This window comes from Bacillota bacterium (assembly GCA_029961055.1).
Classification (GTDB): Bacteria; Bacillota; Sulfobacillia; order JAIMAT01; family JAIMAT01; genus JAIMAT01.
Window position 1 is genome coordinate 56,548 of the sequence record JASBVM010000004.1, and the last position, 56,995, is coordinate 113,542.

The 56,995-nt window shown below is 72.9% G+C and carries 51 protein-coding genes, 2 tRNA genes and 1 riboswitch (2 of these 54 running past the window's edge); of the genes, 33 read left to right on the forward strand and 20 right to left on the reverse strand.

What is annotated here, in order from left to right:
- From QJR14_01295 to rlmD, 3 genes are all read right to left on the reverse strand, one after another.
- A protein-coding gene (locus tag QJR14_01295) for a molybdopterin-dependent oxidoreductase (GenBank protein MDI3316256.1) crosses the window boundary here: on the reverse strand, positions 1-394 show its beginning. The gene continues 1,817 nt to the left of window position 1, outside the view; 394 of the gene's 2,211 nt are visible here — the first part of the coding sequence; its start codon is at positions 392-394; its stop codon lies beyond the left edge, outside the window.
- Positions 395-763: 369 nt separating this feature from the next.
- Positions 764-1,249, reverse strand: coding sequence for a transcription elongation factor GreA (greA, locus tag QJR14_01300; protein ID MDI3316257.1), 486 nt, complete (start codon positions 1,247-1,249; stop codon positions 764-766).
- Positions 1,250-1,331: 82 nt separating this feature from the next.
- A complete protein-coding gene (gene rlmD / locus QJR14_01305; protein MDI3316258.1) occupies positions 1,332-2,756 on the reverse strand; it encodes a 23S rRNA (uracil(1939)-C(5))-methyltransferase RlmD in 1,425 nt (474 codons plus the stop codon).
- A 378-nt stretch (positions 2,757-3,134) separates the two neighbouring features.
- Between rlmD and QJR14_01310 the strand changes: the two genes are divergently transcribed.
- The 6 genes from QJR14_01310 to QJR14_01335 all read left to right on the forward strand — a co-directional run bounded on the left by QJR14_01310 (position 3,135) and on the right by QJR14_01335 (position 9,387).
- A complete protein-coding gene (locus QJR14_01310) occupies positions 3,135-4,121 on the forward strand; it encodes a LacI family DNA-binding transcriptional regulator (protein ID MDI3316259.1) in 987 nt (328 codons plus the stop codon).
- Between the two features lie 146 nt (positions 4,122-4,267).
- Positions 4,268-5,479: an extracellular solute-binding protein gene (locus tag QJR14_01315; GenBank protein ID MDI3316260.1), complete on the forward strand. Its 1,212-nt coding sequence runs from the start codon at positions 4,268-4,270 to the stop codon at positions 5,477-5,479.
- The gene (locus QJR14_01320) at positions 5,476-6,363 is read left to right on the forward strand and encodes a sugar ABC transporter permease (protein ID MDI3316261.1); all 888 of its coding nucleotides are present in this window, start codon (positions 5,476-5,478) and stop codon (positions 6,361-6,363) included. Before QJR14_01315 ends, QJR14_01320 begins: the two co-directional genes overlap by 4 nt.
- A complete protein-coding gene (locus tag QJR14_01325; protein ID MDI3316262.1) occupies positions 6,347-7,180 on the forward strand; it encodes a carbohydrate ABC transporter permease in 834 nt (277 codons plus the stop codon). The genes QJR14_01320 and QJR14_01325 overlap by 17 nt, the downstream gene beginning before the upstream one ends.
- Positions 7,181-7,199: 19 nt before the next feature.
- The gene (locus tag QJR14_01330) at positions 7,200-8,378 is read left to right on the forward strand and encodes a Gfo/Idh/MocA family oxidoreductase (GenBank protein ID MDI3316263.1); all 1,179 of its coding nucleotides are present in this window, start codon (positions 7,200-7,202) and stop codon (positions 8,376-8,378) included.
- A gap of 49 nt (positions 8,379-8,427) precedes the next feature.
- Positions 8,428-9,387 carry a glycosidase gene (locus QJR14_01335; GenBank protein MDI3316264.1) on the forward strand — a complete coding sequence of 320 codons (960 nt, stop codon included), beginning with the start codon at positions 8,428-8,430 and terminating at the stop codon, positions 9,385-9,387.
- A gap of 346 nt (positions 9,388-9,733) precedes the next feature.
- Here QJR14_01335 and QJR14_01340 read toward each other — a convergent pair.
- The 3 genes from QJR14_01340 to acs form a co-directional block, all read right to left on the reverse strand.
- Positions 9,734-9,809, reverse strand: a tRNA-Lys gene (locus tag QJR14_01340).
- An 8-nt stretch (positions 9,810-9,817) separates the two neighbouring features.
- A tRNA-Met gene (locus tag QJR14_01345) sits at positions 9,818-9,892 on the reverse strand.
- Positions 9,893-9,978: 86 nt separating this feature from the next.
- Positions 9,979-11,841, reverse strand: coding sequence for an acetate--CoA ligase (gene acs, locus QJR14_01350; GenBank protein ID MDI3316265.1), 1,863 nt, complete (start codon positions 11,839-11,841; stop codon positions 9,979-9,981).
- 455 nt (positions 11,842-12,296) lie between these two features.
- Here acs and QJR14_01355 point away from each other — a divergent pair, with 455 nt between their 5' ends.
- From QJR14_01355 to QJR14_01390, 8 genes are all read left to right on the forward strand, one after another.
- Positions 12,297-12,956, forward strand: a complete 660-nt coding sequence (locus tag QJR14_01355; protein ID MDI3316266.1) for a DUF929 family protein — start codon at positions 12,297-12,299, stop codon at positions 12,954-12,956.
- Positions 12,953-13,420: a vitamin K epoxide reductase family protein gene (locus QJR14_01360; GenBank protein MDI3316267.1), complete on the forward strand. Its 468-nt coding sequence runs from the start codon at positions 12,953-12,955 to the stop codon at positions 13,418-13,420. Before QJR14_01355 ends, QJR14_01360 begins: the two co-directional genes overlap by 4 nt.
- A 102-nt stretch (positions 13,421-13,522) precedes the next feature.
- Entirely contained in the window at positions 13,523-14,077 is a 555-nt protein-coding gene (locus tag QJR14_01365) for a lytic transglycosylase domain-containing protein (protein ID MDI3316268.1), read from the forward strand.
- A 20-nt stretch (positions 14,078-14,097) separates the two neighbouring features.
- Positions 14,098-15,669: a helix-turn-helix domain-containing protein gene (locus tag QJR14_01370; GenBank protein ID MDI3316269.1), complete on the forward strand. Its 1,572-nt coding sequence runs from the start codon at positions 14,098-14,100 to the stop codon at positions 15,667-15,669.
- A gap of 155 nt (positions 15,670-15,824) precedes the next feature.
- Positions 15,825-17,171 (forward strand): cytosine permease, encoded by a 1,347-nt coding sequence (locus tag QJR14_01375; GenBank protein MDI3316270.1) that lies wholly within the window; start codon positions 15,825-15,827, stop codon positions 17,169-17,171.
- A gap of 52 nt (positions 17,172-17,223) precedes the next feature.
- Positions 17,224-18,357: a DUF917 domain-containing protein gene (locus QJR14_01380; GenBank protein ID MDI3316271.1), complete on the forward strand. Its 1,134-nt coding sequence runs from the start codon at positions 17,224-17,226 to the stop codon at positions 18,355-18,357.
- The gene (locus QJR14_01385; protein MDI3316272.1) at positions 18,335-19,900 is read left to right on the forward strand and encodes a hydantoinase/oxoprolinase family protein; all 1,566 of its coding nucleotides are present in this window, start codon (positions 18,335-18,337) and stop codon (positions 19,898-19,900) included. Before QJR14_01380 ends, QJR14_01385 begins: the two co-directional genes overlap by 23 nt.
- 1 nt (position 19,901) lies before the next feature.
- On the forward strand, positions 19,902-21,053 hold the full coding sequence (locus tag QJR14_01390; protein MDI3316273.1) for a DUF917 domain-containing protein: 1,152 nt from the start codon (positions 19,902-19,904) through the stop codon (positions 21,051-21,053).
- Positions 21,054-21,101: 48 nt separating this feature from the next.
- On the opposite strand, the gene QJR14_01395 is transcribed toward QJR14_01390, so the two are convergent.
- Positions 21,102-22,022: a DegV family protein gene (locus QJR14_01395; protein MDI3316274.1), complete on the reverse strand. Its 921-nt coding sequence runs from the start codon at positions 22,020-22,022 to the stop codon at positions 21,102-21,104.
- Positions 22,023-22,210: 188 nt separating this feature from the next.
- Between QJR14_01395 and QJR14_01400 the strand changes: the two genes are divergently transcribed.
- The 4 genes from QJR14_01400 to QJR14_01415 are packed head-to-tail and all read left to right on the forward strand — an operon-like array spanning position 22,211 to position 25,229.
- Positions 22,211-22,939, forward strand: coding sequence for an amino acid ABC transporter ATP-binding protein (locus QJR14_01400; protein ID MDI3316275.1), 729 nt, complete (start codon positions 22,211-22,213; stop codon positions 22,937-22,939).
- 23 nt (positions 22,940-22,962) lie between these two features.
- On the forward strand, positions 22,963-23,829 hold the full coding sequence (locus QJR14_01405; GenBank protein ID MDI3316276.1) for a transporter substrate-binding domain-containing protein: 867 nt from the start codon (positions 22,963-22,965) through the stop codon (positions 23,827-23,829).
- A 4-nt stretch (positions 23,830-23,833) separates the two neighbouring features.
- The gene (locus QJR14_01410; GenBank protein MDI3316277.1) at positions 23,834-24,541 is read left to right on the forward strand and encodes an amino acid ABC transporter permease; all 708 of its coding nucleotides are present in this window, start codon (positions 23,834-23,836) and stop codon (positions 24,539-24,541) included.
- A complete protein-coding gene (locus QJR14_01415; protein ID MDI3316278.1) occupies positions 24,534-25,229 on the forward strand; it encodes an amino acid ABC transporter permease in 696 nt (231 codons plus the stop codon). Before QJR14_01410 ends, QJR14_01415 begins: the two co-directional genes overlap by 8 nt.
- Positions 25,230-25,393: 164 nt before the next feature.
- Here the strand turns inward: QJR14_01415 and QJR14_01420 are convergent, their stop codons facing one another.
- The 4 genes from QJR14_01420 to QJR14_01435 form a co-directional block, all read right to left on the reverse strand.
- Positions 25,394-26,044 carry a Gmad2 immunoglobulin-like domain-containing protein gene (locus QJR14_01420; GenBank protein ID MDI3316279.1) on the reverse strand — a complete coding sequence of 217 codons (651 nt, stop codon included), beginning with the start codon at positions 26,042-26,044 and terminating at the stop codon, positions 25,394-25,396.
- Positions 26,045-26,507: 463 nt separating this feature from the next.
- Positions 26,508-26,885, reverse strand: coding sequence for a metallopeptidase family protein (locus tag QJR14_01425; protein ID MDI3316280.1), 378 nt, complete (start codon positions 26,883-26,885; stop codon positions 26,508-26,510).
- A 61-nt stretch (positions 26,886-26,946) separates the two neighbouring features.
- Positions 26,947-27,876 (reverse strand): TerC/Alx family metal homeostasis membrane protein, encoded by a 930-nt coding sequence (locus QJR14_01430; GenBank protein MDI3316281.1) that lies wholly within the window; start codon positions 27,874-27,876, stop codon positions 26,947-26,949.
- A gap of 268 nt (positions 27,877-28,144) precedes the next feature.
- Positions 28,145-29,776: a gamma-glutamyltransferase family protein gene (locus QJR14_01435; protein ID MDI3316282.1), complete on the reverse strand. Its 1,632-nt coding sequence runs from the start codon at positions 29,774-29,776 to the stop codon at positions 28,145-28,147.
- 148 nt (positions 29,777-29,924) lie between these two features.
- Between QJR14_01435 and QJR14_01440 the strand changes: the two genes are divergently transcribed.
- Both QJR14_01440 and QJR14_01445 read left to right on the forward strand, forming a co-directional pair.
- On the forward strand, positions 29,925-31,286 hold the full coding sequence (locus QJR14_01440) for a methyltransferase domain-containing protein (protein MDI3316283.1): 1,362 nt from the start codon (positions 29,925-29,927) through the stop codon (positions 31,284-31,286).
- Positions 31,283-32,581: an alpha/beta fold hydrolase gene (locus tag QJR14_01445; protein MDI3316284.1), complete on the forward strand. Its 1,299-nt coding sequence runs from the start codon at positions 31,283-31,285 to the stop codon at positions 32,579-32,581. The genes QJR14_01440 and QJR14_01445 overlap by 4 nt, the downstream gene beginning before the upstream one ends.
- A 4-nt stretch (positions 32,582-32,585) precedes the next feature.
- Here QJR14_01445 and aceA read toward each other — a convergent pair whose 3' ends face one another.
- Positions 32,586-33,920 carry an isocitrate lyase gene (aceA, locus tag QJR14_01450; protein MDI3316285.1) on the reverse strand — a complete coding sequence of 445 codons (1,335 nt, stop codon included), beginning with the start codon at positions 33,918-33,920 and terminating at the stop codon, positions 32,586-32,588.
- Positions 33,921-34,211: 291 nt separating this feature from the next.
- Between aceA and QJR14_01455 the strand changes: the two genes are divergently transcribed.
- The 5 genes from QJR14_01455 (at position 34,212) to QJR14_01475 (ending at position 39,360) form a co-directional block, all read left to right on the forward strand.
- Positions 34,212-35,288 (forward strand): histidine kinase, encoded by a 1,077-nt coding sequence (locus QJR14_01455; protein ID MDI3316286.1) that lies wholly within the window; start codon positions 34,212-34,214, stop codon positions 35,286-35,288.
- A gap of 17 nt (positions 35,289-35,305) precedes the next feature.
- A complete protein-coding gene (locus QJR14_01460) occupies positions 35,306-36,001 on the forward strand; it encodes a LytTR family DNA-binding domain-containing protein (GenBank protein ID MDI3316287.1) in 696 nt (231 codons plus the stop codon).
- Positions 36,002-36,050: 49 nt separating this feature from the next.
- A complete protein-coding gene (locus tag QJR14_01465; protein MDI3316288.1) occupies positions 36,051-37,208 on the forward strand; it encodes a VWA domain-containing protein in 1,158 nt (385 codons plus the stop codon).
- 77 nt (positions 37,209-37,285) lie between these two features.
- Positions 37,286-37,870, forward strand: coding sequence for a QueT transporter family protein (locus QJR14_01470; GenBank protein MDI3316289.1), 585 nt, complete (start codon positions 37,286-37,288; stop codon positions 37,868-37,870).
- A complete protein-coding gene (locus QJR14_01475; protein ID MDI3316290.1) occupies positions 37,867-39,360 on the forward strand; it encodes a DUF2079 domain-containing protein in 1,494 nt (497 codons plus the stop codon). The genes QJR14_01470 and QJR14_01475 overlap by 4 nt, the downstream gene beginning before the upstream one ends.
- Before the next feature lie 91 nt (positions 39,361-39,451).
- Here QJR14_01475 and QJR14_01480 read toward each other — a convergent pair whose 3' ends face one another.
- Both QJR14_01480 and QJR14_01485 read right to left on the reverse strand, forming a co-directional pair.
- Entirely contained in the window at positions 39,452-40,531 is a 1,080-nt protein-coding gene (locus QJR14_01480; protein ID MDI3316291.1) for a TIGR04053 family radical SAM/SPASM domain-containing protein, read from the reverse strand.
- 66 nt (positions 40,532-40,597) lie between these two features.
- Complete coding sequence (locus tag QJR14_01485; protein ID MDI3316292.1) at positions 40,598-41,281, reverse strand: phosphoribosyltransferase family protein; 684 nt, start codon at positions 41,279-41,281, stop codon at positions 40,598-40,600.
- A gap of 163 nt (positions 41,282-41,444) precedes the next feature.
- Positions 41,445-41,585, forward strand: a riboswitch (cyclic di-AMP (ydaO/yuaA leader).
- A gap of 95 nt (positions 41,586-41,680) precedes the next feature.
- On the opposite strand from QJR14_01485, the gene QJR14_01490 reads away from it, so the two are divergent.
- Both QJR14_01490 and QJR14_01495 read left to right on the forward strand, forming a co-directional pair.
- Positions 41,681-42,805 (forward strand): NAD/NADP octopine/nopaline dehydrogenase family protein, encoded by a 1,125-nt coding sequence (locus QJR14_01490; GenBank protein ID MDI3316293.1) that lies wholly within the window; start codon positions 41,681-41,683, stop codon positions 42,803-42,805.
- Complete coding sequence (locus QJR14_01495; protein MDI3316294.1) at positions 42,784-44,463, forward strand: cobalamin-dependent protein; 1,680 nt, start codon at positions 42,784-42,786, stop codon at positions 44,461-44,463. Before QJR14_01490 ends, QJR14_01495 begins: the two co-directional genes overlap by 22 nt.
- A gap of 75 nt (positions 44,464-44,538) precedes the next feature.
- Here QJR14_01495 and QJR14_01500 read toward each other — a convergent pair whose 3' ends face one another.
- From QJR14_01500 to QJR14_01510, 3 genes are all read right to left on the reverse strand, one after another.
- Entirely contained in the window at positions 44,539-45,273 is a 735-nt protein-coding gene (locus QJR14_01500; protein ID MDI3316295.1) for a CBS domain-containing protein, read from the reverse strand.
- A gap of 116 nt (positions 45,274-45,389) precedes the next feature.
- Positions 45,390-46,565 (reverse strand): FAD-dependent oxidoreductase, encoded by a 1,176-nt coding sequence (locus QJR14_01505; protein MDI3316296.1) that lies wholly within the window; start codon positions 46,563-46,565, stop codon positions 45,390-45,392.
- 198 nt (positions 46,566-46,763) lie between these two features.
- Entirely contained in the window at positions 46,764-47,726 is a 963-nt protein-coding gene (locus QJR14_01510; GenBank protein ID MDI3316297.1) for an EamA family transporter, read from the reverse strand.
- Between the two features lie 267 nt (positions 47,727-47,993).
- Between QJR14_01510 and QJR14_01515 the strand changes: the two genes are divergently transcribed.
- The 6 genes from QJR14_01515 (at position 47,994) to lpdA (ending at position 53,414) form a co-directional block, all read left to right on the forward strand.
- Positions 47,994-48,854, forward strand: coding sequence for a sigma-70 family RNA polymerase sigma factor (locus QJR14_01515; GenBank protein ID MDI3316298.1), 861 nt, complete (start codon positions 47,994-47,996; stop codon positions 48,852-48,854).
- Between the two features lie 316 nt (positions 48,855-49,170).
- A complete protein-coding gene (locus QJR14_01520; GenBank protein ID MDI3316299.1) occupies positions 49,171-50,070 on the forward strand; it encodes a MoxR family ATPase in 900 nt (299 codons plus the stop codon).
- Positions 50,071-50,076: 6 nt separating this feature from the next.
- Positions 50,077-50,433, forward strand: coding sequence for an XdhC family protein (locus QJR14_01525; GenBank protein ID MDI3316300.1), 357 nt, complete (start codon positions 50,077-50,079; stop codon positions 50,431-50,433).
- Positions 50,430-51,215 carry an XdhC family protein gene (locus tag QJR14_01530; GenBank protein ID MDI3316301.1) on the forward strand — a complete coding sequence of 262 codons (786 nt, stop codon included), beginning with the start codon at positions 50,430-50,432 and terminating at the stop codon, positions 51,213-51,215. Before QJR14_01525 ends, QJR14_01530 begins: the two co-directional genes overlap by 4 nt.
- Positions 51,193-51,882, forward strand: a complete 690-nt coding sequence (locus tag QJR14_01535) for an NTP transferase domain-containing protein (protein ID MDI3316302.1) — start codon at positions 51,193-51,195, stop codon at positions 51,880-51,882. Before QJR14_01530 ends, QJR14_01535 begins: the two co-directional genes overlap by 23 nt.
- Positions 51,883-51,890: 8 nt before the next feature.
- Entirely contained in the window at positions 51,891-53,414 is a 1,524-nt protein-coding gene (gene lpdA / locus QJR14_01540) for a dihydrolipoyl dehydrogenase (GenBank protein MDI3316303.1), read from the forward strand.
- A 401-nt stretch (positions 53,415-53,815) separates the two neighbouring features.
- On the opposite strand, the gene QJR14_01545 is transcribed toward lpdA, so the two are convergent.
- The 3 genes from QJR14_01545 to QJR14_01555 all read right to left on the reverse strand — a co-directional run.
- Positions 53,816-56,074: a xanthine dehydrogenase family protein molybdopterin-binding subunit gene (locus QJR14_01545; protein ID MDI3316304.1), complete on the reverse strand. Its 2,259-nt coding sequence runs from the start codon at positions 56,072-56,074 to the stop codon at positions 53,816-53,818.
- 155 nt (positions 56,075-56,229) lie between these two features.
- On the reverse strand, positions 56,230-56,712 hold the full coding sequence (locus QJR14_01550; protein MDI3316305.1) for a hypothetical protein: 483 nt from the start codon (positions 56,710-56,712) through the stop codon (positions 56,230-56,232).
- A protein-coding gene (locus tag QJR14_01555; GenBank protein MDI3316306.1) for a penicillin acylase family protein crosses the window boundary here: on the reverse strand, positions 56,712-56,995 show its final stretch. Its footprint extends 2,422 nt past the window's final position; only the last 284 of its 2,706 coding nucleotides appear in the window; its start codon lies beyond the right edge, outside the window; it ends in the stop codon at positions 56,712-56,714. The genes QJR14_01550 and QJR14_01555 overlap by 1 nt, the downstream gene beginning before the upstream one ends.

Genomic DNA, 56,995 nt, shown 5'->3' on the forward strand with positions numbered 1-56,995 from the left:
CCTGATCCCAGGAGATGGGGCGGAGCCGGCCCGAGCCGTCCCGTTTGAGCGGCTGGCGGACGCGGTCGGGGTCGGTGACCACCTGGAGCCCCGCCTGCCCGCGGGCGCAGAGCCTTCCTCGGCTGATCGGGTCGTCGGGGTTGCCGGAGATGCGGGTGATCTGTCCCTGGGCTACATGGATCAGGATGCCGCAGTGGGTGGAGCACATCTGGCAGATCGACGGCACCAGCCTCTCGGCCACCGGGGTGCGGGGAGCGGCGGCCCGCGCCTCCGGCAGCGAGCGCGGCCGGTGGACCAGGCTGCCCGCCACCGCGAGACCGGCCACCGTGGCGGCTCCGGCTCCGAGGAAGCGCCGGCGCGTGATGCGCCGCTCCTGGATGCCGAACTTGCTCATGAAGCGGACCCCCCCTTGCCGGAAGATCCCTTGCCGGAAGATGACAAGAAGCCGACATTCGACTGCGCCAGTGTTGCCGATCGCTTTACAGAAACCAGTCTCCTTCACGACGGGACGTGGTGGAATCCGACGCAGGCGGGATCTGGACGCGGAGGGATCGGGCTTCAGGAACCCCGCGGGGGTTTGTGGGAGAGGTGGCCCGCCGGCCGTGGATCCGCCGGGGACCGGATCGAGCCGGCGGCGAGGAACCGAGGATCGGTGCTTGACCAGGCGGAATCTGTGCAAAGGGAAAACCGGCTTCCGAGGCGGGCGGGACACGGAGAGACGGGGCAGGCGAGGAAGACGCCGGCCGAGGCAGCGCTGAACCCGCTAGGCGGATCCTTCGCCGGCCTTGTCGCCGTCGATGCGGACGATCTCGAAACGAACGATCTCCCCGTCGGGAAGGCGCGCTTCGGCCACCTCGCCGGGGCGGCACCCGATCAGCGCCCGTCCCACCGGCGAGTCCGCCGAGATCAGTTCCTCCACGGGACCGCCCTCGGAAGCCCCCACCACGCGGAAACGGAGAAGCTCCCCCGTGGACAGGTCGCGCACCTCGATCCGGGAGCCCAGTCCCACGGCCCCCTCGGGCTGGGCGGTGACCACCTCCGCGTTCTGAAGGAAGGACTCCAGCTCCGCGATCCTCCGCTCCAGGCGGTGGTGCTCGGCCAGCGCCTGCTGGTAGTCCTCGTTGTTGACGAGGTCCCCGAGCTGGCGCGCGGCGCGGAGCGCGTCCGCCACCTCGCGCCGACCGACGGTCTTCAGACGGCGGAGCTCCTCCTGGATCTGCTGGAGGCCCTCGGGCGTCACCTGAGGCATTCGATCACCGGTGTTAACTTTCATGGACGCCTTCCGGTATCCTGCTGCGGCCACTCCGGCCCTCCGGCCGGCCTGCCGGGGCTCACGCGGGACGGAGCAGCGCCACCGTCTCCACGTGCAGGGTCTGGGGGAAGAGGTCCAGCGGCTGCGCCGCCATCAGCGTCCAACCCAGCGGCAGCATGGTCTCCAGGTCCTCTGCCAACGCCTCGGGATTGCAGGAGACATAGACGACCCGCCGCGGGCGCAGGGCGGCGATCCGCTCCATCACCCTCCTGCCCGCGCCCGAGCGGGGCGGGTCGAGGAGGACCAGGCTGGGCCGCCACCCCTCCGGGAGCGGCGCCGCACCCAGAACCTGCGCCCACGGCCGCTCCCCGCTCAGCCCGGCGAGGAAGGCGCGGACCTTGGCGGCGACCCAGCGGGCGTTGCCCAGGCCGTTGGCTGCGGCGTTGGTCCGGCCGGCCTCCGCCGTCGGCTCCACGGCCTCCACCCCCACCGCCTCTCCCCCGGGACCCACCGCCCGCGCAAGGGGGAGCGTGAAGGTGCCCAAGCCGGCGTAGAGGTCGAGGGCTCGTTCCCCCGCCACGGGCTCGGCCAGCTCCAGCGCCGTCTCCACCAGCCGTTCCGCCTGCGCGCTGTTCACCTGGAAGAAGCTCTCCGGCCCGAGGCGGAAGGAGAGGCCCAGGAGGCGTTCCTCCACCCTGGCGCCGCCCCGGATCACCTCCGGCGGGCGGGGGAAGTGGAGCGCGTCGCCCGGCTCCTCGTCCTCCACCCACTGCAAGGAAGCGAACCCCTCGACCGCCGCCAGCCGCCCGCCCAGCCGCTCCAGCGCCTCCCGCCAGCGCGCCTCGCCGCCCTCCAGCGCCGCCGGCGAGGCGGTGGCCAGGAGCACCATCAGCTGGCCGGTGGCCCCGGAGGCGCGGAGGAGCAGGTGGCGGAGGAAGCCGCGGCCGGCTTCCTTGTCGTAGCCGGGCAGCCGCTCGGTCTCGGCCCAGCGGGCGACGACGCCCAGCGCCTCCTGGATCGGGGGGAGGGCGATGGGACAGCGCTCGAGCGGCACCAGCTCGCGCCAGCGGCCGCGCCGGTGGAGGCCGGGCCGCCCCTCGGGCGAGAAGGTGAACTCCATCTTGTTCCGGTAGGCGTAGCTCCTCGGCGCGCCCAGCGCAGGCCGCACCCGCTCGGGCGGCACGCCCACGCGGGCCAGCGCCGCCCGCACGCGCTCGCGCTTCCAGGCGAGCTGGGCCGGGTAGCTGGCGTGCTGAAGCACGCACCCGCCGCAGAGGCCGAAGACCGGGCATCCCGGCTCGACGCGCTCGGGGGAGGGCTCGACCAGCTGCGCCGTCCGCAGCCGCCAGGCAGATCCGCGCCGGCGGCGCCGTGGTGCCCTCGCCGGCGCGGGCTCGAGCTCCACCTCCACGCGCTCGCCGGGCAGGAAGCCGTCGAGCTCCAGTGCGCCCGCACCGGGGAGCGGTTCGGTGAGGGCGCGGCCCTCCGCGGTCCATGCCGCCACCCGGACCGCGCGACGGAGGGCGGGGGGGACCTCGTGCCCGGGTTGGCCCTGCCTCTCTTCCGCGCCCATGGCGTCGGGATTGTACGGCCGGCATCTCGGCCGCTGCAAGGGAGGCGGCGCGGTGCGCGACCATCCGCACAGGAACCCGCCTCCGCTTCGCCATCCGACCTTTCCGGCCGACTGGCCAGCGACGGCGAGGCCAGCGCCTGCGGGGCGGCTCCCGCTTTGAAACATTGTGAAACAGAAGTGAAGCGCACTTGCTCGGCCTCCCTGCATGTGAAAACGGATATTGCCAGCTGCTGTCCGAGATGGTATTGTTTCACAAAGAAGCAGGATGTTTCAGGAAGTGGTCGAGTGCGACGGTGGACGACGCGAGAGGTGGCGAGGTTGGCCGGTGTCTCCCCCGCTACCGTCTCCCGGGTGCTCAACCATCGGGAACTGGTCTCTCCCGAGCTGGCCGAGCGGGTGCGCTCCGCCATCGGGCGGCTTGAGAAGAGGGGAGCCCGGGCGGGCGTCGCCTACCGGGTGGGCGCCGCCTTCCCTCGCCGGATCGCCGCCCTCGAACCGGAGCCGGTAGGCGGTGCCTTCTACGGTCCAGTGCTGATGGGTGTGGAGGAGGTGCTGCGATCCAGCGGACATGACCTCTCGCTGTTTACTTACGATCCGGCGGACATGGTCTCCCTGATGGAGCAGCGCTCTCGCCTCGACGGTCTCGTCCTGCTGGGCGCCGATGTGCCGGAGGAGCTGGCGCGGCGCGCTGCCGCCGAAGGCCTGCCCGTCGTCGTGGTCGACAAGCAGGTGCGGGGAGCCGATTCCGTCGTCCTGGACAACGTGGGCGGGGCGCAGGAGGTCACCGCCCACGTGCTCGGCGCCGGTTACCGGTCGCTGGTCTACGTGGCCGAGACGCTGGAGGATCGCAGTTTTGCGGCCCGTCGCGAAGGGTTTGAGCGTGCGGTGCTCGCAGCCGGCCAAACGGTGCAGGCCCGTTCCGTGGAGGTGGGACGGGGCTGGCAGCGGGCCCCGGAGTTGGTCACAGAGCTGGAGGAGGAGGGGAGGTTTCCCACCGCGGTCGTCGCCGGAAACGACATGACCGCTCTCCACATCCTTTCTCTGGCCAAGGCGCGAGGTCTGCAGGTGCCGGCGCAGCTGGGGGTTGCCGGCTTCGACGATATCGCGCTGGCGGAGCAGACCGAGCCGCCGCTGACCACCGTGCGGGTGGACAAGGTGGAGATGGGGCGCCTGGCAGCCAGGCGGCTTCTCGACCGGATCGAGTTTCCCAGCCTGCTGCCGGTCACCGTGACCATGCACGTCGCTCTTGTCGTCCGAGGTTCCACGCTGCGTCCCGGACATGACGAAGCGAGGTGATCGAGGTGTTCGCAAAGCGCAGCGGTCATCGTTCCCTGGCTGTCGTTGCGATGCTTGCCCTCCTCCTGGCCGGCTGCTCCGCCGGGGGCTCGCAGGAAGCCGGGACCGCGGGGTCCAAGACGGGTTCCCCGTCGGAGAAGGTTCGCGTGGTCTTCTGGTCGGCTCCCAATCCGACCCAGGAAAAATTCTGGCGCACCATGGCCCAGGAGTACATGAAGGACCATCCCGGCGTCCAGGTGGACGTCTCGCCGATGCCCGAGTCGCCCTCCTCGGAGGCCGGCATCCTGACGGCGCTGGCCAGCGGGACCAAGCTGACCGCCTCGGAGAATGTCTTCGTCGGCTTTGGAGCGCAACTGGTCAAGAGCCAGGCCATCGTGCCCCTGGACACGCTCCAGGGCTACAGCGACCTGATCCGGTCGCGGAAGGCCGAGCAGCTGGTCGCAGGCTGGAAGTTTCCGGACGGGCACCAGTACATCCTGCCCCTCTACTCCAACGCCATGCTCTACGCCTGGCGGATGGACATCCTGAAGCAACTCGGCTATCAGGAACCCCCGCGAACCTATGGCGAGATTCTCGCCCTCGGACAGAAGCTGAAGTCCAAGTACCCCGACAAGTACGTCCTCGCCAGGAAGGTGCTGGTTGATCCCAACTCCTGGTGGGAGCGCTGGTTCGACTTCTTCACCCTCTACGATGCCGCCAGCGACGGCGCGCCCTTCCTGAACGGAACGGAAGTGGTCGCGGACCGCGCCGCCGTCACCAAGGTCATGTCGTTCTACAAGGAGCTGGACGACAAGGGCTATCTCCTGACGAAAGATGCCACCGATCCCTTCGAGACCGGCCTTGCGGTCTGGAACGTCGTCGGCCCGTGGACGCTCCCATATTGGAAGGAGAAGTATCCGGAGCTGAAGGTGGGCGACAATGTCGTCCTGACCCCCCCGCCCGTTCCCGACGACTTCCCGGCGGGCAAGACGCCCAAGACCTTTGCGGACTCGAAAGGGGTCGTGATCTACAGGAACGCCTCGCCTGCGGAACAGCAGGCGGCTTGGGAGTTCATCAAGTGGGTCCTCTCGGATCCCCGGCACGACCTGACCTGGCTGGAGATGACCGGCCTGCCGCCGGCCCGCGGCGACCTGACCACCGATCCTGTCTTCCGACAGTACCTCGCCCAGAACCCGGGTCTCGCGCAGTACGCCGGGGCGGTGCCGACCGGGGTGCCGCCCATCCAGAACGAGAAGTTCGCCGATCTCTACACGCTGATGGGCGAGCGCCTCATGGTGCCGGTCCTCACCGGCCGAAAGAGCCCGGCGCTGGCGTTTGACGATATGAAGGCCGCCTGGGCGGAGGTCCTGAAGCGGTGACAGCCCGGCACTACTACGAGGTAAGGGGGTGGCTTCTGGCCTCCCCCTACCTCCTCTACACGCTGGTCTTCTTCGCGGTACCGCTGGTCTGGGCGCTCCAGCTGGCTGGCATGGACTGGAACCTGATTGCGCCCCAACGCACCTGGGTAGGCTTCGGCAACCTGGTCGAGGCCCTGCACAGCCCGCGGATCTGGGCGGCCTTCGTCAACACGTACAAGTTCCTCGTCCTCTTCTTGCCGCTGGTGCTGGCCCTCTCCGTCGGCATCGCCCTCCTGGTCAACGGCTTGCCGCGGGGCGGGCACTGGTTCACGGTCCTCTTCTTCCTGCCCTACCTCTCCAGCGGCGTCGCCACCTCGCTGGTGATACAGGGGTTGATCGCCGTCAACGCCCCGCTCAACCGCTGGCTGGTCTCGGCCTTCGGCTTCAGCCCGCCCTGGCTGGAGAGCCCCGGCTGGGCCACGGTGGTCATCGTGGTGCTCATCGCCTGGAAGTTCTCGGGCTACTACGCCCTCGTCTACCTGGCCGCCCTCCGGTCTCTGCCCAGGGAACTCTGGGAGGCGGCCGCCCTCGACGTCCCCAGCGCCTGGCAACGCTTCTGGCGGGTCACCTGGCCCAACCTCTACCCGGCCACCTTCACCGTGACCGTCTTGGCCACGGGGCTGATGTTCAGCGTCTTCACGGAGCCCTATGTCCTGACGCAGGGCGGCCCGCAACTGGCGACCCATACGTGGCAGCTGGAGATCTACTATCAGGCCTTTGCCAACTTTCGAGCCGGCTATGCCTCGGCCGTCGCCCTGCTCAACGCCGTGGCCACCTTCGCCGGTGTGGCCGTGGTCCGATGGTTGATGAACCGCTGGGGGCGCGCACATGGTTTCGAGCCATAGGCGACTCCGGACAGGCGGCCTGTACGTGGCGGCTCTCCTGGGCTCCGCGGCGGCGGTCTTTCCCTATCTCTACATGGTGTTGCAGTCGCTCGCGCCGTGGGACGAAGTGGAGAGGGTCATCTGGCCCAGCCGTCTCACCCTGCGCTCCTACGTCTGGCTCTTCACGGGCGGCGAGACGGGCCTGGCCAGGCCGTGGCTGCGGGCGCTTTTCAACAGCTTCCTGGTCAGCGGCGCGGACACCCTGGCCATGGTCGCCTTTGGTGCGATGGTCGGGTATGCGCTCTCCCGGATCCGTTTCCGGGGCGCTCGCTGGATCGAATCCTTCCTTATGTTCCACATGTTCTACCCGGCCATCATCCTGATCATCCCCACCTTTCTGATCATCCGGTACCTGGGTCTCTACGACACCTACCTGGCCATGATCCTCCCCAAGGCGGTGAGCGTCTGGGCGATTTTCATGTACACCACCTTCTTCCGAAGCATGCCCGAGGAGCTCCTGGACGCCGCCAGGGTGGACGGCGCCGGTGAATGGACGGTGGTGACGCGGATTCTTTTGCCCATGAGCACGACCCTGACCACGGTGGTGGCCCTGGTGCTGTTCATGGAGCGTTGGACGGAGTTGCTCTGGGACCTCCTCGCCGTCAAGAGCTATAAGTATATGACGCTGAACGTCCTGCTGGCGACCATGAAGGGGCCGTACGGCATCTACCCGGGGCCGCTCTATGCGGCGAGCGTGGTGCTGACGCTTCCCGTGGTCATCCTTTTCCTTCTCTTCAGCAGGCGCTTCTTCTCGGGCTTCCATTACATCTTCCGATAAGGCCAAGAGGTGTGCAGAGATGATCGAACCGGTGGGTGTCGGTGCGGTGGGGCTCGGGGGTTTCGGACAGTTCGCCCTGGCGGCTTTGACGAAGGCCCCCGAGGTGAGGCTCGTGGCGGTCTACGATGAGGAAGCGGAGCGGACGGCCAAGGTCGCCGCCCGCCACGGAGCGGCGCCCTGCGGAAGTTATGAGGAACTGCTGGCGCACCCCGGGGTCGAAGTGGTCTATCTGGCCACGCCCCCGGCCCACCATGGGCCGGCGGCCATCGCGGCCCTGGAACGGGGCCGGCACGTCTGGGTGGAGAAGCCCCTGGCCACCTCGCTGGCGGAGGCCGAGGCGATGGCGCGGCTGGCATCCTCCCGCCGCCTGCGCGTGGGCGTGGACTACGTCCTGCGTTACAATCCGATGTACCGTCTGGCCAGGTTTCTGGGCGAGGCGGGCTTCCTCGGCCAGCTGCGCCATCTCTCGCTGGAGAACGACGCCGCCGACGACCACCTGCCCCCCGACCACTGGTTCTGGGATGCGGGCGTCAGCGGGGGCATCCTCGTGGAGCACGGCGTCCACTTCTTCGACATCGCGGCCTACCTCAGCGGCGCCGAGGGCGAGTGGGAGTCCAGCCAGGCCTGGGTACGCCCACGCCGCCGCCTGGTGGACCGGGTCGTGGCCCTGGTGCGGTTCGGTGACGTGCCGGCCACTTTTTACCACGGCTTCGACAAGCCCCGTCGGATCGAACGCGCCGAGTTCCGCCTGGCCTACGACGTGGGCTACGTGACCGTGAAAGGCTGGATGCCGTCGGCGCTGGAGCTGGAGGCTCTGGTGGACGAGACGGGCCTCTCCCGGCTCCAGGAGGTCGCCGGGCGCATGGCGCTCGACTGCGGCGCCGGGCGCTCGGCACCCGTCCGGGTCGAGCTCGACCTCGCCGAACCGTACCAGGGGGGTGAGCAGCGGATCCTGGGGCGCGAGCTCGAGCGCAGGGTGACCCATCGTGTCCGCCTGGCCGTGGAGTCGATCGACGGGAAGGAAACCACCTACGCCCGAGCGATTGAGGCCGCCGTGGCCGACTTCGCCCGCGCCGTCCGCGAGCCGGAGCACACGCCGGAGGTCACCCTGGAGCAGGCGCTCTCGAGCCTGCGCCTGGCCCTCGCCGCCAGCCGGGGCGCCGCGATCCGCGAGCCGTCATCGGACGCGGGCGCATGAGCCGATTTCGATCTCCGACATCGAGCCGGGGACGACGGGGAGGTCGACCATGGAACGGTTGCGGCTGCGGCGGCTCTCGGAGAGGCCCATCTTGACACCGCTTCCCGAGCACGAGTGGGAACGGGCCGCGGTCTTCAACGCGGCCGCCATCTACGACAACGGTCTGGTCCACCTGCTCTACCGTGCCAGCAACAACGCCTTCGACCTGCGCAGCGACCGGCCCCGGAAGGAGGCGAAGTTTGTCTCTTCCATCGGGTACGCGGTCAGCAGCGACGGCATCCACTTCGCGAGACTGGACCGGCCGGTGCTGACCGGGGTGGGGGAGCAGGAAGCCTGGGGTGTGGAGGACCCCCGCGTCACCAAGATCGGTGACACCTACTTCCTGCTGTACACCGCCTTCGGCGGACGGGACTGGATGGATTACCGTCCGGCCATGTGCTGGTCGAAGAACCTCCTCGTCTGGGAAGGGCACAAGGTCCTGCTGGAGGAGCCCAACAAGGACGTGGCGCTCTTCCCGGAGTGCGTCGGCGGGCGTTACGTCCTCCTCCATCGCCGGGCGCCGCACATCTGGATCGGCCTTTCGACCGACCTGGAGCACTGGACCGATCATCGCATCCTGATGCGGGCCCTTCCCGGCTCCTGGGAGAGCAAGAAGATCGGCATCGCCGGTCCTCCCCACAAGACCGAGGCGGGGTGGGTCCTCTTCTACCACGCAGTGGACGACCAGAACGTCTACCGGCTGGGTGTGGCGCTCCTCGACCTGAGGGATCCGACCCGGGTGCTGGCCCGCTATCCCTACCCGGTCCTGGAGCCGGAGACACCCTGGGAGCGCCGCGGCCTCGTTCCCAACGTGGTCTTCTCCTGTGGGTCGGTGGAGATGGACGGCGGTTTCTACGTCTACTACGGCGGTGGCGACAGTGCCCTCGGGGTGGCCGCCGTCAATCGTACCGTCCTCCTGGATCACCTGACGGCGGAGTCGCGGCTGGCGCGCTCGGGGCGGAGCGCCTGACGGGCCGGCGGGACGGCCGGCTTGGCAGCGGTCGCGGAGCGGAGGATGGGTCCCCGGCGGGGGTGCGGCGACGGGAGGTGAGCCGCCCCTTCCTTCGCGGCGGCCATGGCGCCGGCGCTCCGGGTGGCTTCCTCCCGCGCGAACGCGCGCGTCGACCGTCTATCGCGGCGGGCCGCGGCCGAACGTACGGGCAAGAGGTCGGTTCCCCGGCCGGAACGGCGGCCCCGCTCACCGCCGAGGAGTCACGGAGGGACTGCGCTGCAGCACACGGGCCGCCGGGAAAGCCGGGTCGGCTCCTCCCGGCGGGAGGAGCCGACCCCGGATCCCTTGTCCTGAGCCGATTTTCTGGTAGGCCCGGTGGGGCTCGAACCCACGACACCCTGATTAAGAGTCAGGTGCTCTCCCAGCTGAGCTACGGGCCTGCGCAACCTGGTAGCGGCGGGTGGATTTGAACCACCGACGCAGCGGGTATGAACCGCTTGCTCTGCCACTGAGCTACGCCGCCGGAGACCAGGAGCCATTATAGTCGCCCGGACGCCATGCCACAAGCAGCGGCCGGGCGCCGCCGCGACAGGCGCCGGGATCGCGCGGTCAGTCCTCCAGGGTGGAGACGTCGCCGGGCTCGAGGCCGAGCTCCTGCGCCTTCAGGAGCCTGCGCATGATCTTGCCGCTCCGCGTCTTGGGCAGCCGATCGACGATCTGCACCGATGCCGGTGCGGCGATGGGTCCCAGGACGTCGCGCACGTGAGCGATCAGGGCGGCGGGCAGCGATTCCGAAGGCTCGACGCCCGCCCGCAGGATGACAAAGGCCTTGATCGCCTCGCCCTTGACCGGATCGGGTACGCCCACGACGGCCGCCTCGGCCACGGCGGGGTGGCTGACCAGCGCGTTCTCCACGTCCGCCGTGCCGATCCGGTGGCCGGCGGGGTTGAGCACGTCGTCCGAGCGGCCGAGGAACATGAAGTAGCCTTCTTCGTCGCGCTGCGCCAGGTCGCCGCTGGCGTAGACGCCGGGGATGGCCTGCCAGTATTCCTCGTAGCGCTGGGGGTCGTTCCAGATGGTGCGGAACATGCTGGGCCAGGGCCTGCGGATGACGAAATGACCGCCGGTGTGGGGCGGGACCGGCCGGCCCTGACCGTCGACCACGTCGGCGTCAACGCCGATCAGGGGCCGGCCGCACCAGCCGGGTTTGACGGGCAGGGCCAGGGGGGTGCCCACCATCGGCGCGCCCGTCTCCGTCTGCCACATGTTGTCCGCCATCCAGGCGCGACCTTCGCCGCAGAGCGTCTTCCAGGCCCAGCGCCAGGCCTCGGGGTTGAGGGGCTCGCCCGCGCAGGTCAGATGGCGGAGGGTCGACAGGTCGTACTTCCTCGCCCACTCGTCACCGAACTTCATGAGCATGCGGAGGGTGGTCGGCGCCGTGAAGAGGCGGGTCACGCCGTACTTCTCGATCAGCCGGTAGATCGTACCGGGGTCGGGGTAGTCGGGGGCGCCTTCGCGGACCAGGCAGGTGGCCCCCACCACCAGCGGCGCGTAGACGATGTAGCTGTGACCGACGATCCAGCCGATGTCCGAGGTCGACCAGAAGAGATCGTCGTCGCCGATGTTGTAGAAGGCCTTGGCATGGTAAGCCGTTCCCACCATGTAGCCGCCGTGGACGTGGACCGTGCCCTTGGGCCGGCCGGTGGTCCCCGACGTGTAGAGGATGAACAGCGGATCCTCCGCGTCCATCGGTTCCACCGGGCAGTCGGCGGAGGCCGAGGCCACGATCTCGTCGAAGTCGACCTCGCCGGGAGCCAGCGGTGCAGGTGGCGTGCGGCGACGGTGGACGATCACCCGCTCCACGAAGTCCAATCCCTCGAGCGCCTGGTCGACGACGGGCTTCAAGTCCACCGTCCGGCCGCGGCGGTAGCCGACGTCGGCGCAGACGACCACCTTGGCGCCGGCGTCCTCGACCCGCTGGCGCAGGGCGCTCCAGCCCAGGCCCGCGTAGACGACGCTGTGGATGGCGCCGATGCGTGCCGTCGCCAGCATGGTGGCGATGCCCTCGGGGGTCAGCGGCATGTAGATCACCACGCGGTCGCCGCGGCCGACGCCCTGTGCCTTCAGCGCGTTGGCGATCCTGGAGACCCAGCGGTGGAGCTGCGCGTAGGTGAAGACGCGCTGGCTCCCGTCCTCGCCCTCCCAGAAGAGCGCCACCTTGTGGCGGCGGCCGTCGTCCAGGTGGCGGTCGAGGGCGTTGGCGACGATGTTCGTCTTGCCGCCGACGAACCACCTGGCGTAGGGGTACTCCCACTCGAGCACCTTCCGCCAGGGTTGGAACCAGGTGAACTGCCGGGCCACCCCGCCCCAGAAGGCCTCCGGCTCCTCCACGGAGCGCCGCCACGTCGACTCCCAGTCGCGAACGTACGCTTCCTCGAGCAGATGCGGAAGCGGGGGATGGACCTCGTTCACCCGCGTCAGCGCTTCCAGGTCTCTCCGCTCCTCCGCTGTCAAGGGATCTCACCTCCCTGGCCTGCCGGATTCGTTGCCGAAACCCGGATACCTGTTTCGCAAGACGGGAAGGGTGCCTTGCCCCGGAGGCCGCCTGGGGAGGCGGATGGCTCTCGTCGCCGGCTTCTCCCCAGGACGACGGCATGTCATGATGGGGAGCGACAGGGGGTGGCAGGGTGCCCGGCAGCTCTGCAACGCGACGTTCGGGCGGGGGCGGACGTTCGACCCGGGGTCGACGCCGGCCCGTCGCCTGGATCGCCCTGGGGGCCGTCCTGGTGGTCCTGCTCGTCATCGTGGGAGCCGCGATCTGGAAGGAAGGCGGTCCTGGCGGCGGCTCGAAAAGCCCCGCTGTCCGGACGCAACCCCCGTCCGGCGCGGGCGGGGGAGCGCCCGTCTCGGAGGCGATGCTCAGGGAGTTGACCACGATCCCCGCCAGCACCTTCGACGCGGCCGGCGGCGGCCAGCTGCCGTCGCCCCAGCTGGCACCCGCGGGCACGCGCGTGCCGGACGCTCCCGGCGCGGGCGGCAAGCCGACGCTGCTCTACGTGGGCGCCGAGTTCTGCCCCTTCTGTGCCTCCGAACGGTGGCCGCTGGTGATCGCCCTCAGCCGCTTCGGGACGTGGCAGGGGCTGGAGCTCTCGCGTTCCTCCTCGCAGGACGTCTTCCCGGACACGCCGACCTTCACCTTTCTCCATGCCAGCTACAGCAGCCCCTATCTCGCCGTCCGCGCCATCGAGATGGCGGGCCGCGTGCCGGGTCCCGACGGCCGGTACCCGCCGCTCCAATCGCCCACGCCCGAGGAAGCGGACCTGGTCCGCCGCCTCGATCCCGACGGATCGATCCCCTTCCTCATCGTGGGGAGGACGTACTGGGTCGGCTCGCCGCTCTCGCCGGAGGTCTTGAAGGGCAAGACCTGGGAGGGCTTCGCCCGGGAGGTGGCGCAGGGGAAGACGCCCGCGGCCAGGGCCACGCTGGCCGTGGCCAACCAGATGACCGCCGCCATCTGCCGGGTGACCGGCGGCCAGCCCACCGAGGTGTGCAACTCGCCTGCGGTCCAGGGGGTCCGGCTTCCGTGAGCGGCGAGCTCTCCCCTTCCGGCACCCCGGGCCGCCACCGGTCGGCCGGGCCGGCCCCGACCCTGGCCGGCCGGCCGCTGGCCATCCGCCTGGGGCTGGCCGGTGCCGGTGCCGCCGTCTCCGCCTACCTGACGCTCCTCCACTGGGCGCCCCGGGCGCTGGCCTGCCCCCGCGCCGGGCTGGTCGACTGCGGCACCGTGCTCGACAGCCCGGCGAGTCTCTGGCTGGGCATCCCCGTGGCGATCTGGGGCCTGGTCTGGTTCCTGGTGGCGGGGGTGCTGGCCTGGCGCGCCGCCAGCGGTCTCCGCTTCCTCTGGGCGGGGGCGGGCGCCGTGGCCGTCCTGGGCCTCGTCTACACCGAGCTGTTCGTGGTCGGCGCCCTCTGCCTCTGGTGCACCCTGGTCCATCTCCTGGTGCTGGCGCTCTTCGCCCTGGAGACGGCCAGCTTCGCCAGCGGTGCATAGAGTGGACCGGCCCTGCCGGGCCCTGCCGGGCGCGGCGGGGCGCGGCCGGCAGGCGGCGCGGCCCGCGAGGTTCGAGCGTGCGAGGAGGAAGGTGAAGCCGGGATGGAACCCGTCGACCCACCGGACTTCGGGAAGCTGCTCCTTCAACAATGGATCGCCGCCAACCTGGGGGCCTCTCCGGTGGCGGGCGGTCCCGCCTCGGGCCGGGGGGCGGGGGCGGCCGAGGCACAGGCGGCCGTGCCGCGCGGCTCGGAGGATGCGGGCCGGGGCGGGGATGGCCGCCCCGAGCCCCCGTTCCGCCAGCTCTTCGAGCGGGCGGCCGCCCGCTACGGCGTGGACGCCCGGCTCCTGGAGGCGGTGGCCCGGGCGGAATCGGGCCTCGACCCCCGGGCGGTTTCCGCCGCGGGAGCCCTGGGCCTGATGCAGCTGATGCCGGAGACGGCCCGGGCGATGGGGGCGGAAGACCCTCTGGATCCCGCCCAGAACGTGGAAGCGGGGGCGCGCTACCTGAAGGAGCTGATCGACCGCTTCGGCGACGTCCGCCTCGCCCTGGCCGCCTACAACGCCGGCCCGGCCGCCGTGGAGCGGTACGGAGGCGTGCCCCCGTACCCGGAGACGCAGGCGTACATCTTCCGGGTGCTCCACGCGGTCGGCTGAGGGACGGGGGGAGCCGGCAGGTGGCGGTGGCACTCGGCGAGCTCCTGCGGCAGGACCTCCCGGGCGTCCGTCTTCTCGCCGGGGGACGCGGGCTCGGGCGCCCTGTCAGCCGGGTGATCCTGATCGACCCCCGCCGGAGGGGGATGTGGAGGGAGCCGGTGGAGGAGGGCGGGCTCTACTTCCTTCCGGCTTGGACCGGGGCGGACGAGTCGCCTGCCCTCGACGTCCTGATCCGCCGGCTGGCCTCTTCGGGGGCGGCGGGCCTGGCCCTGGAGGGCCCGCGAACCCTGCCGGAAGCCGTCGCCCTTCTGGCCGACCGGACCGGCCTTCCGCTCCTGGACCTGGGTGGCACAGGGATCGTCGCCGTGGTGGAGCGGCTGGCGGTCCTGCGGCAGGAGGACCTGCTGGCGGCCTACAGGAGGCTGGATTCGGCGGTCGCCGCGCTGCTGGAGAGCCGGCGGGAGGGGAAGCCGGTCGAGGCGCTCCTCGACCGGTTGGCACAGGAAGTGGAGGGCGAGGCCGAGTTGTCGGCCTTCCCGGCCCGGCGCCAGGAAGCTCGGGAGCCCGCTGCGCCACCGGAGGTGACGGAGACGCCCGAGCAGGTGGCGGGATCCATCGTCCTGCGGGTGCAGGGGCGGGCGGGCTACGTGCTCCGCCTCCGCGGCCGGGCCCGCGCGCACCAGGGCTTTGTCACCCGGCGCCTGCTCGCGGTGGCGGGGGCGCTGCTGGAGTCCCTGCTCGAGGAACGCCACAGGAAGTGGGAGAGCCGGCTCCGCTCCAAGGCCGACCTGCTGCGGGAGCTCCTGACCGTGCCCGGGCAGCCCGCGCCGGAGGTGCTCGCGCGCGCCTGGCAGAGCGGCTGGAACCCCTCGGCGGTCCACGTGCTCGCCTCGCTCCAGGTCCACGGCTGGGACGAGGTCCTCGCCTCCCGGGGGTGGACCGAGGAGAAGCTCCTCGAGATGCAGAGCGAGGTGCTGGAGACGCTGCAGCGGGAGCTGGAGCGGGGCGGGCTCTGGGCCTTTGCCGCGCTGGGGCCGGACGGTCGCTTCGTGGTCGTCCTGCGCGCGCGGGGCGCGGGGGACCCGCTCCGGCCGGAAGCCGCCCGGGCCGCGCTGGAGCGTGCGCTCCGTCCTGTCGACCGCCTGGGGTACGGATTCCGGTTCGACGGCGTCGTCAGCGGCCCCGCGGTGGGCTGGGAGGGGCTCCGGCTCGCCTACCGGGAGGCGGAGGAGACGCTCGCCCTGGTCCCGGCGGTACGCGGGGCGGGCAGCCTGGCGACGGTGGCGGAGCTGGGCCCCGAACGGCTGCTCCAGGGGTGGTACCGCTCCGCCGAGGGCGTCTCCTTCGCCCAGCAGCTCCTGATGCCGGTGCTGGCGCTACCGGAGGCGCGCAGGAAGCAGCTCCTGGAGACGCTGGAGGTCTTCCTCCGGGCGCGGGGGGATGTGAGCCGGACCGCCGAGCGCCTGGCCATCCACCGGAACACCGCGCGCTACCGCCTCAAGCAGTTCGAGGAGCTGAGCGGGTTGAGCCTGGAGCGGGACTTCTTCCTGCTCGAGGTGGCCATCCGCGTCCTGCGGGCGCAAGGCCATTGAGGCCGGAGGGGTCGCCCACCTGGCGGGCTTCGGCGTGGAGCCGGTGCACTTGTGCAATCCGCACAAATGGGAGCGAACATTTCTCCCCTGTGCACGACGCATTCCGCACGCGCGCACCTTAGAATCACCGCAAAACATCTGGGAGGTGCGCGCGAATGGCGGCTGACCTCTCCGCCGGGCGCGAAGCCGGCCCGGCCGTCGGTCACGACGATTTCGCCCTGTCACGTGTCCCGCTGGGGCAGCGCTACTCATGGGTCAGCGTGGCCGTCCAGCGTTTCGGGCAGCTCTCTGCCCTCTCCCAGTTCCTGCTCGGGGCCACCCTGGGCTTCGGAATGCGGTTCTGGGACGCGTTCTGGGCGCTGACGCTGGGGGCGGTCATCCTCGAGCTGGTCGCGATCCTCACCGGGATCATGGGTCAGCGGGAGGGGCTGAGCACCTCGGTGCTCGGCCGCTGGACCGGCTTCGGCCGTTACGGGTCGAGCCTGGTGGGGCTGGTGATCGCGATCAGCCTGATCGGCTGGTTCGGCATCCAGAACGCGGTCTTCGCCGAGGGGATCCGCTCGCTGGTCGGAGGCCTGCCCACCTGGGCCTGGTCGATCGTCACCGGACTTGGCGTCACCCTCATCGTCCTCTACGGTTTCCTCTCCATGGCGTGGACCGCCTACATCACGGTACCGGCCTTCCTTCTCCTGGCCGGCTACTCGATCACCAGCGCCCTCCTGCAGCATCCGCTGGCCCAGCTGGTCGCCTCGCCGGCGCCCGGACCGGCGCTCAGCCTGGCGGCGGGCACCACGCTCGTGGCCGGCGGCTTCATCGTGGGGTCCGTCATCACGCCGGACATGACCCGCTTCAACCGGAGCGCCGCCGACGTGGTCAAACAGACGCTCGTGGGCATCACGCTGGGCGAATACACCATCGGGTTGATCGGCGTCCTCCTCGCCCACGCCGTCCGGAGCGCCGACGTGATCCGGATCGTCACGTCCACCAGCGGCGTGCTGGGGACGCTCATCCTGATTGTGGCCACGCTCAAGATCAACGACTGGAACCTCTACTCCTCCTCGTTGGGCCTGGTCAACCTGATCGACGCCCTCTCGGGCAAGAAGGTCGGCCGCGGGCTGGTCACCCTGATCGTGGGCCTCCTGGGGACGGTGCTCTCGGCGGCCGGCATCCTCCAGCAGTTCCAGGGCTTCCTCCTGCTCCTGGGGGTCACCATTCCGCCGGTGGCCGGGATCATGGTCGTCGACTACTTCGTCCTGCGGCGACACCGCCGGGTCCTGGACGAGAGTGCCGCCTCGGGAGGCGTGCCCGCCTCGGTCGAGAGCTGGAACCCCGTGATGCTGGTGGCGTGGGCCGGAGCCTCCCTGGTGGGCTACGAGGTCCGGACCGGGATCCCGGCGCTGAACGCGCTGGTCGCCGCCGGCCTCCTCTACTGGGGTCTGATGCGCCTGGCCGCCCTCCTCCAGGGTCGACCGCAGGCGTACTTCCGCGAGATCCCGTCCTGACGGGGGAGAACGGGGGGAGAACGGGGGAGAACGGGAGGGGGAGGGGGAGACGATTCGTACGGCAGAGAGGAAGTGGACCGTCGCCCAGATCGACGAGGCGGTTCTCGACGACCTTGCGCTCGGCGCGACGGTCCTCGGCACCGGCGGGGGCGGTGACCCCTATGTGGGCTGCCTGATGGCTCGCGAGGCGATCCGCCGCAAGGGCCCGGTGCCCCTGATGGACGTGGAGGCGCTCCCCGAGCGGGGGCTGGTCGTGCCGGTGGCCATGATGGGAGCGCCCACCGTGCTGGTCGAGAAGCTTCCCTCCGGCGAGGAGCTGGCCCGGGTGGTGCGGGCGCTCGAGCGAAGGGTGGGCCGACCGGTCGTGGCGCTGATGTCGGCCGAAGCGGGCGGAGTCAACTCGACCATACCCGTGGCCGCGGCGGCGGAGCTCGGGCTGCCGCTCCTGGACGCGGACGGGATGGGCCGTGCCTTCCCCGAGATCCCGATGTGCTCGATGCACCTGGCCGGTGTGGCTGCCACGCCCATGGCGCTCGCCGACGAGAAAGGAAATCTGGAGCTGCTGGAGACGGTCGACAACTTCTGGACGGAGCGACTCAGCCGGACAGCCACCGTCGCCATGGGCGGCTCCTCCATCATCGCGCTCTATCCCATGGAGGCAGGCCAGGTCCGGGGAGCGGTCATCGCGGGGACGATCGGCCGCGCCATCGGCATCGGACGGGTGCTGCGCGAGGCCCGGTCGGGCGGTTTCGAGGTCCTGGAGGCGCTTCTCGACGTGACGGGGGGCCGCCTCCTCTTCGCGGGCAAGGTGGTGGACGTCCTCCGGCGCACCCAGGGCGGCTTCGTCCGCGGCACCGCCTCGCTGGACGGCACCGGACGGGACGAGGGATCGGTGCTGCGCCTGGAGTTCCAGAACGAGAATCTGGTGGCGGTGCGGGACGGGCTTCCTCTGGCCAGCGTGCCGGATCTGCTCTCGGTTCTGGACGCGGAGACCCACACGCCGATCACCACCGAGGGGCTGGCGTACGGCCAGCGGGTGGAACTGCTCGGCATCCCCTCCGAGCCCGTCTGGCGGACGCCGCAGGGACTGGAACTCGTCGGTCCGAGGGCCTTCGGATACGATTTCGACTTCATCCCGCTCGAGCGAGGGGGGTCCGGAGAGCGTGGGCTACAGGCTGGGCATTGATGTGGGCGGCACCAACACCGACGCGGTGGTGCTCGACGAGGAACACCGGGTCCTGGCCAAGGCCAAGACGCCGGTCAGCCGGGACGTGGTCAGCGGCATACGGGCGGTCGTGGCGGAGGTCTTGCAGAAGTCGGGCGTCGATCCGGCGGCCGTCACCCACGCCATGCTGGGCACGACCCAGGTGACCAACGCGATCATCGAGCGGCGGGGTTTGGCGCCGGTCGCCATCCTGCGTCTCGGCGCCCCGGCCACCCGCGCGGTGGGGCCTTTGGCGGCCTGGCCGAGCGACCTGCGCGAGAAGGTGGAGGGACCGTCGGCGATCCTGCCGGGTGGCGTCGAGTATGACGGGCGACCCATCTCGGCCTTCGACGCAGAAGCGGTGCGGCGCTTCGTGCGCGAGGCGCTGGACCAGGGGTTCCGGGCCTTCGCGGTCACCGGCGTCTTCTCGCCCGTCCGCAACGACGACGAGTTGCACGCCGCCGAGATCATCGAGCACGAGGCGGGCGGCGAGGCGGTCCTCTCCCTTTCCTACGAGATCGGCAGCGTGGGGCTTCTGGAGCGCGAGAACGCGGCGGTCCTCAACGCCGCCGTCTCGGGGGTGGCCGCCCGCGTGACGGAGGCCTTCCGCGCGGCGCTGGAGTCGCTCGACGTCCGCGCGGAGCTCTTCCTCTCGCAGAACGACGGCACCCTGATGTCGCTCGACTACGCGCGGCGGTACCCGATCCTCACCGTCGCCTGCGGGCCGACCAACAGCATCCGCGGAGCCGCCTTCCTCTCGCGCCGGCGCGACGCGGTCGTCGTCGACGTGGGCGGGACGTCGACCGACGTCGGCGTCCTGGTGTCGGGCTTCCCGCGGGAGTCGGCGGTGGCGGTGGAAATCGGCGGGGTCCGCACCAACTTCCGCATGCCGGACCTGATCTCCATCGGCCTGGGCGGGGGCTCGCGGGTCCGCCTGGAGGCGGGCGAGCTGCGCGTGGGGCCGGAGAGCGTGGGCAGCGCCATCCTCGAGGAGGCGCAGGTCTTCGGCGGTCGGACGCTCACCATGACCGACGTGGTGGTGGCCCGGGGCATGGCCTCGCTGGGCGACCCGAAGCGGGTGACGGCGGAGGCCGGCCTCCTGGAGGCCGCCTTCCGGAAGGCGGTCGCCATGGTGGAGGAGGCGGTCGACCGGATCAAGACGAGCGCCGCTCCGGTGCCGGTGGTGGCGGTGGGCGGGGGGAGCATCCTGCTTCCGGATCGCCTGGAGGGCGCCTCGGAGATCGACCGGCCCGAGCACTACGAGGTGGCCAACGCCATCGGCGCGGCGATCGCCCAGGTCTCCGGGACCGTCGACCGCATCTTTTCGCTCGAGCAGCGCAGCCGGGAGGCCGCGCTGTCGGAGGCGCGCGAGAGCGCCTTCGCCGAGGCGGTGCGGGCCGGCGCCGATCCCAAGACCGTGGAGGTGATCGAGGTGGAGGAGGTGCCGCTGGCCTACCTGCCCGGCAACGCGGTCCGGGTGAAGGTGAAGGCGGCCGGCCGCCTGCGCGGTGTGGAGGTGAGCTGAGGTGCGCTGGATCCATCCGGAGGACCTGGAGGCTCTGGCCGTCGGCGCGGCCATCCTCGGCACGGGAGGAGGGGGCGATCCCTTCATCGGCAAGCTGATGGCCCAGGAGGCGATGCGCGAGACTGGGCCCGTCGCCCTCATCGCGCCGGAGGAGCTGGAGGACGAGGCGCTCGTCCTGCCGACCGCCATGATGGGCGCCCCCACCGTGATGATCGAAAAGGTGCCCGAGGGGATGGAGGCCTACCGGGCGCTCCGGGCGGAGGAACGGCGTCTCGGCCGGAAGGCGGACGCGACCTCGCCGATCGAGTGCGGTGGTGTCAACTCGCAGATCCCCTTCGCCATCGCGGCCCGGGCCGGCATCCCGGTGGTCGACGGCGACGGCATGGGGCGCGCCTTCCCCGAACTGCAGATGGAGACCTTCCACGTCTACGGCGTGGCCGGCACGCCGGCGGTGGTGGCCGACGAGCGGGGGGCCGTGGTCACCGTCGAGACGCCGGACAACTTCCGGCTGGAGTGGCTGGCCCGCGGCGTCACCATCCGCATGGGCGGCCACGCCCACCTGGTCGACTACCCCATGTCCGGCCGCGACTTCAAGCGGACGGCGGTGAGGGGGACGATCTCGATGGGCCTGGCCATCGGACGGGCGATCCAGGAAGCGCGCTTGCGGGGGCGGCACCCGGTCGACGCGGTGCTCGAGGCGACGCGCGACTCCATCTATGGCCACGGGGTCCGGCTCTTCGAGGGGAAGGTAACCGACGTCGAGCGCCGGACGCGGGAGGGGTTCGCCGTCGGCCGCGCGCTTCTCCGAGGACTCGGCCCCGACCAGGGGAGCGGGCTGGAGATCCGGTTCCAGAACGAGAACCTGGTGGCACTGCGGGATGGAGAGCCGGTCGCCACCGTCCCCGACCTGATCTCGGTCCTCGACAGCGAGACCGGGATGGCCGTGACGACGGAGCGCATCCGCTACGGGCAACGGGTGACGGTGATCGGCATCCCCACGCCCGAGATCATGCGCTCGGAGGCGGCCCTCCGGGTCTGGGGACCCAGGGCCTTCGGCTACGACCTGCCCTTCGTCCCGCTGGAGCTCCGTTTCCGGGACCAGTATCGGCGCTGGGGTGTGCCCCGCGACAAGGAGCACTACCTGGTGGCCTGAGGGGGACACCTCGGAGGCCGGGGGGCCGACCTTCACGCCGCCCTCCCCTCACTCCTGCCAGTCGGAGAGCCCTGCCAGGCCAGGCCCGGTGTGGGCCCCCAGCACCGGCGTGAAGTCGGCGCGCCAGAACTCGACCAGCGGATAGCCGAGCCGGTGCACCCCATCCTCCAGGAAGGCCGCCGCCTCCGGGTTGTCGGCGTGGAAGACCGAGAGGTGGAGCGGGCGGCCGTGGTCGGGGTGGCGTCTCTCCAGGGAGTCCAGCAGCCAGCGCAGCGCGGCGCGGAAGGTTCGGACCCGGGCCACCGGCTCGACCACTCCGTCTTCGGCCAGGGCGATGACCGGTTTGACCTGGAAGAGCGTGCCCGCCCAGGCGGCGGCACGCCCGATGCGGCCGCCCATGGCCAGGTAGCGGAGCGTCTCCACCACCGCCTCCATGTGGACGCTGGGGCGGAGTTTCTCCAGGGCGACGAGGAGCGACGGGCCGTCCAGCCCCGCATCGGCCAGGCGGACGGCGGCGGTGACCAGGAGGCCGTGGCCGCCGGCGGCCGCCCGGCTGTCCCAGACGTGGACGGGGACGTCGCTCCGTTCCCGCCAGAGGTCGGCGGCCGCGCGGGCGCTGGAGTAGCTGCCGCTGAGCCGGGAGCTGAGCGTGATGACGGCGATCTCGCGGGCGCCCGCTGCCGCCGCCCGCTCATAGGCCGCCAGGAAGCGCTGCGGCGAGGGCTGGGAGGTGGTGGCCGGCTCTCCGCTGTCGCGGAGACGCCGGAAGAACTCCTCGGCCGGCAGCTCGATCCCGTCCAGGTACTCGCCCCCGCCCAGGCGGACCGTGAGCGGCACCACCTCTACCCCTTGCTCCGCCGCCCATCCGGGCGGCAGCGTGGCGGTGCTGTCGGTCACCACCGCCGTCCGACGCCCGGCTGCGGCGCCGCCCTCCGGACCGCCCGCCTCCGGCCGCTCCCGCTCGTCCATCGGAGACCTCCCGGAACTTCTTTCGACGGCCTCTCCGCGAGACCCCTGCTGCGCAGGAGCCGCCACCCCGCGGGGTGGAGAAGGGGAGCCCGCCGGCGCGGGCGAATGCAACAGGAACTGCACGCGCTTCCGGTTCCGGTGATCGCCGCTTCCTGAAGACGCCTCGACTCCGCGGGGGTGCCGGCGCGTTGATCGAGTTCCAGGACGTCCACAAGTGGTTCGGCCCGCTCCACGTGCTGCGCGGGATCAACCTGACCATCCGGACGGGGGAGAAGACGGTGATCTGCGGCCCCTCCGGCTCCGGCAAGTCGACCTTGATCCGCACCATCAACCAGCTGGAGCGCGTCCAGCGGGGGAGGATCCTGGTCGACGGCCAGGAGGTGACCGACCCGCGCACGGACCTCACCGCCCTGCGGCAGCGCATCGGCTTCGTCTTCCAACAGTTCAACCTCTACCCGCACATGACCGTGCTGGACAACGTCACCCTCGCGCTCCGCCTCGTCAAGCGGATGCCGCGGGAGGAGGCGGAGGCGGTGGGCCGGCGCTACCTGGATCGGGTCGGCCTGGCCGAGAAGGCGCACGCCTACCCGGCCCAACTCTCGGGCGGGCAGCAGCAGCGCGTCGCCATCGCGCGGGCGCTGGCCATGGAGCCCGAGGTGATGCTCTTCGACGAGCCGACGTCGGCGCTGGATCCCGAGATGATCCGCGAGGTTCTGGACGTGATGCGGGAGGTGGCACACGAGCAGATGACCATGATCGTGGTCACCCACGAGATGGGGTTCGCCCGGCAGGTGGCCGACCGGGTCGTCTTCATGGACGACGGGACGATCATCGAGGAAGCCCCGCCCGACCGGTTCTTCGACGACCCGCGGGAGGAACGGACGCGGCAGTTTCTCAGCAAGATCCTGGTCCACTGAGATGGACGCGAGGAGGCGGAACGATGCACCTCGAGACCGGCTTCCTATCCGGCAGGAAGCGAGCCCTGGCGGCGGTGGCTGCGCTCACCCTCGGGCTGGCGCTCGCGCTGGGCGGCTGCGGCGGCGGGGGCGGCGCCGCCGGCACCGCCGCCAACGGCGGCAGCTCGACGCCCAACATCGACGCGATCAAGAGCCGCGGCGTCCTGCGGGTGGGTGTCAAGGCCGACGTGCTCGGCTTCGGCTACAAGAACCCGCAGACCAACCAGTACGAGGGCTACGAGATCGACATCGCGCACGAGCTGGCCAAGCGGCTGCTGGGCGACCCGAACAAGGTGGAGCTCACCACCGTCACCGCCAAGACGCGCCAGGGTCTCCTCGACTCCGGCCAGGTGGACATGGTGATCGCCACCTTCACCATCACGCCCGAACGGCAGAAGGTGATCGATTTCTCGCCCGTCTACTACACCGACGGCATCCAGCTGCTGGTCAAGAGGGACAGTGGCATCAAGAGCCTGAAAGACCTGAACGGCAAGGTGATCGCGGTCGCCCAGGGCGCCGACACCGGCCAGAAGCTGCAGGAGAAGGCCAAGGAGCTGGGCGTCACCATCCAGACGGCGGAGTACGCCAGCTACGCGGAGGACATGGCCGCCCTCCAGAACGGCCGGGCCCAGGCCTTCGCCACCGACGGCTCGATCCTCAAGTACTACGAGAATCAGGATCCCTCGACGGTCATCCTGCCCGACCGGTACTCGGAGGAGCCGTACGGCATCGCCATCAAGAAGGGGAACAAGGATCTGCTCGACTTCGTCACCAAGGCCATCGACGACATGAAGCAGTCGGGCGAGCTGCAGCAGCTGATCCGGAAGTGGAAGCTGAGCGGGAGCGTGTAAGTTGCTGGGAGCCCTTCTCGACGCGCAGAGCTGGCGGACGCTCCTGGAGAACTGGCCGATCTTCGCGGCGGGCCTCCTCCAGACCGTTGTGGCCTCGGTCCTCTCCATGCTCCTCGCCGCGGCCATCGGCCTGGTGATGGGGGCCTTCGCGCTGGCGCCGGTCCGGCTCCTCCGCTGGGTCAACCGGGTCTACGTGGAGTTCTTCCGGAACACGCCGCTCCTGGTGCAGGTCTTCTTCCTCTATTACGGCCTGCCGCAGGTGCACGTGGTCATCCCCACGCTCTGGGTGGGCGTGCTGGGGCTGAGCATCTACACGGGAGCTTACATCGCCGAGGTGCTCCGGGCCGGCTTCCAGGCCGTCCCCCGCGGCCAGATGGAGGCCGGCCTGGCCTCGGGGCTCACCTACAGCCAGGTGGTGCGGCGGATCATCCTGCCGCAGGCGCTCCGCTTCACCCTGCCGCCGCTCACCAACCAGTTCGTCAACCTGGTGAAGAACTCGCAGGTGCTGGCGCTCATCGCCGGCTTCGACCTGATGTACCAGACCGACTCCTGGTCGTCCCAGACCGCGCTGTACGTCCAGGCCTACATCGCGGCGGCGGTACTCTATCTGGCGCTCACCCTGCCTCTGGCGACCTGGGCGCGCCGGATGGAGCGCCGGATGAATCGGCAGCTGCAGCGGCGGGCGGACGCGGGGGTGACGGAGGTTGCCTGAGAGCGCCCCCTTCCATCCCTGGGCGGTCCTCTTCACCCCCGAGAACCTTCGCTTCCTGGCCTGGGGCTTCGGCGTCACGCTGCGCATCGCGCTGGGGGCCATGGCCATCAGCTTCGCCGCCGGGGTGGTGCTGGGGACCGCGCGCTTCGCCGGCGACCGCTTCCCCGAGAGCCCGCTGGCGCGGGGCGTGGCGGCGCTGGCCACGGTCTACATCGAGGTGATCCGCAACCTGCCCATGCTCCTGATCATGCTGGCGGTCCGCTTCCTGACGCCGATCCCGGCCATCTGGGCGGCGATCACCGGCATGTCCATCTTCACCGCGGCGATCATGGCGGAGATCGTGCGGGGCGGGCTGATGAGCGTGGAGCAGGGGCAGTGGGAGGCGGCGGCCTCCCAGGGGCTCAGCCTCTGGCAGACGCTCCGCTGGATCGTGCTGCCGCCGGCGCTCCGGCGCATGGTGCCGGCACTGGTCAGCGAGTTCATCACCATCACCAAGGACACCACCTTCGCCTGGTCGCTGGGGATCCAGGAGCTGCTCGGTTCCGGCGTCATCCTCTTCAACCGCTACCTGAACGCGATGCAGGTCTTCGCGCTGATCGCGGTCGTCTTCTTCACGGTCGACTTCCTGATGTCGCTGGCGGCGCGGGCGCTGGAGCGGCGGACGGGGGAGGGCCTGGCAACGCAATAGGGCGGAGGTGGGGGGCGGCTGCGGCAGGCCGCCTCGCTTCTCCCGAGACGGTTCGGAGCGGTGAAGGAGGCCGGGATCAGCGCGCGGCGGCTCTTTCCTGGGCGGGCTCACCCCGGGCCGCCTGCCTCAGCGGAGGAGGGGGAGCCCCTTCCTCCTCCCAGCCGTCACTGCCGGAACCGGACGGGGACCATCACCACATCCTGTTTCGAGCCGTCCCGCGGGCTGACCGTGTAGACCATCAGCATACCGGAGGGGTTGGTGGGCGCCGCGAAGGGCAGCTCCTGGTCAAGGCTCATCCAGTCCGGCGCCCCTGCACCGGTGAGCGTCTTCTCCAGCAGGACGTCGTGGCCGTCCTCCAGGTAGACGTGGACCACGCCCTCGAAGGCGCGGGCCTTCCCCTGCAGGTGGAGCCGCCCGCTCAGGTTGGCGTCGGGCTGAGGCGACGTCACCACGATGTTGGGCTCCACGCGGCCGGGCGACTCGGGCGCGCCCGGTCCCAGGAAGGCCAGCTCGTATACGGTCGCGGCCGGCAGCGCCACGAGGTCGAAGGGGTAGCTGATCACCTGGGCGTACATCTTGCCCGGCTCCGGATCGCTCCAGGTGACCGTCACGCGGATGCGGTCGCCCGCCAGCTGGCGGATCTCGGTGACGCGGACGCCGTAGCCGGGGTTGGGGCTCTGGCCGCGGCTGACCATCAGGTAGCGCGTCGACCCGAAGGTGAAGAAGCCCCAGAAGAGCCGCTCCCGGTTGGCGCGCACCCATTCACCCAGCTCGTAGGCGGGGTAGGCCTTCTCGTCCACATGACGGATCGCCAACGGCTTCCCCTCCGGACCATCGCCCGCAGACGGGCTCGCCCCGGTCGCCTGCCCCGCGGGGCCGGAGCTGCCGCTGCCTGGGGCCTCCGCACCGCCTCCGCCCGCTCCGAGACCTCCGCAGGCGGTCAGCGTCAAGGCTGCTGCCATCAGCATCGCGAGCATCCACCGCATCGACGGGAGCGCCCGTCCTCGCCGCATCCACCTCACCTCGCCCGTCCGGGTGTCGGCGCCGGCGCCCTGGCCGCCGGTGGCCCGCCTTTTCACCCCGTAAGACGACGGGGGACCGCCCGAGTTCCCGGCGGCGGGTCCGACCGGAGAGCCAGGGGGTGGACCCGCGTCGACCAGCGGAGCGTGCCCGTGAGGAAGGCATCGATGGACTGCGGTATCCGCCCCGCGAGGAGGGACGGGCCAGAAACCGACCCGGGTCACGATCGCGGCCCTCGCGGGCCGGGGCTCGATCGTTCTACCTCTCGCCGCCGGCTTCCTGCCAGAGGCGCTCCAGCTCCCGGCGGTCCTCGTCGCCGAGCCAGTCGACGCCGCCCTGTGCCTCCACGTGGTGCTCCAGCTCGTGGAGCAGGGTGGTGACCAGCTCCTTCCTCCAGGTCTCGGGCGGCTCGCCGCCCAGCGTGCGGCGGAACGAACCGTAATAGAGGAAGATGAAGCTCCCCAGGCCCGGCTCGACCACGTACTCGCCGAGAAGGTAGACGCCCGGCGGGTCCTCGGGGTTGCGGCGCGCCTTCCGCTCGATCTGGATGCCGCCCGAGAGCTCCTCCAGCAGCCGCTCGGGCAGCTGGTCGGCGATCTCCTCCACCCACGCGCAGAACGTCTCGAAGTCGACCAAGCCTTCCCCCTCCTGCAGGCCGCGTCCCTCGCCGGTCCGGCCTCCGGCCGGCCTTCGCCGGCTAGGATCCGACCTGGCCCTCCGGCGCCCGCAGCGACGCCAGGATGGCCACGGCCACCGTGGTCAGCACCACCGCCAGCGAGGCGGCCACCGGCACGTGAAGACCGAAGGGCGCCGCCACCATCTTGACACCGATGAAGGCCAGCACCAGCCCCAGCCCGACATCCAGGTAGCGGAAGCGGGTGAGGCTTCCTGCCAGCAGGAAGTAGAGCGCCCGCAACCCCAGCACCGCGAAGAGGTTGGACGTCAGGACGACGAAGGGATCGGTGCTCACCCCCATCACCGCCGGGAGGCTGTCGATGGCGAAGAGCAGGTCGGTGCCCTCGACCAGGAGGATGGCCAGACCCAGGGTGGTCAGGGCCCAGCGGCCTTCCTGCCGCGTGATCAACCGGTGGCCGTCGAAGCCCCGGTGGATGGGGAGCCGCTCCGTCGCCCAGCGGTAGAGCGGCGACCTCTCCAGCGGCCTCCTGCGCGCGCCGCCCCCCAGCATCCGCCCCGCACTCCAGAGAAGGAAGAGGCCGAAGAGGGGGAGCAGCCAGTCGAAGCGATGGACCAGCTCGACGCCGACCACGATCAGGAAGCCGCGCATCACCACGGCTCCCAGCACGCCCCAGGCCAGGGCGCGATGCTGCAGCCCGCCCCGCACCCCCAGAAGCCCGAAGAGGACGGCGATGACGAAGAGGTTGTCGATGCTGAGCGCCTTCTCCAGCACGTAGCCGGTGAGGTACTGCATCCAGAGTTCCGGGCCGTAGCGGATCCAGATGTAGCCCGAGAAGGCCAGCGCCAGCGCGATCCAGGCGGCCGAGGTCCAGGCCGCCTCGGGCAGGCCGATCTCGTGGTCGTCCCGGTGCAGGACGAAGAGGTCGAGCCAGGTGGCGAAACCTACGAACGCGAGGAAGAGGAGAAGTTCGAGAGCGTGCGCTCCCCACACGGGTGGACACCTCCGCCGGCCGGGACCGGGGTTCGCCGCGCGCGGGCGTTGCACAAGAGGGCGCGGCGGCCCCGGTTCCCTGGGAACCAGGGTCTCGCCGCGCCCCCGCACCGTCCTCGATGGTGGGGTGGCTGGCCTGCCGGGAGCTCGGCTCGGGTTGACCGGCAGGTCCACCGGCCCGCCTCAGCGCGTGCGGGACCGGTCGCTACTCCCCCTGTGCGGCTGTCATTCTACCGGAAAGGCTGCCGGAAACCTACCACGGCCCGCGTCACCAGGCGGCCACCTGGCCGTCGGCGCGGGGCTCGCTGGCGCCCACCAGAGAGCCGTCCGCCGTCCGGAGGATCACCTGCCCGCGGCCGAAACCGCCGGAATGCGTCGCCCAGCTCACCTGGTGGCCACGGCGGGCCAGCGCCTCCACCAGGTGGGGCGGCATGCCCGGCTCGAACTCCACCCGGCGGCCGTCCACCCAGCGCCAGCGCGGCGCGTCCAGCGCCGCCTGCGGGTTGAGCCCCAGGTCGAGAAGGCCGGTCAGGAGTTGGACGTGTCCCTGCGGCTGCATCAGCCCGCCCATCACGCCGAAAGGCCCCAGCGGGGCCCCGTCGCGCGTCAGGAAGCCCGGGATGATGGTATGGAACGGGCGTTTCCCCGGTTCCAGGCGGTTGGGGTGACCTTCCTCCAGGGTGAAGCAGGCGCCGCGGTTCTGGAGGGCGATGCCGGTGCCGGGCACCACGAGCCCGGAGCCGAAGCCGGTGAAGTTGCTCTGGATGTAGGAGACCATGTTCCCCTCGCGGTCGGCGGTGCAGAGGTAGACCGTGCCCCCGGCGGGCCGCGGCCCCGGCGCCGGTTCCAAGGCCCGGGCGCCGATCCGCTTGCGGCGGCCGGACGCCCGCCCGGGGGCCAGCAGCTCGGCGGGCGGGAGGCGCATGGCGCGCGGGTCGGCGATCTCGCGGAAGCCTTCCTCGAAGGCGAGCTTGACCGCCTCCACGGCCCGGTGGATCCGCTCCGCCTCGGCCTCCCAGCCGCGGGAGGAAGGGGGATCGAAGCTCTCCAGGAGCTGGAGCGCCATCAGCGCCACCAGCCCCTGGCCGTTGGGGGGGAGCTCCCAGACGTCCACCCCGCGGTAGCGGACGGAGAGCGGCTCCACCCATTCGGGCCGGAAGACGGCCAGGTCGCCGGCCCGGAGCCAGCCGCCCGTGCGGCGGGCGAAGGCGTCCATGGCCTCGGCCAGCTCGCCCCGGTAGAAGGCGTCGGCGCCGCTCGCGCCGATGGTCCGGAGGGTCCGCGCGTGGGCGGGCGAACGCCAGAGGCCGCCGATGGCCGGGGCGACGCCCTCTGGGGCGAAGGTCTCGAGCCAGGGGCGGTAGAGCTCCGGCTCCTCCCGGGCCAGGGAGCGGTACCGCTCCACGGCGGCCGCCCAGGCGGCGCCCAGGACCGGGGAGAGGGGGTAGCCCTCCTCGGCGTACCGGGCTGCGGGTTCCAGGAGCTCCGCCAGAGGGCGGCGGCCGAAGCGGCGCTGAAGCTCCGCCCAGGCGGCGGGGGCGCCGGGGACGGTGACCGCCGCCCAGCCCTGGAGCGGGACCTCCCGGTAGCCCCGGCGGAGGAGCTCCTCGGCGGAGGCCAGGGCGGGGGCGGGGCCGCTGGCGTTCAGCCCGTGGAGCCGGCCCTCGCTCCAGACCAGGGCGAAGGCGTCGGAGCCGATGCCGTTGGAGGTCGGCTCGAGGACGGTCAGGGCGGCGGCGGTGGCCACCGCGGCGTCCACGGCGTTGCCGCCGTGGCGGAGGACTTCCAGCCCCGCCTGGGCTGCCAGCGGTTGGGAGGTGGCCACCATCCCGTTCCGGGCGTAGACGAGCAGACGCCGGGAGGGATAGGGATAGGTGAGGGGATCGAACGAGAGGCTCACCGCGCAGACGCCTCGCTTCCTGAGGGGATGGGACGCGCACCGTGCACCTGCTCGATACGCTTCAGGAGGAGAGGAATCCTGGCGGGAGGGGCTCCCGCCGGCGGGGTCTCCCGCCGGCGCGCTGCGGCGATCCCGCGGAGGTGGTGAGATGGGCGGGATCCTCCGCGCCCTGGTCTTCCCGGGTGCCCAGAACCTGCCGCTCTGGCGGATGGCGGAGGAGGGCCGGGTGGAGCTCCGGCTGACGGCCTCGCGCCAGGAGCAGATCGAGCGGATCGCCGCCGGTGAGGTGGAGGTGATCCACACGGCCCCGGGCAACCTGGAGCAGCCCGACGCCCGGCGGGCGGGCCTCCGCGCCTTCATGGGCGGGAGCGCCGGCCCGCTCTTCCTGGTCGCCGGTCCGCGTTGGCCGGGGCGCCGGCGCCTGGCGGTGGACGATCCCGGCTCGGGCTTCGCTCCGCTCGCCTACCGCTGGCTTGCCCGGGCCGGTCTGCCGGAGGAGAGCCGCCTGGCAGTGGGCGGCACCGGCCGGCGGTGGGAGGCGCTCCAGGCGGGGGAGGCGGACCTGGCGGTCCTCCACCCACCCTTCAGCGAGTGGGCCGAGCAGGCGGGCTTCCGCCTCCTGGCCCGGTTGGACGAAGGCCGGACGCTGGTGGGCGCCAGCCGGCCGGACGTGCCCGAGGAGGCCCTCCGCGCCTACGTCCGCGCCTATCGGCGGGCGCTGGCCGGCCTGATGGCCGAGCCGGGCGAGGCGGCGCGGCTCCTGGAGGAGCGGGCGGGGGTGGCGAGGGAGCTTGCGCCGGCCACGGCCGAGAGGCTCCTGACCGCGCTGGCCGAGGCAGGGACCGCCCTCGAGGCCGACTCGCCCTTCGACCGCCTGGCGGACCGGTACGAGGCCTGGTTCGAACGGCATCCCCGCACCTATGCCGCCGAGAAGGAGGCGGTGCGGCAGCTGCTCACGCCCGGCCGCTGGCTCGAGGTGGGCGTGGGCAGCGGGCGCTTCGCCGCGCCGCTCGGGATCCGGGACGGTGTCGAGCCCGCGCGGGCGATGCGGCGGTTGGCGCTGGCCCGCGGGGTGCGCGCGACGGAAGGGGTGGCGGAGGAGCTCCCGTACGGGGAGGCTTCCTGGGACGGGATCCTGATGGTGACCACCGTCTGCTTCGTCGACGACCTGGCGCGGAGCCTGGAGGAGGCGCGCCGGGTGCTCCGTCCGGGCGGGGCGCTGGTGATCGGCCTGGTCGACCGGCTCGCCCCCCTGGGCCGCCTCTACGAGAGGCAGAAGGAAGCCAACCCGTTCTACCGCTCCGCGCGCTTCTACTCGGTGGCGGAGCTGGCGACGGCGCTCCGGGCGGCGGGCTTCGCCCTGGACGGGTTCCGGCAGACGCTCTTCCGACCGCTGGAGGAGCTGGAGGCGCCCGGCAGCCCGCCCGAACCGGTCGAGGAAGGGCACGGGCGGGGCTCCTTCGTGGCGCTCCGCGCCGTCGCCGGAGCGACAAAGGAGGGCATCGGTTGAGCGAGAGAGAGGTCGAGAAGCGATACGTGGCCAACCCCCGGGGCCAGACCCTGGTCCTGGACCTCTACCGGGTCGAGGGTGCGCGCGCCGTGGCGCTGCTGAGCCACGGCCTCGGCTCCTCGCGCCGCGTCCAGCGGATGAGCCGGCTGGCCCGGGAGCTGAACCGGCGCGGCATCGACGCCTGGGTGCCCGACTACCCCAACCACGGCAACGAGGCCAGCGGCGGCCTGGACGGGCTCTCCTTCCCGCACTGGGTGGACGACGTGCGCCTGCTGGTCGAGGAGGCGCGGGCGCGGTACGCGCAGGTCTTCCTCTTCGGGCACAGCCTGGGCGGGACGGTCAGCCTGGCGGCCGCCCTGGAGGAGCAGGGAGCGGTGGCGGCGGTGGCGGTCATGTCGGCCCCCTCCTGGCCGCTGGCCAACCCCGAGTATCAGGCGCGGATGGAGGACTGGCGGGCCCGCGGATACCTGCTCCGCTTCAGCGAGGAGGAACCGCGCTTTCTGATCCCCTGGCGGTACGCCCAGGAGGTCCTGGAACGCTACCCGCGCGCCGCCTGGGAAGAGCGCCTCCGCCGGATGGAGCGGCCGCTCCTGGTGATCCACGGGAGCCAGGACGAGGTGATCCCCCCGGCCGAGGCGGAGCACCTGGCGGCCCTGGTCCCGGGGGCGGAGCTGCTCCTCTTCGAGTCGGGCCACGAGTGGCGGAACTTCAGCACCCAGAAGAGGGCCAACCGGAGGGTGGCCGACTTCTTCGCGGCGCTGCTCCGGTACCCGGCGGAGGAGCGCGCCCCGTCGCCGGGCTCGCCGGAGGCGCCGGGGGCGGAGGCTCCCCGGGGCGGGGCGGCGGCAGCCGGCGGCCCGCCCCCGGAACGGGCGGGCGCGGAAGAACTCCCGCCCGCCGCGGGCCGGCGCCTTCGCCTCGTGCCGGGGCGCTTCGCGCTCCTCTCGCTGCCGCCCGACTCGCCCGTCCCCGCCTGGGCGGAGGAGGGGCGGGCCGGCGCACTGGGCGCGGCCATCCGGACGCGCGAGGAGCTCACGCTGGTGGAGCCGGAGGAAGCCCTGCCGCAGGGCGCGGGGGCGGCCCGGGGCTGGCGGGCCCTGGCGGTGGACGGGCCGCTCGACCTCTCCGAGGTCGGGATCCTGGCAGGGCTTGCGGTGCCGCTGGCCGAGGCGGGGGTGCCCGTCTTCGTCCTGTCGACCTACCAGACGGATCTGCTCCTGGTCCCCGAGGAGAAACTGGCGGTGGCCCGCGAGGCGCTCCTCCGCGCGGGCCACCGCCTGGCGGGCGAGCCTTGAACCGCTAGGCGTTCGCCGCCGTCCGCTGCGGCCGCGGACCGCCCTCGAACTGCTCTTCCTCCGTGGAGCCGCGCAGCGCCAGCGTGGAGGCGAGGCCGCCGCTGATCACCTCGGCCACCGCGTCGAAGTAGCCGGCGCCCACCTCCCGCTGGTGGCGGGTGGCGGTGTAGCCCTCCCGCTCCAGGGCGAACTCCTGCTCCTGGAGGTCGACGTAGGCGCTCATGCCCCGTTCCGCGTAGCCCCGGGCCAGCTCGAACATGCTGGCGTTGAGGGCGTGGAAACCTGCCAGGGTGATGAACTGGAACCGGTACCCCATCTCGCCCAACTCCTCCTGGAAGCGGGCGATCTGCCCCTCGGTCAGGTGCCGCCGCCAGTTGAAGCTGGGCGAGCAGTTGTAGGCCAGGAGCTTCCCCGGGTGGCGACGGTGGATCGCCTCGGCGAAGAGCCGCGCCTCCTCCAGGTCGGGGTGCGCCGTCTCGAACCAGAGCAGGTCGGCGTAGGGGGCGTAGGCCAGCGACCGCTCGATGGCCGCCTCGAGCCCGTTCCTCACCCGGAAGTAGCCCTCCGGGGTCCGCTCGCCGGTGAGGAAGGCGGCGTCGCGGGGATCGATGTCGCTGGTCAGGAGGTTGGCACCCAGGGCGTCGGTCCGGGCCACGATCAGCGTGGGCGTGCCCAGGACGTCGGCCGCCAGCCTCGCCGCCTGGAGCGTACGGATGTGCTGGGAGGTCGGCACCAGCACCTTGCCGCCCATGTGCCCGCACTTCTTCTCCGCGGCCAGCTGGTCCTCGAAGTGGACGGCCGCGGCGCCGGCCTCGATCATCTCCTTCATGATCTCGAAGACGTTGAGCGGCCCGCCGAAGCCCGCCTCGGCGTCGGCGACGACGGGCGCAAGCCAGTCGGTGCCCTCGCGCTCCTCCAGCCAGTCGATCTGGTCCGCCCGGAGGAGCGCACGGTTGATCCTCCTCACCAGTGCCGGGACGCTGTTGGACGGGTAGAGGCTCTGGTCCGGATAGGTCTCGCCGGCCAGGTTGGCGTCGGCCGCCACCTGCCAGCCGCTGAGGTAGATGGCCTCCAGCCCGGCCTTGACCATCTGCACCGCCTGGCCGCCCGTCAACGCCCCCAGGGCGGGGACGAAGGGCTTTTCATGCAGGAGCTGCCAGAGCCGCTCCGCCGTTCTCCGGGCCAAGGTCTGCTCGATGCGCACCGAGCCCCGGAGACGGACCACGTCGTAGGCCGAGTACCCGCGCTCGATCCCCTGCCAGCGCGGGTCCTCGGCCCACTCCCTCTCCAGCTGCTCCGCCTCACGGCGGACGCGTTCGCGCACCCTGCTCGCCTCCATCGTCCCATCCTCCTTCACCGCGCATCCGCCGTTTTCGCGCATCATGCCCGAAACTTCCGGCGGCGTCCAGCCCCTTGCCGCGACCTGCCGCCGCACCGGTGGGGGTCGCCCGGCGCCCCCTTTATAGCCCGTGCCGCTGCCGCCCGGCCAGCGCCGGCCGGCCGGCGGTCGCAACGCGGCGGTGGACGGTCCGGAGCGGGGGATGGGCGGTGGTCGCCCGGGCCAGCGCCATGTACAATGGGCAATCGAAGCCGGAAGACGAAAGGCCGTTTCGCCCGGAGGAAGCCGAGCATGAACCCGCCCCTGCTCCCGGAGGCTGCCCAGCGCATCGCCCGCATCATCCTCGGCCTCTCCGGGGCCGACGCGGTGGCGATCACCGACGACCGCAGGATCCTGGCCTACGAGGGGCACGGCTGCCCGCACGTGCGCGCCGGCATGCCGATCCAGACCGAGGCGACCCGCCAGGCGATCCGCAGCGGCCGGATCACCCGGGTCCACGACAAGTCCGAGCTCCGCTGCCCCGTGGCCGGCTGCCCCTGCTCCGTCCAGTCGGCGGTGATCGCCCCGCTCCGGCTGGAAGGCCGCGTGGTGGGCACGGTGAAGCTCTACCGGAGCGCCCACGGCTCCCCCGAGACGGCGGGAGGCGTGGACGACACCCGCCTGGCCGCCGGCATGAGCGAGCTGCTCAGCCTCCAGGTGGCGCTGGCGGAGGCGGACCGCCAGCGGCAGCTGCTCGCCCAGGCCCGGCTGGAGGCGCTCCAGGCGCAGATCCGCCCGCACTTTCTCTTCAACGCGCTGAACACGGTGATCGCCGTCAGCCGTGAGGAGCCGGACCGCGCCCGCGAGCTGCTGGTGGAGCTGGCCACCTTCCTCCGCCGGGCGATCGCCGTCCGCGAGGAGCGGGTGGCGGTGAGCAGCGAGCTCCGCTTCCTCGAAGCCTACCTGAAGCTGGAGAAGGCGCGGTTCGGCGAACGCCTGGACGTCCGGGTGGAGGTGGACGCCCGCGCCCGGAGGGCGCGGATCCCGGCGCTCACCCTCCAGCCCCTGGTGGAGAACGCGCTGGTCCACGGCATCCTGCCCCGGGCGGGAGCGGGTCGCGTCCGCGTCCGCCTGCGGGCGGGCGCAGGCCGCCTCCATCTGCTGGTGGTGGACGACGGCGCGGGCATCCCCCGCGAGCGGCTGCGGCGGGTGCTGGAGCCGGGCGTGGGCGAGGGGTCCGGCCTCGGGCTCTCCAACGTCCACGCGCGCCTGCTCCACCTCTACGGGCAGGGCGCGGGCCTCCGCGTCCGCTCGGTGCCCGGCCGGGGCACGGCGGTGCGGGCGGTCCTCCCGCTCGAGGCGACGGGGGAGGAGGCGGTGGCACCCTGAGACTGCGCACCATCCTGGTGGACGACGAGCCGCCCGCCCGGGCAGAGCTGCGCTACCTCCTGGGGCGCTTCCCGGCGGTGGAGGTGGTGGGCGAGGCGGGGAGCGCGGGGGAGGCGGAGGCGCTCCTGGCGGCCGAGCCTTGCGACGCCCTCTTCCTCGACATCCAGATGCCCGGCCTGGGAGGTCTCGACTGGGCGAGCCTCCTGGGACGCCGCCGGCAACAGCCCCTGCTGGTCTTCGTCACGGCCTTCGAGGAGCACGCGTTGGAGGCCTTCGGGCTGCGAGCGGTCGACTACCTGCTCAAACCGGTCGAACCGGCGCGCCTGGCCGACACCGTCGACCGCCTCCTGGAACAGGTGGTCAACCGGCGGCCGAGGACGCTCCTGGCGGAGGAAGGCGAGAGGCTCCTCCCCCTCCCCCTGGAGGCGATCGCCTTCCTGGAGGCGCAGGGCGACGAGGTACGCGCGCAGCTGGTGGACGGGCGGAAGGTCCGGGTGCGGGCGCCGCTCCACCGGCTGGAGCGGGCCCTCCCCTCCGACCTCTTCTGCCGATGCCACCGCGCGTTCCTGGTCAACCTCCGCCAGGTGACCGAGATGGTCCCGCTCTTCCACGGCACCTACCGGCTCCGCCTGCGCGCGCCCGCGGGCGCGGAGCTGCCCGTCAGCCGGAGCGGTGCGCGCCGCCTTCGCCAGCTCTTGGGCTGGCCGCTCTGACCGCGGGAGCGGGGGCGAGTACCATGGTGGCCGGGAGGGGTGAGCGACGGTGCCGCGGCAGTCCGAACAGCTGCTCTCCCGGCAGGTGCTCCGCTTCGCCGGCGCGCTCCGCCGGGCGGGCTTCCTGGTGGGGCCGGGGGAGAGCGCCGACGCGCTCTCGGCCTTGGAGGTCGTCTCCCTGGACGACCGGGAGGCGATGCGGGAGGCGCTCCGGCTCGTCTTCACCACCCGTCCCGAGGAAGCGCCCGTCTTCGACGCCCTCTTCGACCTCTTCTTCCGGGAACCGGGCGCGCCTCCGCCCCCGGGGGGCGCCTCCGCCCAACCCGACCCCTTCCGGCGCGGCGACGACGGCGCCCCGGCCGCGGAGGGCGAGGGCGAGGTGGGCCTGCCGGAGAGGTCGCCCGGGGGCGGGGGCCGAGCGGAAGCCGAGCGGCCGCGGAATGCGCTCTACAGCCCGGCGGCCGGCAGGCCGGGCGGCGAGGCGGCGGTGCCGGCCGAGCAGCTGGAGCCGGTGTTGGCGGCCGCACGCGCCCTGGCGCTCCGCGTCCGGCTGGGGAGGAGCCGCCGCTGGCGGCCCAGCCGCCACGGGCGGCGCTTCGCCTTCCGCCAGACGCTCCGCCACGGCCTGGAGACCGACGGCGAGTGGGAACGGCCGTACTGGCTGGGCCACCCGCCGCGGCGCCCGCGCTTCGTCCTTCTCCTCGACGCCAGCCGCTCCATGGCCGCCCAGGCCGGCCTGATGCTCCAGCTGGGGTACGCGCTCCTCCGCTCCGCCCAGCGGGTGGAGGTCTTCCTCTTCTCCACCGCGCTCCGCCGCGTGACCCGGGAGCTGCGCACCGGGGGTCCGGGGAGGCTCCCCACGCTCCGCGGGCTGGGAGCGGAGTGGGGCGGAGGGACGCGCATCGGCGCCGCCCTGGAGGGGTTCCTGAAGGGGTGGGGGGACCGCCTCCTGGGGCGCGAGACGGTGGTCCTCATCCTCTCCGACGGGCTGGACACGGGGGAGGTGGACCGGCTGGAGCGCGCCATGCGGGAGATCCACCGGCGCTCCGCCGGCGTTGTCTGGCTCAACCCGCTCCTCTCCACGCCGGGGTACCGGCCCCTGGCCCGCGGGATGCGGGCGGCGCTCCCGTACGTCGACACCTTCGCCGACGCCCACGACGCGACGGCGCTGACGGCGCTGGCGGAACGGCTCCGCCTGCGGCGGTAGCCGGCCCGCCGGGTCGAGGGTGCGCCGCCGGGCGCGCCCGGCGGGGGAAGCGCGGGAGCCGAGGGGGGACGGGTGCCATGAGGTTGGAGAGGCGAAGGGAGGGAGGGCTGCGCGCGGCGGAAGGCGGCGGAGAGCCTTCCGGGCGTACCGTCGCCCGCAGGCTGGCTCGGGTGGCACTGGTGGCGGCGGCCTACTTCGCCCTCACCGTGGTCCTCGGGCCGCTGGGCTACGGGCCGGTCCAGCTCCGCGTCAGCGAGGCGCTGACGCTCCTGCCGGTGCGGATGGCGGAGGCGCCCCTGGGACTCTGGGCCGGCTGCATGCTGGCCAACCTGGCCGGCGGCCTCGGCCCCTGGGACATCTTCGGCGGCAGCGCCGTCACGCTGCTGGCCGCCCTCCTCACCCGGCGGCTGCGGGGATCGTGGCTCGCCTTCCTGCCGCCCATCCTGCTCAACGGGCTGCTGGTGCCCGCCTACCTCAGCCCGCTCTACCACGTGCCCTACCTGCCCACGGCGGCCGCCATCACCGCGAGCGAGGCGGTGGTGGTCGTGCTCTTCGGCGGGGCGCTCCTCATCGGCCTCCGGCGCCTGCCGGCCTCGCTCCTGGAGGAGGGGGGGCAGCGGGCGCCGGTCCGGGGGCGGCAGGAGGAAGGGCGGGGGCGATGACGGCGGCCGGCCGGCGGCGCGCCCTCTGGCTGCTGGCGGCGCTGCTGGGGGCGCTCTTCACCTGGCTGAAGGTGGAGCAGTATCGCAACTGGCTCCTCACCGCCTGGGACACCGGCATCTACCTGCACACCATGGCGCGGATCGCAGCCGGCGACTGGACCGGCTGGAACGGATTGAACGGCCGGTCCATCCTGGGCGACGCGGCGCAGTGGATCGTCTACCCGCTGGCGCCGCTCCTCCGGCTGGGCGGACCGGTGGCGGTCTTCGCCCTGCAGGGCTTCGCCCTCGCCTTCGGCGCCGTCCCGCTGGTCCTCCTGGCCTGGCGCCACTGGGGAGGAAGCGGCTGGTCGCTGGCGCTCCTTCCCGCGGTGCTCCTCTTCCCGGGGGTGATCGCCGGCGCGGTGGTGGAGTGGCACCCTGACTCGCTGGGCTTCTTCTTCCTCGCGTGGCTGATCTGGGCGCTCGAAAGCGGCCGCGACCGCCTCTTCGGACCCCTGGTGCTGCTCACCCTGGCGGTGAAGAACCAGGCGGCGGTGCCGGTCACGGGCCTGGGTCTGACGCTCCTCCTGGCGGGCCTTCGGCGGGGTCGCCTCGACCGGCGGGGGCTCGTCGCCCTCGTCCTGCCCGGCCTCCTCCTGGTGCTGGAGCAGCACTTCATCCTGCCCCGCCTCGAGCCGGGCCTGCAGGACCGGACCATCGCCGGCAACTACGGGTACCTGGGCGGCTCGGTGCCGGAGATGGTGCTGACGCTCCTTCGCCACCCGGGGTACCTGGTGGGGGCGGTCGCCGGCCACGCAGGGTACTGGGTCACCCTGCTCGGCTTCTTCGCGGGGCTCCCGCTCCTCGGGCCCGTGGAGGCGCTGCCGGCGCTCCTGGTGTTGCTGGTCAACTCGCTGGGGAAGGCGCCGATCCTGGGGCTGCCGTACATGCAGTACACCATCTGGGCGGCGCCCTTCCTGGCCTGGGCGGCGATCCGGGCGACCGGCCGCTGGATCCGGCGCCGCCCGGAGCAGCGCCGGCTGCGGGCAGGGGCGGCGGCGCTCCTGCTCCTGGCTTCCGCCACCGTCGTCACCGTGCGGGAGGGCGTGCCGGCGCTGAGCTGGCGCATCCGCCCGCTGCCGCCGCCGCTGGTGGCCGGCCTCGACCGCGCCGCCGCGCAGGTGCCTCGGCAGGCGATCGTCTTCGGGCAGACCGGCACCGTGGTCCCCCTCTACGACCGGGCGGCCGTGGGCGCCGAACCCTACGACCGCTTCGACACCTTCCTCGCGCGGGCGTGCGCCAAGGGGTTGGGCGGACTTCGGGTCTGGGTCCTGTGGGCGCCGGGCCGCTCCTTCGCGCCCATCGTCCCGCTGGACGAGCAGCAACGGGACCTCCGCCGCATCCTGGCCTCGGGGCCCTTCCGCCTCCGCTACGCGGGCGACGGGGTCGTCCTCTACCAGTCGGCGGTCGCCGCCCGCGAGCTCGCCCCCTCCGCCTGCACCGGCAGATGACGCGGCGCCACCCGCTTGCCCAGGGCGGGTGGCGCCTCATCAGGAAGAAAGAGACCGACTAGCGGAAGAATGGAGACATCGTCCGGAAGCATTATACCGCCTCTTCCCCTGCCGGTGTATAGGTGCAGAGCGGGTCGCTGCCCAGGGGATCGCCGCTGGTCGCCCAGGCCAGCGCCCGCGAACCGCCGCAGACGCGGCGGAACTCGCAGCGGCCGCACTTCCCGTGGAAGCCGTCGGGCCTGCGGAGGGCGCGCAGGAGCGGCGCCTCCCGGTAGATCGCCCCCAGCCGCTCCCGGCGGACGTTCCCGGTCTCCAGCGGCAGGAAGCCGCTGGGGAAGACCTCTCCGCGGTAGGAGACGAAGACGAAGCCGTTGCCGTCCCAGACCGGCAGCGGGCTCCCCGGCATGCCCCGGCCATGCCGGCCCCCCGCGGCACCCGCGCCATCCGGTCGGGCGCCCGCCTGGGCGCGGATCCGCCGCACCTGCGGGCCCTCGGTGGAGGTGATGGCGAAGGGGACGCGGCCGCCCAGGTCGACCAGCCAGGCCATCACCCGCTCGTGCTCCTCGGGGGTCAGCTGCTCCACCCCCGAGACCGCCCGACCGACCGGGATCAGGGTGAAGACCTCCCAGCGGACGGCGCCCAGCTGCCGGACCAGCTCGGCCATCGCGGGCAGCAGGTCCAGGTTGTGGCGGGTGACCACCGTGTTGATCTGGACGGGCAGGCCCTCCTCCCGCAGCCAGCCGATCCGCTCCAGCGTCAGGTCGAAGGTTCCCGGCACGCCGCGGAAGCGGTCGTGCACCTCGGCCGTCGGCCCGTCCAGGCTGAATGCCCACTGTTGGAGACCGGCCGCCGCCAGGGCGCGGATGCGCTGGCGGGTGACGCGCGGCGTGGCGCTGGCCGTCACCGCCACCCCCAGCTTCCTCTCCCGGGCGCGGCGCACGATCTGCTCCAGGTCCTCGCGCATCATCGGGTCGCCCCCGGAGAGGACGAAGAGCGGCCGCTCCAGCTCGGCCACCTGGTCGACCAGGTCCAACGCCTCCGCGGTGCTCAGTTCCTCGGGGTCCCGCTCCTGCCGGGCGCTCGCCCGGCAGTGGAGGCAGCCCAGCCCGCAGGCGACGGTGGTCTCCCAGATCACCAGGAAAGGGTAACGATCGAAGTCCCGCGACGGCATCCCATCGACCTCCGACTACCGACCATGCCCGCCCGCATGCGCCGGATCCATCCCCTGAGCGGGCGATCAGCCGCGCCCGGCCTCCTCCAAAAGGGCCAGCACCTCCTCGTCCGGAACGGCGGCGAAGCGCCGGTAACTGGCGCCCAGCGCACCGAGCGGCGAGAGCGGCGCCAGCGCCAGCAGCGCCTCCATCCCCTGCGGCAGGAAGCGCGCCAGCCGTCGCGCGGCCAGTCGCTCCGCCACCGGGACCCCCACTCCGGTCCAGGCGGGCTCCAGCGCGACCAACCAGAGCAGCGCGGCCTCCAGCGTGAGGCCGGTCACCAGCCCGTCGTCCACCAGGAGGAGGCGGTGTGCACGTGCCTCCTCGGGGTCGAGGCACCAGCGGCCGTACCTCGCCTTCGCCTCGGCCTGGGCGAGCCGCTCGGCGGCGATCTGGCGCCTGAAGGGAGGGAGCCGTTCCAGCTCCTCCGGCTCTCCCACCGAGGCCAGCAGGTCGGGATTCCAGAGAAGGCGCCCGTCCGGCGCCAAGGCGCCCGCGGCGAACTCGGGCTGGTACGGATGGTGGAGCTTCCGGGCCAGCGCGACGCGGAGCGGGGCCCGGAGCGAGCGTGCCACCTCGGCGCCCACCACCACGCCGCCGCGGGGCAGGGCGACCACGAAGTCGACCTCCCAGCCACGCTGCAGGCAGGCCTCGGCCAGCCGGCGCCCGGCCTGGCGGCGGTCTTCGAACGGGACAGGCGGCGCGGCCAGGAGTTCATCCCCTCCTCCATCATGACACAGCCCTCCGCGAGCGGCGCCGATCCGGGGAGTGCGGATGCGCCCGGCACCGCCCGGGCCGGGCGGGAACGGGACCGCTTCCTTGACCCGCCGGTCGCGCTCTGATATCCATGAGAGGACAATCGAGTTACGCCGGTTCGCCTGATCGCCGAATCCCCGGAGACGGGGAGCGGGGGACCCAAGTTCGTGGGGCCAATCGGTTCCGGCAGGAACCGTAGGGCCAGACTCTTCCGGCCCGAGCCCGTCAGCTAACCTCGCAGGCGTGGGGAGAGGAGGCGGCCGGGCGCGCTGCGTGCGCGACCCAGGACCCCTCCTGGGCTTTTTTCATGCCCTCAGGACCGGCCTCGAGATCCGCCGGAAGGGGGGATCGTCGTGCGCAGCCCGCAGAACGAGCCGCGCTTCCTCGTGGTGGGCGCGGGAGGCGGGGGGTTGGCCATGGCCGGCCACCTCGCCCTGCTCGGCCACCCGGTCATGCTCCTCAACCGCAGTCCCGAAAAGACCGCCGCCGTCGCCGAGCGCGGTGGCATCGAGCTCGAGGGCGCGCTGGAGGGCTTCGGTCGCCTCCTGGGGGCCGGGACGGATCCGGCATCGCTCCTGGAGGCCGCCGATGTGGTGGTGGTGGTGGTACCGGCCCACGCCCACCGCGACGTCGCCACCTGGCTGGCTCCCCATCTCCGACCGGGCCATAAGATCCTTCTCCACCCGGGTCGGACGCTGGGTGCCCTCGAGTTCTCGCAGGCGCTCCACCGGGCCGGGGCGCCCTCGAATCTCCTGGTCGCCGAGGCGCAGACGCTGCTCTACGCCAGCCGGGTGTCCGGCCCCGCGCGCGTCCGCGTCTTCCAGGTCAAGCGGGAGGTGCCCCTGGCGGCCATCCCGGCCTGGCGGACGGAGGAAGTGCTCCGCCCGCTGGCGCGGGCCCTGCCCCAGTTCGTGGCCGCCCCCGACGTGCTCACCACCTCTCTCGGCAACATCGGCGCCATCTTCCACCCGGCGCCGACCCTGCTCAACATGGCCCGGATCGAGGCGGGAGAGCTCTTCGAGTACTACCGCCAGGGCATCTCGCCGGCGGTGGCGCGGGTTCTGGAGGCTCTGGACGAGGAGCGGCTGGCCGTGGGCCGCGCGTTGGGCGTGCCCGTGCAGAGCGCCCGGGGGTGGCTGGAGGAGGCGTACGGCGCCGCCGGGGAGGACCTGTACGCGGCCATCCAGAGCAACCCCGCCTATGAGGGGATCGTTTCGCCGAGCACGCTGGCCAACCGCTATCTCTACGAGGACGTGCCGACGGGTCTCGTACCGATGGCCTCGCTGGGACGGTCGCTGGGGGTCTGCACGCCCCTGATGGACGCGCTGATCGGGCTCGCCTCCCGCGTGGTCGGGACCGATCTCCGGGCGCGCGGCCGCACGTTGGAGAACCTGGGCTTCGACGGCTTCAGCGGCGAGCAGCTGATCCGTTACGTCCGCGAAGGAGGGGTCCGCTCATGGCGTCCCATGCCGGTCTGAAGCAGCCGCTGGTGATGGCGGGTGCCGTCGGCGACTGCGTCCACGTGGTGGGCGTCAGCCGCTTCCTGCGCCTCGCCGGGGAGGCGGGCTACCGCACGATCTTCCTCGGCCCCGCCGTCGATCCGGTCGACTTCGCCCGCGCCGTCGAGCGCGAGCGCCCCGACCTGGTCGGCGTCAGCTACCGGTTGACGCCGGAGGCGGCGGGGAGGGTGCTGGAACTCTTCGGTCGCGAACTGGAAGCGCGCCTGGCCAAGACGGGTTGGCGGCCCCGCCTGGTCTTCGGCGGCACGCCGCCCGTCGCCCGGGTCGCGGCCCGGAGCGGCCTCTTCGAGGCGGTCTTCGACGGCACCGAAGGCGACGAGGCGGTCCTGGCCTGGCTCCGTGGGCGACCGCTGGAGGCGGCGCCCACCGCCTACCCGGAGACGCTGGTCGAGCGGGTCCGCGCCCAGGCGCCGTTCCCGCTCATCCGCCACCACTACGGGCGCCCTTCCTACCGGGAGACGCTGGAGGGCGTGGCCGCCATCGCCGAGTCGCGGGCGGTGGACGTCATCTCGTTGGGCGTCGACCAGAACACCCAGGAGCACTTCTTCCACCCGGAGGAGCGGGACCCCCGCCAGGAAGGTGCAGGGGGCGTCCCCGTCCACAGCCCCGAGGAGTTCCGGGCGCTCTACCAGGCTTCGCGGCGGGGCAACTTCCCGCTGATGCGCTCCTACAGCGGGACGCGGGACATCCTCCGCATGGCCGAGGTCCTGCGCGAGACCATTCACCTCGCCTGGGGAGCGGTCCCGCTCACCTGGTACAGCGTCCTGGACGGTCGCAGCCGGCGGTCGCTGGAGGAGACGATCCGGGAGGCGCAGGCGGCCTTCGCCTGGCACGGGGCGCACGGCATCCCCCTGGAGTCCAACGAGGCGCACCACTGGAGCCTTCGCGACGCCCCGGACAGCGTCGCCGTGGCCATGGCCTTCCTGGCGGCGTACAACGCGCGGGCGGCGGGGGTCCGCACCTACGTGGCCCAGTTCATGTTCAACACGCCGCCGGGCACCTCGTTCACCATGGACCTGGCCAAGATGCTGGCCAAGGCGGAGCTGATCGAGTCGCTGGAGGGCGACGGCTTCACCGTCCTGCGCGAGACGCGGGCAGGGCTGACCAGCATGCCGGCCGACCTCGACGCGGCGCGCGGCCACCTGGGCGCCACCACCCTCCTGCAGATGGCGCTCCGGCCGCAGATCGTCCATGTGGTGGCGCCGGTGGAGGCCGACCACGCGGCCACGGCGCGGGACGTGATCGAGGCCGCGCGCCTCGCCCGGGGCGTGATCCGGGACGCGCTGGACGGCCTGCCGGCCATGGCGGTCGACCCCAACGTGCAGGCCAGGCGCGACGAGCTGGTTCAGGAAGCCATGATCCTTCTGGAGGCGATCCGCTCCGTCGCCGACCCGGGCGTGGCCGATCCCTGGGCGGACGCCACCACCCTCGCCCGAGCCGTCCACGTCGGGCTGATCGACGCGCCCCAGCTGCGGGGGAATCCCGAGGCGCGGGGCGAGGTGGTCACCCGCCTCGTCGACGGCGCCTGCCGGGCGGTGGACCCGGAGACGGGCGAGCCGCTGAGCGAGAGCGAGCGGGTCCGAAGGCTCCTGGACCAGGCGCTGCGCGCCGTCTGAGCGGCCCGGAGCGGCGGGGCGGGCCGGGGGGCGCGCCCCACCGCTTTCTCCACGGTTGCCGGCCGGGCTGGCGGTTCAGCGGCGGTCGGCCAGGCCCGGCGCCTCCGGCGCCCCGAGTGCCCCGAGAGCCGCCCGGCCACCTGGAATCCCGCCCGCCGCAGCGCCGCGCTGCAGGGCCAACTCCGCCAAGCGCTTGCCGACCGCGGGCGACTCCGGCGGCAGGGTCACCTCGCCGAAGGCGCCGGCGTCGGACCGCGCCTCGCGCAGGCGGGCGATCCGGTTGGAGGTGTCCATGCCCAGGAGGGTGTGGGTGGAGTAGGCCTTCAACGCGCCTCCCTGGGTGAGGACGCCGACCACCCGCCGCCTCCCTTCCTCCTCGCGGACGACGGCCAGCTCGGTGGCGTCGAGGAGGGCGAAGAGGCGCGTCGCCTCCTCGAGGGAGGCCTCAGCGGCGACCCAGGGGTAGTTCGAGCTCCGCGGAGGATCATGATGCCGCGGCGGCGGAGGCGGACCGTGTACATCGAATCCTCCAGCAGCGAGCCGTGCACCAGGTAGGCGACCGCGCAGGCGGCCATGGCCGCGGGGGCGAGGCGACAGTCGCCGGTCATCTCCAGGATGATGGTGGTCGCCGTCAGCGGCGCCTGGGCGGAGGCGGCGAAGACGGCGCCGGAGCCGCCCGCCCCGGAGCGCCAGCGCCTGCAGGATCTGGGGGACACCGTGCCCCTTCACCTCCCGCGCCGCGTAGGTGGTGATGGCGCCCACGAGCAGGAGGCCGGCCACGGTGGAGAGCGGCGCCCGCTCGCGCTCCACGGGGGATCAGGCCCATTGTATGACGGTACGACGGGGTCGAGCCAAAAGCTTCCTTCCGGTCTGCCGGCCGGCCTTCGGCCGCCGGCCCGGGCGGAGCGAGCCCGGGCGGAGCGAGCTCAGGAGCGGCCCTGGGCCGCGCGTTCCGCTTCCCCGGGCGCCTGCCCCTCGCGGGAGGGGGGCATCGCCGCCAGCGCCACTTCCGTCGGGCGCCCGCCAAGCCGCCACAGGTAGCGGAGCTCGGCCAGCCACTTGACGACGTGGGCGGGAAGCCCGGCCAGCTCGGTCTCCCGGAGGCGACCGAAGCCGTCGCGGGGGCCGAGGCTGGCGAAGAGCCCCAGGAGCCGCGGCGGCTCCATGGCCTCCGCGCCCTCGGCTCTCCCGGCCAGCCGGAGGGAGAGAAGGCGACCGAGGCGCTCGCCCTGAGCCACCGCCAGCTGGGCTGACGGCTCCCGCCCGTCGTCGGCGGCATCGCCCACCGCGTAGAGGCCTTCCGCGCCCGGCACGGCGTAGGAGGCGTCGACCTTCAACCTCCCACCGCGGCCCAGGGCGGCGCCCTGTTCGCCCAGCCGCCGCAAGAGGGGAGCGCCGCCGACGCCGCCGGTCCAGACGAAGAGGTCCGCCTCCAGATCGCCATCGCCCGCGAGGCGGAGGCGCCCCGGCTCCACTTCCTCGATCCGCGCGCCCGTTCGAAGCTCCACCCCCATGCGCGCCAGCGCAGCCCGGACGTGCCGGCGGAGGCGGGGCGAGAAGGGCGGGAGGATCTCCGGCAGCGCCTCCACCAGGACGATCTCCCGGGGCCGGCGCGGTCGGGAGGCCACCTCGGTGGCCAGCTCGAGGCCGGTGAGGCCGGCGCCGCCCACCACCAGCCTGCCCAGCCGTTCGGGCGCGGCCAGCTCGCGCCGCACCCGGAGGGCGTCCTCCAGCGTGCGCAACGGCAGGCTGAAGCGGTCGAGGCCGGGGATCCCATGATAGGCGGGGACCGAGCCGACCGAGAGGACCAGCAGGTCATAGTCGAGGGGACCGGCCTCGGTCCACAGCCGTCGCGACCGCGTGTCGACGGCAGTGGCGCGGGCGGGCAGGAGGTCCGCGCCCTGCGCCACGCGCTCCAGGGGCACCGTCACCCCCGAGGGAGGAAGCGTCCCCGCGGCGACGGCGTGGAGGCGCGTGACGATCGTATGGTAGGGGTGCGGCTCGACCAGCGTCACCTGGGCACGGCGCATCCCGCCGAACCGCCTGAGTGCCCGGACGACCGCCAAACCCGCATAGCCCGCGCCTACGACCACCAGTCGCACCGCCGCCCACCCCCGACTGACGTTCTCACTGCATTAACTTGCGAAAACGGCGGGGAAGGCAAAGCGGAGGTCGCCCGGCGAGCGGCCCTGGCAGTGCCTGATCGGAGGTGGCGATTGCTCCAGGTGCTGGGACGGCGGGTGGGCCCGTCGGACTCGTTCGCACTTTCACGAACGAGTGGGGCGGGTGGTCAAAGCGGCTCAGCGGCCCGCGGCCGGCGGGCGGAGGCCGAGACGCCGGGCCGTCGCGGAGGAGATGCCAGGCGGCAGCGCCAGCAGCAGGAGCCCTCCCAGGAGGAGGAGCGCCCCGGCCGCCTCCGGCCCTGTGAAAGGCTCGCGAAGGACGACCGTACCGAGAAAGGTGGCGGTCAACGGCTCGGCGAGGGAGAGGGTGGCGGCGGTGGCGGCAGGCAGCCGTCTCAGCCCGCGGGTGAAGAGCGTGTAGGCCAGGGCCGTGGCCACCAGCCCCAGGTGGAGCGCCACCAGGGCGCCGCGCGGCCGCAGGAGCCAGGCGGGATCCGACAGCAAGAGGAGCGGGGCCGAACCGAGGCCGGCCACGGCGAAGACCACCGCCGCCACCGCGGCGGGGTCGTGCTCCTCCAGCAGGCGCTTGCTGGTCACGGTATAGAGCGCGTAGGCCACGCCCGCGCCCATCGCCATGGCCACCCCCAGCGGCTCGGCCCGCAGCTCGCCGCCCGAACCGGCGAGCAGGCTGGCGCCCGCCACGGCCAGGAGCGTGGCCGCGAGCCAGCGGCCGGTCAGCCGCTCACCCCGCAGCACCGCGGCCAGGAGGCCGGTGGCGATGGGCGAGCTGCCGATCCCCACCAGCGTGCCCACGGCGACCCCTGCGCGGGCGACCCCGCCGAAGAAGAGCGGCTGGTAGGCGGCCATGCAGGCGGCCGAGAGGAGGAGCGGTGTCCACGGCCAGCGGCGGAGGGGGCCGGGGAGCCCCCGCCCGGCGCCCAACGCGAGCAGCGCCAGCCCGCCCACCAGGAGCCGCGCGGCACCCACCGCCGGCGGCGTGGCCCCCGCCGGCGCCAGCGCCTGGGCCGTCCCCGTGGTCCCCCAGAGCATGGCGCCCGCCAGCACCTGAAGCGCGCCGCATCCCGTCCGGCCGCCGGTCGTCCCCGTCCCGCCACCCCCGAACGGGGTCGGCTCGCCCATCCGTCCATCCCTCGCTCGGAAGGATTATCGGAGAAGGAGCCGCTTCCTGCCGTTCCCTCGCCGCCCGGGCTCATCCGATCGGTACGGCGCTCGCCGCAGAAATGCTCCTTTCGTGGAATGGTGGCGGGCCGAAGGTTTCTCTATCGTCGGACTTGCAAATGGAAGCGCAAGCGACGGGCAAGTCTGCTGCAAGGTACCTGCAAGAAAGACGCTCGCGGGCGATCAACCGGCCGCGGCGGCGGCCGGCGAGGGATGGGGCGAGGAACCATGTCCACCCACCTGTCCGAGGAGATCGAGGAAGAGGCCGGCACCCAGGATGCGGTGCGGCTCTACCTGGACGAGATCGGGCGGCAGCCTCTCCTGGACGAGCAGGAGGAGCGCGAGCTGGCGCAGCGTGCCGAGCAGGGTGACCGGGAGGCGCGCCAGCGCCTGGTGGAGTCCAACCTCCGGCTGGTGGTCAGCGTGGCCCGGCACTACATGGGCCGCGGTCTTCCCCTGGCCGACCTGATCCAGGAAGGAAACCTGGGACTGCTCCACGCGGTGGAGAAGTTCGACTGGCGCCGCGGCTACAGGTTCAGCACCTACGCCACCTGGTGGATCCGGGAGGCGATGATCCGCGCGGTGGAGAACCAGGGGCGGGCCATCCGCATCCCCGCGGGCGAGGCGGGCCGCCTGCGGAAGGCCGAGCAGCAGTTCGCCGCGCGCGAGGGGCGCGACCCGACCCCGGAGGAGCTGGCCAACGAGGCGCGGACCGGGGTGGAGCGGGTGAAGGCGATCCAGCTCGCGGTGCGCGAACCCGTCTCCCTGGACACGCCGGTGGGCGACCGCGGCGACGAGCGCCTGGGTGACCTGGTGAGCGACCCCGAGGTGGGCCCCACCCTGGACGAACTGGCCGTCCACCGGCAGCTCTCGGCCGACGTCCGGCAGCTGATGCGGGTGCTCAGCCCGCGCGAGCAGCAGGTCCTGGTCTACCGCTTCGGGCTTGACGGCGGGGAGGCGCGGACGCTGGAGCGCGTGGCCGAGCAGATGGGCGTCAGCCGCTGCCGGGTCCACCAGCTGGAGCAGAGGGCGCTGCGCAAGCTCCGGCGCGCGGCCGGCCGCGGCCTGATGGAGTACCTGGCTTCCTGAGGCCGGGATCCCGGGTCCTGCGCAAGGGACCCGCCCGCAGCGAGCCGCCTCTCCCTCCAGCCAGCGCAGGACCGGGCAAGTCCCTCCTCGACGAGCCGCCATGCCGATGGTCCGGGATGCGGCACGATCGCCCCGCCACAGGCGCGGAGGGCGTGTGCCGCGGGCGGCCTTCGCCCCCCACCCCTGGGCTTTCCCCTGCGGTGAGACTATGGTGAGATGAGAAAGGTTACCACTCGAAGCCGACGGGTCGGGGGTGAGATCGACGTCCGCGGAGAAGGGGGCGGGAGAAGAGGTCGCCGGCCGCCCGCTTCCCGGGGTGGAGGCGATCCAGGCCGCCTTCCGGGAGCAGGGGTACGTGGCCGACCGGGCGGTGGCGACGGCGCTCCGGCTGGTCCTCGCCCTGGAGAAGCCGCTCCTGGTGGAGGGGCCGGCGGGCGTGGGGAAGACGGAGATCGCCAAGGTGCTGGCGGAGGTGCTCGGGACCCGCCTGATCCGCCTCCAGTGCTACGAGGGTCTGGACGCCTCCACGGCGCTCTACGAGTGGAACTATCCGAAGCAGATGCTCCATATCCGTCTGACGGAGCAGAGCGGGCAGCCGGCCGAGGTGCGGGAGGCGGAGATCTTCAGCGAGCCCTTCCTGCTGCGCAGGCCGCTCCTGGAGGCGATCAGCCAGGAGCGGGCGCCGGTCCTGCTGATCGACGAGATCGACCGGGCGGACGAGGAGTTCGAGGCCTTCCTGCTGGAGGTGCTGGCCGAGTTCCAGGTGACCATCCCCGAGATCGGCACCCTCCGGGCGCGGCAGCGGCCCTACGTGATCCTCACCTCCAACCGGACCCGGGAGCTGAGCGACGCGCTTCGCCGGCGCTGCCTCTACCTCTGGATCCCCTATCCCGACTTCGAGAAGGAGGTCCGCATCCTGGAGGCGCGCCTGCCGGGCGTCGACCGGCGGCTGGCGCGGCAGGTGGCGCGCTTCGTGGAGCGGTTGCGGCAGCTCTCGCTCAACAAGGCGCCCGGGGTGGCGGAGAGCCTGGACTGGGCGCGGGCCCTGACGGCTCTCCACCGGGACGCCCTGGACGAGGCGATGGTGCGGGAGACCCTCGGTTGTATCGTGAAGGACAGGGAGGACTGGGAGCTCCTGACGGGGGGCGCGGGGGAGCCGCTCCAGGCGGCCCTGGAGCGCGCCCTGGCCGAGGGGGCGGAGCTCGACGGGAGGTGAGCCCTCATGGGCGAGCGGGAGCTGCTGCTGGAGGCGATCGAGGAGGCCCGGCGATCGGGCCGGCGGGCGGCCCTGGCCACGGTGGTCCGCGTGCGGGGCTCGGCGTACCGGCGCGAGGGGGCCAAGCTGCTGGTCCACGAGGACGGTCGGATCGTGGGCACCGTCTCGGGAGGGTGCGTCGAGGCGGACATCGCCGAGGTGGCGCGCCAGGTGATGGAGGGCGGGAAGCCGCTCCTCCGCCACTACGAGCTGGACGACGAGACCGTCTGGAGCCTGGGGCTGGGTTGCGGTGGCGCGCTGGACGTCTACGTCGAGCCGCTCCCGGAGGCAGGCGGCGCCGGCGCCGGAGGGGGCGGGCGATGAGCCTTCCTTTCGAGCGCTGGCTGGAGGCGGTCCGCGGGGGGCAGACCGCCGTCCTGGTGACGGCGCTGGAAGGCGGCGCGCGCCTCTTCGTTCCCGAGGAAGGGGAGCCCGTGGGCAGCCTGGGCGACGCCGCCGTCGACCGCTGGGCGGTGGCGGAGGCGCGCCGCCGGCTGGCGGCGGCACGACCGCGCTCGGGAAGCGCGGAGGCGGAGCTCCCCGGCGGCGCCCGGCTCCCGCTCTTCTTCGACGTCCAGGCGGCGCCGCCGGAGCTGGTCCTCTTCGGCGCCGGCCATGACGCCGTTCCGCTGGCCCAGGGCGGGAGCCGGCTGGGCTTCCGGGTCCTGGTGGTCGACCCGCGGGAGGCCTACGCGACCCCCGAGCGCTTCCCCGGGGCAGAGGTGGTGCCCCTTGCACCGGACGAGCTGGAGGGGCGTCTCCATCTGGGTCCGCGCAGCTACGCGGTGGTGATGAACCACCACCTGGTCCGCGACCGGCTCAGCCTCCGCTTCGCCCTCGCCTCGGAGGCGGCCTACGTCGGGCTGCTCGGGCCGCGCGAGCGGGCCGAGCGGATCCTGGAGGAGCTCCGCAGGGAGGGCTTCCGCCCCTCGCCGGCGGCGCTGGCCCGCCTGTACAGCCCGGTGGGGCTGGACGTGGGCGCCGAGGGGCCGGAGGAGGTGGCGGTCAGCATCCTGGCCGAGGTGCTGGCCGTCCGGAACGGGCACCGGGGAGGCTTCCTGCGCGAGCGGAGCGGGAGCATCCATGCCGAGGCGGCCACGGCTTGACGCGGTGGTCCTGGCGGCAGGGCTGAGCCGCCGCATGGGCCGGCCGAAGCCGCTTCTGCCCGCGGGGCCGGGAGCCACGCTCCTCTCCCGGGCGCTGGAGGCGGCCGCCGCCGTGGACGGGCGGATCTGGGTGGTGGTGGGGCCCGCGGCGGCGGAGCTCCGGGCCGAGGCGCTGCGCTGGGCGCGCCAGCGGGGCGAGGACGCGCGCCTGCGGGTGGTGGACCACCGCGGGTACGCGCGGGGGCTTGCCTCCTCGGTGGCGGCGGGGGTCCGGGCGGCCGCCGCGGGGGAGCGGCCGGACGGGATCCTCTTCCTGGTGGTCGACCAGCCCGCGCTGGCGCGCAAACAGGTGGAGCGGCTCGTCGAGGCCTTCGGGCGGCGGGGGGAGGCGCTGGCCGTGGCGGCGGCGGAGGAGGGCGAGCTCCGCAATCCGGCCGTCTTCGCCCGGCCGCTCTTCGACGAGCTGCTGCGCCTGGAGGGTGACGTGGGCGCTCGCCAGCTGCTGGGCAGGTATCCGGACCGGGTGATGCGGGTGGAGCTGGGGCGGGGCCCCTGGTTCCGCGACGTGGACGATCCGGAGGCGTACCGGCGGCTGCTGGAGGAGATGGGCTGGGCTGGCGAGGGCGGGGAGCGAGCCCAAGACGCGAGGGAAGGGTGGCGAGCGTGAGCGAGGCGATGAACGGAGCGCAGGGCGGGACGGCGGAGCTCCTGGTGATCGGGGGCGGGCCGGGCGGCTATGTGGCCGCCATCCGCGCGGCCCAGCTGGGCCTGGACGTCACCCTGGTGGAGGCGGGGGAGGTGGGAGGGGTCTGCCTCAACGTGGGCTGCATCCCCTCCAAGGCGCTGATCAGCGCCGCCGACCTCTTCGCCCGCGCCCGCCAGGCCGAGACGATGGGGCTGCTCTTCGAGGGCGCCCGGGTCGACCTGGGGCGGCTCCAGGACTGGAAGGCGGGCGTCGTCCGGCAGCTGACGGGCGGCGTCCGCCAGCTCCTGCAGGGGAACGGTGTCCGCCTCGTCCACGGCCGGGCGCGGCTGCTGGGGCCCGGGCGGGCCCGGATCGAACCGGTCGCCGGGGCCGGCGGGGTCGCCGGGGCCGGCGCGGGCGCGGGCGCCGGCACCGCGGTCGTCCCACCCCAGGGAAGCGAGATCGCCTTCCGCCAGGCCGTCCTGGCCACCGGCTCGCGACCCGCGGCGTTGAAGGTGCTCCCCTTCGACGGGCGCTGGGTGCTCGACGCCACCGGCGCCCTCGCCCTGCGGGAGCTGCCGGCGGAGCTGGTGGTGGTGGGCGGCGGCTACATCGGCATCGAGCTGGGCACGGTCTATGCCAAGCTGGGAAGCCGCGTCACCGTGGTCGAGGCGCTGCCCGAGATCCTGGGCGGCGTGGGGAGGAGCCTGGTGACGGTGGTGGAGCGGCAGCTCCGCAAGCTGGGCGTCACGGTCCACAAGGGCGCCCAGTTGCTGGGAGGCGAGCCGCCCGCCGGCGGCTCGGGTGCGGGCAGGGTGGCCGTCCGCCTGGCGGACGGGCGCGAGGTGGCGATCCCGGCGGAGAAGGTTCTGGTCTCCGTGGGCAGGCGCCCCAACAGCGAGGAGCTCGGCTTGGAGAGCGTCGGGCTGAGCACGGACGAGAAGGGCTTCCTGCCGGTGGACGGCCAGCGCCGGACGCGGGCCGCCGGCATCTTCGCCATCGGGGATCTGGCGGGCGGGCCGCTCCTCGCCCACAAGGCGAGCCACGAGGGGATCGTGGCGGCGGAGGCGGCGGCCGGCCGGCCGACGGTCTTCGAGCCGCGCGCCGTCCCGGCGGTCATCTTCTCGGACCCGGAGATCGCCACCGCCGGCCTGACCGAGGAAGAGGCCCGGGCGCAGGGGATCGAGCCGGTCAGCGCCCGCTTCAACTTCGCCGCCAACGGCCGGGCGCTGGGCGAGGCGCGGGGCGAGGGCTTCGTCCAGCTGGTGGCGGACGCCTCGGACCACGCGCTGCTCGGCGTCCAGATCGTGGGTCCGGACGCCTCCAGCCTGATCGCCGAGGGGGTGCTGGCCATCGAGATGGGGGCGACGCTGGAGGATCTGGCGCTGACCATCCACGCCCACCCGACGCTGCCCGAGACGCTGATGGAGGCGGCCGCCCTGGGCCTGGGACAGCCGATCCACACGCTCCTCCGGCGGCGCCCCGAGCCCAGCGGAAGCGGGCGCCCCGCCTGAGGGCGAGGAGAAGCCAAGGCGGAGCGGGGCGGCGCCGGGGCGCGAGCGCGGCCGAGCCCCTCGGGTGGGCGCCCCAGGTGGGAGGGCGGCGCTTTCGGGCCCGGAACCGATGTTCACCGCCGAAGAGGCTGGCTATCCTCAAGATGCAACCGCTGGTCGCGGAGTCCTGAGGAGCGCGGGGAACTCACGACGACCGGCGGCCAGAATCGGAAGCCGGGGCGGCCGACCGATCGGTCCCGCACCCAGGCTTCACGAAAGCCCTCCGGGGGGCAGGAGCAGGTCTACCTCCCGAGACCTGCTCCCAGAACGGGCGCGGTGCCAAGGCACCGCGCCCGTCTCGTCTCTTCCGCCGTTCCGCTGCCGCGGGGTGGTCGGCCGCCGGCCCGCGCCGGCGGCCAGGCTCAGGCCGTACGCCGGTCCGCCTGCCCCAGCGCCTCGAGGACGGCCGCGGGGTGGAAGGGGATGCGCTCCAGGCGGACGCCCACCGCATCCTCCAACGCGTTGGCCAGCGCCGCCGCCACGGGGATGGCGGGCGGCTCGCCGACCCCTTTGGCACCGAAGGGGCCGTCCGGGGCGGGGACCTCCACCAGCTCCGCCTCGATGGGCGGGACGTCGGAGACGGTGGGCAGGCGGTAGTCGGCCAGGTTGGCGTCGGCCAGCTGGCCCGACTCGTCCCAGATCAGCTCCTCCAGGAAGGCGCGCCCGATCCCCTGCGTCACGCCGCCCCGGATCTGCCCGACCACCTCGGCGGGGTTGATCGCCCGCCCCACGTCCTGAACGGCCAGGTAGCCGGTCACCCTGAGCTGGCCGGTCTCGCGGTCCACGTGGACACGGGCCAGATGGACGGCGAAGCCCGGCGCGGAGGAGCGCTGCGCCACCCGGCCGTGGCCGTAGATGGGGGCGTACCGACTGCCGAACCGGGTGGTGAGCCGCGCCAGCTCGGCCAGGGTCACGGAGCGGGAGGGCACGCCCTTGACCGAGACGCGGCCGTCGCGCAGCTCCAGGTCCTCGGGCGCGGCCTCCAGCCGCTCGGCCGCCAGCTCGAGCACCTGGCGCCGGGCGTCCTCGGCGGCGCGCTGGACCGCGGGTCCGATGGTGTAGATGGTCTTGCTTCCTCCGGCGGAGCCGCCGAAGGGCGAGCTGTCCGTGTCCCGGTTGACGACCTGGACGCGCTCGGGGGGCAGGCCGAAGATCTCGGCCGCGATCATGGCCAGCGAGGTGGCCGAGCCGGTGATGTCGACGGCGCCCACCTGGACGGTGAGGGTGCCGTCGGGGTCGAGGCGGCAGCCGGCCGCCGCCGGTTCCAGGCCGCCCGGCCAGCCGCCCACCGCCAGCCCCCAGCCCTCGTCGGGCCCGGCAGGCTTCTCCTGCCAGAGCGGATGCTCGCGCACCCGCTCCAGGCACTCCACCAGCCCCAGGCGGGGCCAGGACCGGCCGTCGGGGCGGGGATCGCCCTCGCGGGCCGCGTTCTGCAGACGGAACTCGAGCGGGTCGAGGCCGAGGCGCCGGGCGAGCCGGTCCATGTGCGACTCCAGGGCGAAGTAAGCCTGCGGCGCGCCGGGCCCCCTGTACGCCCCGGCGGGGCTCTTGTGGGTGAGCACCTCGTAGCCGACGATCTCCAGGTGGGGCACCCGGTAGGTGCCTCCCAGGAGAAGGGCGGCGATGCCCACCGGCGAGCCGGGTTCGGCGCCGGTGTCGAAGACCAGCCGGGCCTGAAGCGCGGTCAGGCTGCCGTCGCGCCGGGCGCCCATCTTCAGGCGGATGACCGCCGCCGGCGCCGGGCGGCTGACCAGGAAGTCCTGGACGCGATCCAGGACCAGGCGGACGGTGCGGCCCAGGCGGCGCGCCACGGCACCGGCCAGCGGCTCGAGAAGCATGAACTTGCCGCCGAAGGCGCCACCCACCGTCGTCGGCACCACGCGGATCCGGTGCTCCTCCAGGCCCAGCGTCTGGGCCGTGCCGTGACGGGTGTCGAAGGAGCCCTGGGTCGAGGTCCACAGGGTGAGGGAACCGTCGGGGCCGGGCTCCGCCACCACGCCGTGCGTCTCGATGTGGCCCTGGTGGACGGCGCCGGCGCGGTAGGTGGCCTCGATCACCGCGTCGGCCTGGGCGAAGCCGGCTGCGACGTCGCCGCGGCGGAAGTGGACCATGTCGCTGACGTTCTGCGGGCGGGGCTCGTCCTGGGCGCTGGCCGTCGCCGCCCCGTGCGCCGCCATCGCCTCCGAGGCATGGTCCTCCGGGAGGCGACGCACGAGGGGGGCGTCCGGGAGCATCGCCTGCTCGGGATCGAGGACCGCCGGGAGCGGCTCGTACTCCACCTGGACCCGCTCGGCCGCGTCCTCGGCCAGGGCTTCGCTCTCGGCCACCACCACGGCCACGGGGTGGCCGACGTAGAAGACCTCGTCCTCCGCCAGCAGGGCGGTGGGCTCCAGATCGGCGGCGGTCAGGACCGCCACCACGCCGGTCGTCTGAAGGGCGCCGGTCGCGTCGATGCGGACGATGCGGGCGTGGGGGTGGGGGCTGAGCACCAGCCGCGCGTGCAGCAGGTGGGCCGGGCGCAGGTCGGCGACGTAGCGCGCGGAGCCGCGCAGTTTCTCCGGCCCGTCCAGCCGTGGCTGCGACTTCCCGATCACCTGATAGGCGGGCTCTCGAGAGGACACGCTGACGGATCGCTCCCTTCCCGGGCGGGTCGGGAGGCGGGGACACCCCGCCTCCCCCCTCCCCGCCCTCGAACCCTAAGGATACGGCAGTTTCGACCAAGCCGGGGAGGGCATGGCGGCGGGAGCCCCGGTGCCCGCCGGCGAGCCGGCCGGCTTCAGCCGCCGCCGTCCCGGGCGGGTCCCGGGCCGGATGCCGCTTGCGGGCGGCCCAGCGCATGCCCGCGCCGCCAGCCGGCCACCTCGGCGCCTGCCACGGCCGCCAGCCCTGCCGCAGCGGCCGCCAGGAGTGCGGGCAGAAGCCAGAAGGCGACGGCCGCCGGGCCGGGAAGGCCGGCCAGGGCCATCACGACCTGGCTCTGCTGCCAGCCGCCCGCCGCCAGCAGCGCGCGCAGGTCGAAGGCGACCCAGGCGGCGAGGACGGCGGTGAAGGCTGTCCATCCTCGTCGCCCCGGCGGATCGAGCCAGGCGAAGAGAAGCGCCGCCGCCGGCGCGCCCAGCCACCAGAGGCCGGCCGCCAGGCCGGCGGAGGCCAGGAGTGCGGTGAGAAGGCCGGCGGCGGCGAGCCGCCACCTCCCGGCCGGGCGCTCCGGCGCGCCGGCCTGAGGGGCCGCCGCCGGGGCAGGATCCGTCTTCGACATCACTTGCCACCCCCCGCTGGTTCGAACCGGCTGACGGCCACCGCCCAACCACCCGCCTCCAGCATGGGCTGGCCGGGGAAGCGCAGTTCCTTGTACCGGTGGCCGGTCCAGAGCGGCAACTGGTCGGCGTAGTGCGGGCTGGTGGGGTCACCCGACTCGCCGCCGGGGAAGATGCCCCAGGAGTGGCCCAGGTCGGCGAGGTCGGCGATCATCCGCCAGCTGGGGCCGTGCGTCGAGGGTTCGCCGCCCGAGACGTCGACGGTGAAGGCGTCGCCCCCCGTGG

Excerpts from the sequence above, each read along its gene's own strand:
- QJR14_01395 (MDI3316274.1), bottom strand. The coding sequence starts at position 22,022 with ATGGACGAGCGGGAGCGGCCGGAGGCGGGCGGTCCGGAGGGCGGCGCC.
- QJR14_01530 (MDI3316301.1), top strand. The coding sequence starts at position 50,430 with ATGAGCCTTCCTTTCGAGCGCTGGCTGGAGGCGGTCCGCGGGGGGCAG.
- QJR14_01325 (MDI3316262.1), top strand. The coding sequence starts at position 6,347 with ATGGTTTCGAGCCATAGGCGACTCCGGACAGGCGGCCTGTACGTGGCG.
- QJR14_01365 (MDI3316268.1), top strand. The coding sequence starts at position 13,523 with ATGGAACCCGTCGACCCACCGGACTTCGGGAAGCTGCTCCTTCAACAA.
- QJR14_01330 (MDI3316263.1), top strand. The coding sequence starts at position 7,200 with ATGATCGAACCGGTGGGTGTCGGTGCGGTGGGGCTCGGGGGTTTCGGA.
- QJR14_01335 (MDI3316264.1), top strand. The coding sequence starts at position 8,428 with ATGGAACGGTTGCGGCTGCGGCGGCTCTCGGAGAGGCCCATCTTGACA.
- QJR14_01515 (MDI3316298.1), top strand. The coding sequence starts at position 47,994 with ATGTCCACCCACCTGTCCGAGGAGATCGAGGAAGAGGCCGGCACCCAG.
- QJR14_01525 (MDI3316300.1), top strand. The coding sequence starts at position 50,077 with ATGGGCGAGCGGGAGCTGCTGCTGGAGGCGATCGAGGAGGCCCGGCGA.
- QJR14_01405 (MDI3316276.1), top strand. The coding sequence starts at position 22,963 with ATGCACCTCGAGACCGGCTTCCTATCCGGCAGGAAGCGAGCCCTGGCG.
- QJR14_01510 (MDI3316297.1), bottom strand. The coding sequence starts at position 47,726 with ATGGGCGAGCCGACCCCGTTCGGGGGTGGCGGGACGGGGACGACCGGC.
- QJR14_01535 (MDI3316302.1), top strand. The coding sequence starts at position 51,193 with ATGCCGAGGCGGCCACGGCTTGACGCGGTGGTCCTGGCGGCAGGGCTG.
- QJR14_01455 (MDI3316286.1), top strand. The coding sequence starts at position 34,212 with ATGAACCCGCCCCTGCTCCCGGAGGCTGCCCAGCGCATCGCCCGCATC.
- lpdA (MDI3316303.1), top strand. The coding sequence starts at position 51,891 with ATGAACGGAGCGCAGGGCGGGACGGCGGAGCTCCTGGTGATCGGGGGC.
- QJR14_01550 (MDI3316305.1), bottom strand. The coding sequence starts at position 56,712 with ATGTCGAAGACGGATCCTGCCCCGGCGGCGGCCCCTCAGGCCGGCGCG.
- QJR14_01480 (MDI3316291.1), bottom strand. The coding sequence starts at position 40,531 with ATGCCGTCGCGGGACTTCGATCGTTACCCTTTCCTGGTGATCTGGGAG.
- QJR14_01470 (MDI3316289.1), top strand. The coding sequence starts at position 37,286 with ATGAGGTTGGAGAGGCGAAGGGAGGGAGGGCTGCGCGCGGCGGAAGGC.
- QJR14_01375 (MDI3316270.1), top strand. The coding sequence starts at position 15,825 with ATGGCGGCTGACCTCTCCGCCGGGCGCGAAGCCGGCCCGGCCGTCGGT.
- QJR14_01475 (MDI3316290.1), top strand. The coding sequence starts at position 37,867 with ATGACGGCGGCCGGCCGGCGGCGCGCCCTCTGGCTGCTGGCGGCGCTG.
- greA (MDI3316257.1), bottom strand. The coding sequence starts at position 1,249 with ATGCCTCAGGTGACGCCCGAGGGCCTCCAGCAGATCCAGGAGGAGCTC.
- aceA (MDI3316285.1), bottom strand. The coding sequence starts at position 33,920 with ATGGAGGCGAGCAGGGTGCGCGAACGCGTCCGCCGTGAGGCGGAGCAG.
- QJR14_01440 (MDI3316283.1), top strand. The coding sequence starts at position 29,925 with ATGGGCGGGATCCTCCGCGCCCTGGTCTTCCCGGGTGCCCAGAACCTG.
- QJR14_01495 (MDI3316294.1), top strand. The coding sequence starts at position 42,784 with ATGGCGTCCCATGCCGGTCTGAAGCAGCCGCTGGTGATGGCGGGTGCC.